We start from the raw sequence: 48,848 nt of genomic DNA on the forward strand, positions 1-48,848 counted from the left end.
GAACACCTGCTGCTGGCCATATTGGACAATGAGGCTGCCGCCACCGTATTGCGTGCCTGCGGCGCAAACCTCGACAAACTCAAGCACGACCTGCAGGAGTTCATCGACTCCACCACGCCACTGATCCCCGTCCATGACGAAGATCGCGAAACCCAGCCAACATTGGGTTTCCAGCGTGTACTGCAACGTGCTGTCTTTCATGTGCAGAGCTCGGGCAAACGCGAAGTAACCGGCGCCAACGTGCTGGTTGCAATCTTCAGTGAGCAAGAGAGTCAGGCCGTATTCCTGCTGAAACAGCAGAGCGTTGCGCGCATTGATGTCGTCAATTACATCGCCCACGGCATTTCCAAAGTGCCAGGGCACGGCGATCACTCTGAAGGTGAACAAGATATGCAGGACGACGAGGGCGGTGAGTCTTCTTCTTCAGGCAATCCGCTGGATGCTTATGCCAGCAATCTCAACGAACTCGCACGCCAGGGTCGGATCGATCCGCTGGTCGGCCGTGAGATGGAAGTCGAGCGTGTCGCGCAGATTCTCGCGCGCCGGCGCAAGAACAATCCGTTGCTGGTCGGCGAGGCTGGTGTAGGTAAAACCGCGATTGCCGAAGGCCTGGCCAAGCGTATTGTCGACAACCAGGTGCCGGATCTGCTGGCCAATAGCGTCGTCTATTCGCTCGACCTCGGTGCGCTGCTCGCAGGCACCAAGTATCGCGGTGATTTCGAGAAGCGCTTCAAGGCGTTGCTCAATGAACTGAAAAAACGTCCGCAGGCGATCCTGTTCATCGACGAAATCCACACCATCATCGGTGCGGGTGCTGCGTCCGGTGGCGTGATGGATGCCTCGAACCTGCTCAAGCCGCTGCTGTCGTCTGGCGACATTCGCTGCATCGGCTCGACCACGTTCCAGGAATTCCGTGGCATCTTCGAGAAGGATCGTGCGCTGGCACGACGCTTCCAGAAGGTCGATGTCGTCGAGCCGTCGGTGGAAGACACCATCGGTATCCTGCGCGGCCTGAAAGGGCGTTTCGAACAGCACCACAACATCGAATACAGCGATGAGTCGTTGCGCGCCGCTGCCGAGCTGGCATCGCGCTACATCAATGACCGGCATATGCCGGACAAGGCCATCGACGTAATCGACGAAGCGGGTGCCTACCAGCGCCTGCAACCGGTCGAGATGCGCGTCAAACGCATCGAAGTGCCGCAGGTTGAAGACATCGTGGCGAAGATCGCGCGGATTCCGCCGAAACACGTCACCAGCTCCGACAAGGAACTGCTGCGCAACCTGGAGCGTGACCTGAAGCTGACGGTATTTGGCCAGGATGCGGCGATCGATTCGCTGTCGACCGCGATCAAACTGTCCCGTGCCGGCCTCAAGTCGCCTGACAAGCCAGTCGGCTCGTTCCTGTTCGCCGGTCCTACCGGTGTCGGTAAAACCGAGGCCGCGCGGCAGCTGGCCAAGGCGTTGGGTATCGAACTGGTGCGCTTCGACATGTCCGAGTACATGGAGCGCCACACCGTATCGCGTCTGATCGGTGCGCCTCCGGGCTATGTCGGCTTTGATCAGGGCGGTCTGTTGACCGAAGCGATCACCAAGCAACCGCACTGCGTATTGCTGCTCGATGAAATCGAGAAGGCGCATCCGGAAGTCTTCAACCTGCTGTTGCAGGTGATGGACCACGGCACGCTCACCGACAACAACGGGCGCAAGGCGGATTTCCGCAATGTGATCGTGATAATGACCACCAACGCCGGTGCCGAAACCGCGGCGCGTGCTTCGATCGGTTTCACCCATCAGGACCACTCGTCTGATGCGATGGAAGTGATCAAGAAGAGCTTCACGCCGGAGTTCCGTAACCGTCTGGACACCATTATCCAGTTTGGTCGCCTCAGCCATGAGGTCATCAAAAGCGTGGTGGACAAGTTCCTTACCGAACTGCAGGCGCAGCTTGAAGACAAGCGTGTGTTGCTGGAGGTTACCGATGCGGCGCGCAGTTGGCTGGCGGCCGGTGGTTACGATTCGGCGATGGGCGCACGTCCGATGGCGCGTCTGATCCAGGACAAGATCAAGCGTCCGCTGGCGGAGGAGATTCTGTTTGGCGAGCTGGCCGAGCATGGCGGTGTGGTGCACATCGACATCAAGGATGGTGAGTTGACGTTTGACTTCGAGACTACGGCGGAGATGGCCTGACGACTTGGTTGTTGGTTTGGAAGGCGCCTTCGGGCGCCTTTTTGTTGGCTGATGTTTTTGGGTGTATATCCGTTGCTGCGGTTATGGCTGCTTAGGGTTCCGCCCTTACGGCGGGTCACTTTTTCCAGACGCCGAAAAAGTAACCAAAAAGGCTTTACCCTGACGTTCGGCCCTCGCTTAGGCTCGGGTTCCTTCGCTGCGGGATTCATCCGGGGGGCAGCGCCTACGGTTTGCTTCGCTGCACCTCCTCTCGCTGTGTTTGGCTGCGCCAAACGGTCGCTGCGCTCCCACCCCCGGATAAACCCCTCCACTCAGCCTGCCGACGGGCCTTGAGATCAAAAGCGATACTCGAGCTAACGCTCATCGTGTTGAGTGGGGCGGCTTTGCCGCATGGGGAGCACGCAATCTGGACTGTAGGAGCCAGCTTGCTGGCGATGGCGGCCTACGAGCCGTCCGATCTCTGACTCAATTCACTCAGTCCAAATGTGGGAGCTGGCTTGCCAGCGATGGCGGCCTGACAGCCGACCAATCTCTATCTGAATAAACCCAATCCCCTGTAGGAACTGCCGAAGGCTGTGATCTTTTGATCTGCTCTGGCTTTGGCTCTTGATGTGGCTTTTGATCTTCAGCCCCTTCGGCAGGCCGAGCGAAGGTGTCCATCAGGGGGTTAGGCGCGCAGCGCCATGCGGCGAAGCCGCATACATCGAGAGGAGGTGCAGCGAAGCAAACCGTAGGCGATGCCCCCGGATGGACACCGTAGCGAGGGAACACTGAGCCTAAGCGAAGTGCCGTACGCCGGGGCAAAGCCTTTTGGGTTACCTTTTCGGCGTCTGGAAAAGGTGACTCGCTGTAAGAGCGAAACCATAGGAGGCCGTTACCGCAGCAACGGATATACACCCAAAACCCAAACTCAAACCCAAACCCAAATCGCAGACAAACAAAAACGCCCGGCATAAACCGGGCGTTCTGTATTGACTTGATTAACGAGCGCGGTAAGTGATGCGCCCTTTGCTCAAGTCATAGGGCGTCAGCTCGACGCGCACTTTGTCACCGGTAAGAATGCGAATGTAGTTCTTGCGCATCTTGCCGGAGATATGCGCGGTTACGACGTGCCCATTTTCCAACTCCACACGAAACATGGTGTTGGGCAGGGTGTCGACGACAGTGCCTTCCATTTCGAAGCTGTCTTCTTTCGACATGCAGTAAAGCCCTCGGTGTCCAATGAATGGCCCGGTGCAACTGCGCCAGGCAAAAGCGGCGTGCATTGTGCCCGAAAAAGGGGGTTCAAGCCAAGGGGTTTACGGCTTGCGATCAGTTCAGGATCACCCAGCGCTGATTAATCAGCAATTCGATGGGGCGATATTGGGTCTTGTAGTTCATCTTTTTGCAGTTCTTGATCCAGTAACCGAGATACACCGCCTCTAGCCCCAGGCGCTGGCTTTCGGTGATTTGCCACAGGATTGCGAAACGACCCAGGCTGCGGCGCTCTTCGTCAGGTTCGTAGAAGGTATAGACCGCTGACAAGCCATTGGGCAGCAGATCGGTCACCGCGACGGCGAGTAACCGTCCGTCGAGACGAAATTCATAAAAGCGCGAGAAGGGCAGATCGCGCACCAGAAAGGTCGAGAACTGGTCACGACTTGGCGGGTACATGTCGCCGTCGGCATGGCGCTGCTCGATGTAGCGCTGGTACAGGTCGAAATATTCTTCGCTGAAGTGCGGTTTTACCGGGCGTACCTGCAGATCGGCGTTGCGTTTGAAAATGCGTTTCTGCTGGCGGTTTGGGCTGAACTGCGACACCGGGATGCGCGCAGGCACGCACGCATTGCAATTCTGGCAATGGGGCCGATACAGATGATCGCCGCTGCGACGAAAACCCATTTCCGACAGGTCTGCGTAGACGTGCACATCCATGGGCTGACTCGGGTCGAGAAACAGCGTCGTCGCCTGCTCCTCGGGCAGATAACTGCAGGAATGAGGCTGAGTGGCATAAAACTTCAAACGCGCCAACTCGGTCATGATCAACCCTCGGGATAAGCTGGTGAATTAAGTGTAAGCCACGCGCGCAAAAGTCGCTCAGCAAACCCAGGTGGCACGACTGGGTTGATCCAGGTGGCGAGCCAGATAGTCGGCGAATTCCTGGCGGGGGATCGCCCGGGCGCCGAGGCTGTGCAGATGATCGGTCGGCATCTGGCAGTCAATCAGGACGAATCCGGCATCTTTCAGATGCTGAACCAGCGTGGCAAAGCCATATTTCGAGGCGTTGTCGGCGCGGCTGAACATCGATTCGCCGAAAAACAGCTGACCCATCGCCAGGCCATACAGGCCGCCGACCAGTTGGCCCTGATCCCAGACCTCGACCGAGTGGGCGAAACCGCGGCGGTGCAGTTCGAGGTAGGCGTCCTGCATGGCTTCGGTGATCCATGTGCCGTCGGCGTAGTCCCGTGGTGCGGCGCAGGCACGAATCACGGCGTCGAAATCCTGATCGAAGGTCACCTGGTAGCGTTGCTTGCGCAGCAGTTTGCCGAGGCTGCGCGAGACATGCAGTTCGTCGGGAAACAGCACGGTGCGTGGATCCGGCGACCACCAGAGGATCGGCTGACCTTCGGAAAACCATGGAAAACAGCCGTGCCGGTAGGCCTGCACCAGACGATCGGCGGACAGGTCGCCACCGGCAGCCAGTAATCCATTGGGATCGCGCATGGCCTTATCCAGGGGCGGGAAAGTCAGGGAATTGCGTTGTAACCAAGTCAGCATGGCGTCCAGGCTTGCAGAAGGGGAGGGCGGTGCGGGCGCGAGGCCCGCGCTAAAGTGTGCCGTTAAATGACAGGAATGTCGTCCAGATACTTCTCCGCGTCCAGTGCCGCCATGCAACCGGCGCCGGCCGAGGTCACGGCTTGGCGGTAGACGTGGTCGGCCACATCGCCGGCAGCGAAGACGCCGGGAATCTCGGTGGAGGTGGCGTCGCCGTCGCTACCGCTTTTCACCTGCAGATAGCCATCGCGCATCGGCAATTGGCCCTGAAACAGGTCGGTGTTGGGTTTGTGGCCGATGGCGATGAACACGCCGGCCAGTGCCAGTTCGCGGGTCTGCCCGGTGTGGCTGTCGCGCAGACGGGCGCCGGTCACGCCGCTGGCGTCGCCCAGTATTTCGTCGAGATTCTGGTTCCAGTGCAGGCGAACGTTGCCATTGTCGGCTTTTTCGAACAGCTTGTCCTGGAGAATTTTCTCCGAGCGCAATTTGTCGCGTCGGTGAATCAGATGCACCTCTCTGGCGATGTTCGACAGGTACAGCGCCTCCTCGACCGCGGTGTTGCCGCCACCCACCACGGCGACCACCTGATTGCGATAGAAGAAACCGTCACAGGTCGCGCAAGCCGAAACCCCTTTGCCGGCGAACGCTTCTTCCGAGGGCAGGCCCAGATACTGCGCCGAAGCGCCGGTGGCGATAATCAGCGCATCGCAGGTGTAAGTGCCGCTGTCGCCGATAAGCTCGAACGGGCGCTGCTGCAACTTGGCGGTGTGGATGTGGTCGTAAACGATCTCTGTGGCAAAGCGCTCGGCGTGTTTTTGCATGCGCTCCATCAGCGCCGGACCGGTCAGTCCTTCGACGTCGCCAGGCCAGTTGTCGACTTCGACGGTGGTGGTGAGCTGGCCACCCGCCTGCAGCCCGGTTATCACCACCGGTTTGAGGTTGGCGCGGGCGGCGTACACGGCGGCGCTGTAACCGGCAGGGCCGGAGCCGAGAATGATCAGGCGTGAATGCTTCGCTGCGTTCATCAATTACACCTCATAAGCCTTTGTCACAAAAGACAATGCATGCTCAAATTGAACCGCAGGATTTGTGCGCTTGGCTATGCTCAGCTATGGGTTTGAAGCATGGCATCAGCCGCACAAACCCGTACAATGCCGGGCTGTTACAGAATATTTGTAGAGCGCTGTGTTTATGGCTGTGTTTATAAAAGCTGCGGCACAGTGTTAAAAGTAGTCTCAGATGCGCCGGTTCACTTTTTTACCTGCCTGGATTGGGCAGTTTTTTATCGTCATTCAATAGATGGACGCGCCCCGGGCGCAGGAAAAGAAGCGTTTTGAAGAAATCCACCGCAGCACCAAAAACAGTCGTTCCGCTCTGGCGCCAGCAATTGCACTACCGGCTCAAGGAAGGTGCATTGATCGCCATCGGTGCCTTGTGCCTGTTCCTGATGATGGCCTTGCTGACCTACGGCAAGGATGATCCCGGCTGGAGCCACAACAGCAAGATCGACGACGTGCAGAACTTCGGCGGCCCGGCCGGTTCCTACAGCGCCGACATCCTGTTCATGGTGCTGGGTTACTTCGCGTACATCTTCCCGTTGCTGCTGGCGGTCAAGGCCTATCAGATCTTCCGTCAACGTCACGAGCCGTGGCAGTGGAGCGGCTGGCTGTTCTCATGGCGCCTGATCGGTCTGGTGTTCCTGGTGCTGTCGGGCGCCGCGCTGGCGCATATTCATTTTCATGCCGCTACCGGTCTGCCGGCGGGTGCGGGCGGGGCGCTGGGCGAAAGTCTCGGTGACCTGGCGCGAAACGCGCTGAATATCCAGGGCAGCACGCTGTTGTTCATTGCGCTGTTCCTGTTCGGTCTGACCGTGTTTACCGATCTGTCGTGGTTCAAGGTGATGGACGTCACCGGCAAGATCACCCTGGACCTGTTCGAATTGTTCCAGGGCGCGGTCAACCGCTGGTGGTCGGCGCGTACCGAGCGCAAGCAACTGGTTGCGCAACTGCGTGAAGTCGATGACCGCGTCCACGATGTGGTGGCGCCGACCGTCACCGACAAGCGTGAACAGGCCAAGGTCAAAGAGCGCCTGATCGAGCGTGAGCAGGCCCTGAGCAAGCACATGTCCGATCGCGAGAAGCAGGTGCCGCCGGTCATTGCCCCGGCTCCGGTCAAGGCGCCAGAACCAAGCAAGCGCGTGCAGAAAGAGAAGCAGGCGCCGTTGTTCGTCGACAGCGCCGTGGAAGGCACCTTGCCGCCGATCTCGATTCTCGATCCTGCGGAAAAGAAACAACTCAATTATTCGCCGGAATCCCTGGCTGCGGTCGGCCACTTGCTGGAGATCAAGCTCAAGGAGTTCGGCGTCGAAGTCACCGTGGACTCGATTCATCCTGGCCCGGTGATTACCCGTTACGAAATCCAGCCTGCCGCCGGCGTCAAAGTCAGCCGTATCGCCAACCTGGCGAAAGACCTTGCACGTTCGCTGGCCGTGACCAGTGTGCGGGTGGTCGAGGTGATTCCGGGCAAGACCACGGTCGGTATCGAGATTCCCAACGAAGACCGGCAGATCGTGCGTTTCTCCGAAGTGCTGTCGACCCCCGAGTACGACAACTTCAAGTCGCCGGTCACCTTGGCCCTGGGCCACGACATTGGTGGCAAACCGGTCATCACCGACCTGGCGAAGATGCCGCACCTGCTGGTGGCTGGTACCACCGGTTCCGGTAAGTCGGTGGGCGTGAACGCGATGATCCTGTCGATCCTGTTCAAGTCCGGCCCGGACGACGCCAAGCTGATCATGATCGACCCGAAAATGCTCGAGCTGTCGATCTACGAAGGCATTCCGCACCTGCTGTGCCCGGTCGTGACTGACATGAAAGACGCGGCCAACGCCCTGCGCTGGAGCGTTGCCGAGATGGAACGTCGCTACAAGCTGATGGCGAAGATGGGCGTGCGTAACCTGTCCGGCTTCAACGCCAAGGTCAAGGAAGCGCAGGATGCCGGCGAGCCGTTGAGCGATCCGCTGTACAAGCGCGAAAGCATTCACGACGAAGCGCCGCTGCTGCAGAAGCTGCCGACCATCGTCGTGGTGGTCGACGAATTCGCCGACATGATGATGATCGTCGGCAAGAAGGTTGAAGAACTGATCGCCCGTATCGCACAGAAAGCGCGTGCCGCCGGTATTCACTTGATCCTCGCGACCCAGCGGCCATCGGTGGACGTGATCACCGGTCTGATCAAGGCCAACATTCCGACACGCATGGCGTTCCAGGTGTCGAGCAAGATCGACTCGCGGACCATCATCGATCAGGGCGGCGCCGAGCAACTGCTCGGTCACGGTGACATGCTCTACATGCCACCGGGCACCAGCCTGCCGATCCGGGTGCACGGCGCGTTCGTTTCCGACGATGAAGTACACCGCGTGGTGGAAGCCTGGAAACTGCGTGGCGCACCGGAATACAACGATGACATCCTCAACGGTGTCGAAGAGGCGGGCAGCGGCTTTGAAGGCAGCAGCGGTGGCGGCGACGGTGATGATCCGGAGACCGACGCGCTGTATGACGAAGCCGTGCAGTTCGTCCTGGAAAGCCGCCGGGCGTCGATTTCCGCGGTACAGCGCAAGCTGAAGATCGGTTACAACCGCGCTGCGCGCATGATCGAAGCCATGGAAATGGCTGGCGTGGTGACGGCGATGAACACCAACGGTTCGCGTGAAGTACTGGCCCCGGGCCCGATGCGCGACTGATTCGGCCGCTCCGATTTGTAACAAAGGATGGCGCAATGACGCGCCGTCCCTTCCCACAAGTATTCAAGAGGACTCCCATGCGTCTTATCCGCATGCTGTTGCCAGTACTGGCGCTGACCACACTCACGGCCCACGCCGATGACAAGGACGTGGCGCGTCTGACCCAACTGCTCGAAACATCTAAAACCCTGACCGCGAACTTCTCGCAGCTGACCCTCGATGGCAGCGGCACGCAGTTGCAGGAAACCCGTGGCGACATGGTTCTGCAGCGTCCGGGCCTGTTCTACTGGCATACCGAAGCGCCGAATGAGCAGACCATGGTCTCCGACGGCAAGAAAGTCACCCTGTGGGACCCGGACCTGGAACAAGCCACCATCAAGAAGCTCGACGAGCGTCTGACCCAGACCCCGGCGCTGCTGCTGTCCGGTGACGTGTCGAAGATCAGCCAGAGCTTCGAGATCAGCGCGAAAGAGGCGGGCGGCGTGATCGACTTCACTCTCAAGCCGAAGACCAAGGACACCCTGTTCGACAGCCTGCGCCTGTCGTTCCGCAACGGCCTGGTCAATGACATGCAGCTGATCGACAGCGTTGGTCAGCGCACCAACATCCTGTTCACCGGGGTCAAGGCCAACGAAGCGGTGTCGGCGTCGAAGTTCAAGTTCGACATCCCCAAGGGTGCTGACGTCATTCAGGAATAAAACCCTGGATCCCGGGTCGGGCTCTTGTGGCTTGGAGCTTTTGTGGCGAGGGGATTTATCCCCGATGGGCTGCAAAGCAGCCCTAAAAAAGGTGACTGCTGCGGGCCCATCGGGGATAAATCCCCTCACCACAGGGTCACCAACAGGTGTTCCAACAGGCTTAAGACAATCAGAGGTTTCAACGCTACGTGATGGATCTGTTTCGCAGTGCACCGATTGCCCAGCCACTGGCCGCGCGTTTGCGCGCGACCAATCTGGATGAGTATGTCGGTCAGGAGCACGTGCTCGCTCGCGGCAAGCCTCTGCGTGAGGCGCTGGAGCAAGGTGCCCTGCATTCGATGATCTTCTGGGGCCCGCCGGGTGTGGGCAAGACCACCCTGGCGCGGTTGCTCGCGGAAGTCTCGGACGCGCACTTCGAAACGGTCTCGGCGGTGCTTGCCGGGGTCAAGGAGATCCGTCAGGCCGTTGAAATCGCCAAGCAGCAGGCCGGGCAGTACGGCAAGCGCACGATCCTGTTCGTCGATGAAGTGCACCGCTTCAACAAATCGCAGCAGGATGCCTTCCTGCCGTACGTCGAGGACGGTACGCTGATTTTCATCGGCGCCACCACCGAAAACCCTTCGTTCGAATTGAACAACGCGCTGCTGTCACGGGCCCGCGTCTATGTGCTGAAAAGCCTCGACGAAACGGCGCTGCGCAAACTGGTGCACCGCGCGCTCACCGAAGAGCGCGGGCTGGGCAAGCGCAACCTGACCCTCAGCGATGAAGGCTTCCAGATGCTGCTGTCGGCCGCCGATGGCGATGGCCGGCGCCTGCTCAATCTGCTGGAAAACGCCTCGGACCTGGCCGAAGACAACAGCGAGATGGGCACCGAGTTGCTGCAAAGCCTGCTCGGCGATACCCGGCGGCGCTTCGACAAGGGCGGCGAAGCGTTCTACGACCAGATCTCCGCGCTGCACAAATCGGTACGCGGCTCCAACCCCGACGGCGCGCTGTACTGGTTCGCGCGGATGATCGACGGCGGCTGCGATCCGTTGTACCTGGCGCGGCGCGTGGTGCGCATGGCCAGCGAAGACATTGGCAACGCCGACCCGCGCGCCCTGAGCCTGTGCCTGGCGGCGTGGGAAGTGCAGGAGCGCCTCGGCAGCCCGGAAGGCGAGTTGGCGGTGGCTCAGGCCATCACCTATCTGGCCTGCGCACCAAAAAGCAACGCGGTGTACATGGGTTTCAAGACTGCACTGCGCGCCGCTGCCGAGTACGGTTCGCTGGAAGTGCCGCTGCACTTGCGCAATGCACCGACCAAGCTGATGAAGCAATTGGGTTATGGCGACGAATACCGCTATGCCCACGACGAACCGGATGCCTATGCCGCCGGCGAAGATTATTTCCCGGAAGAGCTTGAGCCGATCCCGTTCTATCAACCGGTGCCCCGTGGCCTGGAATTGAAGATCGGCGAGAAGCTCAACCACCTCGCGCAACTCGACCGTTTAAGCCCAAGACAGCGGAGAAAATAGTGCTTCCATTGATCGTTGCGGTCTCCGTCGGCGGGATTGCCGGCACGCTGTTGCGCTTCGCCACCGGCAATTGGGTCAGTGCCAATTGGCCGCGGCACTTCTATACCGCGACGCTGGCCGTTAATATCGTGGGCTGTCTGCTGATTGGCGTGTTGTACGGCCTGTTTTTGATACGCCCGGAGGTGCCGATCGAGGTGCGCGCCGGGTTGATGGTCGGCTTCCTCGGGGGGCTGACGACTTTTTCATCCTTTTCACTGGATACGGTGCGCCTGCTGGAAAGCGGGCAAGTGCCGCTGGCCCTGGGCTATGCGGCGATCAGCGTATTCGGCGGGCTGCTCGCGACGTGGGCCGGCCTGTCCTTGACCAAACTTTGATAACGAGAAACCGACATGCTCGATTCCAAACTGTTACGTAGCAACCTTCAGGACGTAGCGGACCGCCTGGCTTCCCGTGGCTTTGCCCTGGATACCGCGCGCATCGAAGCGCTGGAAGAACAGCGCAAGACCGTCCAGACCCGCACCGAAGCACTGCAGGCTGAGCGTAACGCGCGTTCCAAATCCATCGGTCAGGCCAAGCAGCGCGGCGAAGACATCGCGCCGCTGATGGCGGACGTCGAGCGCATGGCGGGCGAGCTGAGTGCCGGTAAAGTCGAGCTGGACGCGATCCAGACCGAGCTGGACTCGATCCTGCTGGGTATCCCCAACCTGCCGCACGAATCGGTACCGGTCGGCAAGGACGAAGACGACAACGTTGAAGTGCGCCGCTGGGGCACGCCGACGCAGTTCGATTTCGAAGTGAAAGACCACGTTGCGCTGGGCGAGAAGTTCGGCTGGCTGGATTTCGAAACCGCGGCCAAGCTGTCCGGCGCACGTTTCGCCCTGCTGCGCGGCCCGATTGCCCGTCTGCACCGCGCACTGGCGCAGTTCATGATCAACCTGCACGTCAACGAGCATGGCTACGAAGAGGCTTACACGCCTTATCTGGTTCAGGCCCCGGCGCTGCAAGGCACCGGTCAGCTGCCGAAGTTCGAAGAAGACCTGTTCAAGATCGCTCGCGAAGGCGAAGCCGATCTGTACCTGATCCCGACCGCCGAAGTGTCGCTGACCAACATTGTGGCCGGTGAAATCGTCGACTCGAAACTGCTGCCGATCAAGTTCGTCGCGCACACCCCGTGCTTCCGCAGCGAAGCCGGTGCGTCGGGTCGCGACACCCGCGGCATGATCCGTCAGCACCAGTTCGACAAGGTTGAAATGGTCCAGATCGTCGAGCCGTCGACTTCGATGGAAGCGCTGGAAGGCCTGACTGCCAACGCCGAAAAAGTCCTGCAACTGCTGGGTCTGCCTTACCGCACCCTGGCGCTGTGCACTGGCGACATGGGCTTCAGCGCCGTCAAGACCTATGACCTGGAAGTGTGGATTCCGAGCCAGGACAAATACCGCGAAATTTCCTCGTGCTCCAACTGCGGCGATTTCCAGGCCCGTCGTATGCAAGCGCGTTTCCGCAACCCGGAAACCGGCAAGCCTGAGCTGGTGCACACCCTCAACGGTTCCGGTCTGGCTGTCGGTCGTACCCTGGTTGCCGTGCTGGAAAACTACCAGCAGGCCGACGGTTCGATCCGCGTGCCGGACGTGCTGAAGCCGTACATGGGTGGCCTTGAGGTCATCGGCTAAATGAAATATCTGCCGCTGTTTCACAACCTGCGCGGCAGTCGTGTGTTGGTTGTCGGTGGGGGGGAAATTGCCTTGCGCAAATCCCGCCTGCTGGCCGATGCCGGTGCGCTGCTGCGGGTGGTCGCACCTGAAATCGAAGCGCAACTGCGCGAACTGGTCAGCGCCAGCGGTGGCGAATGTCTGCTGCGTGGTTACGTGGAAACGGACCTGGACGGTTGCGGGCTGATCATCGCCGCTACCGACGATGAAACGCTCAACGCTCAGGTCTCCAGCGATGCCCATCGGCGTTGCGTGCCGGTCAATGTGGTCGATGCGCCGCATCTGTGCAGCGTGATCTTCCCGGCGATCGTCGACCGTTCGCCGCTGATCATTGCGGTGTCCAGCGGTGGCGATGCGCCGGTGCTGGCGCGGCTGATTCGCGCCAAGATCGAAACCTGGATTCCTTCGACCTACGGCCAGTTGGCCGGTCTTGCCGCGCGTTTCCGCAATCAGGTGAAAAACCTGTTTCCGGACGTGCAGCAGCGCCGTGGTTTCTGGGAAGACGTGTTTCAGGGCCCGATTGCCGATCGACAACTGGCCGGGCAGGGCACTGAAGCCGAGCGTCTGTTGCAGGCCAAGATCGATGGCGAGGCGACCGTTACCACTGGTGAGGTGTATCTGGTGGGCGCGGGACCCGGTGATCCGGACCTGCTGACCTTCCGCGCCTTGCGCCTGATGCAGCAAGCCGATGTGGTGCTGTACGACCGTTTGGTCGCGCCGGCGATTCTTGAGTTGTGCCGTCGCGATGCCGAACGCATTTACGTCGGCAAGCGTCGCGCCGATCATGCGGTGCCGCAGGATCAGATCAACCAGCAATTGGTGGATCTGGCCAAGGCCGGCAAACGCGTGGTGCGCTTGAAGGGCGGTGATCCATTCATCTTCGGTCGCGGCGGTGAAGAGATCGAAGAGCTGGCGGCTCACGGCATTCCGTTCCAGGTGGTGCCGGGGATCACGGCGGCCAGCGGTTGCGCGGCGTATGCCGGGATTCCGCTGACCCATCGCGATTATGCGCAGTCGGTGCGCTTCGTCACCGGTCACCTGAAGGACGGGTCCACCGATCTGCCGTGGGCCGACCTCGTCGCCCCGGCGCAGACGCTGGTGTTCTATATGGGACTGGTGGGCTTGCCGGTGATCTGCGAGCAGTTGATCAAGCACGGTCGCAGCGCGGACACCCCGGCGGCGTTGATTCAGCAGGGCACCACGGTCAATCAGCGGGTCTTCACGGGTACGCTGGCCGATTTGCCGCGTCTGGTGGCGGAGCATGAAGTGCATGCGCCGACATTGGTGATCGTCGGTGAAGTGGTGCAACTGCGCGAGAAACTGGCGTGGTTTGAAGGGGCTCAGGCGCAGGTCTGAAAATCGAGTTGACCCCTATCGCTGGCAAGCCAGCTCCCACAGGTTTTTGTGTTGAAACTGCAATCTTCAGCATCACCAAAATCCCTGTGGGAGCTGGCTTGCCAGCGATGGGGCCCCAAAAAAACAATAAAAATCTCAGCCCCTGCGCCAGACTCCTTTGCCAGCCAAACGTGCCCGATCATGCGCCCCGCTGAAATCCTGCTTCGGCCCTTTCGGCACAATCCCCGTCGGATTGATGGTCTTGTGGCTACCGTAGTAGTGATTCTTTATGTGCTGAAAATCTACCGTCTCGGCAATCCCCGGCCACTGATACAGCTCACGCAGCCAGTTCGACAGGTTCGGATAATCGGCGATCCGCCGCAGATTGCACTTGAAGTGCCCGTGGTACACCGCATCGAAACGAATCATCGTGGTGAACAGGCGCACATCGGCTTCGGTCAGGTACTCGCCAGTCAAGTAGCGGTTGGCGTCCAGCACCCGCTCCAGATGATCCAGCTCTGCAAACACCTCATCGAACGCCTCTTCATAAGCCTGTTGCGAGGTGGCGAAGCCGGCGCGATACACGCCGTTGTTCACCGCCGGATAAATCCGCTCGTTCAATGCATCGATCTCACCGCGTAATGGCGCCGGGTAGAAGTCCAGCTCGTTACCGGTCAGGCCATCGAAGGCGCTGTTGAACATGCGGATGATTTCCGCCGATTCATTGCTGACGATGCGCTTGAGCTTCTTGTCCCACAGCACCGGCACGGTGACGCGGCCGGTGTAGTCCCGCGCGTCGGCGGTGTAGCGCTGATGCATGAAGTCGAAGTGGTCGAGCTTATCGCCAGTCGAGCCAAGCGCCTTGTCGAAGGTCCAGCCGTTTTCCAGCATCAGCCAGCTGACCACGGACACATCGATCAGGCTTTCCAGGCCTTTGAGCTTGCGCAGGATCAGCGTGCGGTGCGCCCAAGGGCAGGCGAGCGACACATACAGGTGATAGCGCCCGGCTTCGGCGGCAAAACCGCCTTCACCGCTCGGCCCAGGCTGGCCGTCAGTGGTGACCCAGTTACGGCGTTGCGCCTGTTCGCGCTGGAACGCGCCGTCCTTGCTGCTTTCGTACCACTTGTCCTGCCAGTGGCCATCGACGAGTAAACCCATGATCAAGACTCCTGATTCCAATAAGCGTTGGAGCCGAGTCTATTCCGATGAGTTCGAACAAAAAGCGCAAAGATCGGGCGTCTATGATCGGTTAAATCGATTTGTTGCGCGCCGCCCAGTATTGCTCGGCGGTTGCGAACGCTTGCTCGCGGCTTTGTCCGAGGCCACGCAAGGCCAGGGCCATGGTCGAGATCAGGGCCATTTGCGGATAGCTGTCGACCACCTCGCCACGCCACACCGCCTTGAGATGTTCAACGTCCAGCGTGGCTGGTTTGACGTGGCGCTGGTCCGACAGTTGCGGCCATTCCTCGTCCCAGCTCGCGCCGCCCGTGGTGCCATAGAGGTGGCTGTCGGCATCCGGGTTGATCTCGATCTCGCCGCCGTCACCCTTGACCACGATTGCGGTGTCGCCGAGCAGACCGCTGGCCTCGCGATGCACCGCTTGATAGCCCGGGTGGAAAATGCTCTGCAGGCCACAACGAGCGCGCAGCGGATTGAGGATGCGTGCCAGCGAATGGATCGGCGAGCGCAGGCCCATGGTGTTGCGCAGGTCGATCATCTTCTGCAACTGCGGCGCCCAGTCCATCAGCGGCATGAACGCCAGACCGCCGTGGTCCAGCGCGCTGCCGACCTGCTGCCAGGTGCGGCACAGCGGGATGTTCAGCTCGCCAAGCAATTGTTCGGTGTACAGACGTCCGGCGGTATGCGCGCCGCCGCCGTGCATGAAGATTCGCACGCCGTTTTGCGCCAGGCACTTGGCCGACAGCAGATACCACGGCAGATGACGTTTCTTGCCGGCGTAGGTCGGCCAGTCCAGATCGACGTTCAGCGTTGGTGCCTGCAAGCGCTCGCGCAAGGCTTCGGTGAAACCGGCCATTTCCTCGGCGCTTTCTTCCTTGTGCCGCAGCAGCATCAGAAAGGCCCCGAGCTGGGTGTCTTCGACCTTGTCGTCGAGCACCATGCCCATGGCTTCCCGGGCTTCTTCACGGGTCAGGTCGCGGGCGCCGCGTTTGCCCTTGCCGAGGATCCGCACGAATTGGGCGAACGGGTGCTCGGCGGGCGTTTCGAGGGTCAGCGCTGGAAAGTCGGTCATAAGCAATTCGTCGGTTTGGGCAGGCCCGCCAGTTTCGCGGCGAGTTTGGCAGGGGTGCCTTTGAACAGTCGGTTCAGGTGCAGGCTGTTGCCCTTGTCCGGGCCGAGTTTGAGTGCGGTGTACTTGATCAGCGGACGCGTGGCCGGCGACAGCTGGAATTCTGCATAAAAGCTGCGCAGCAGTTCGAGGACTTCCCAGTGTTCCGCAGTCAGGTCGATATCTTCAGCAGCGGCGAGGGCGCTGGCAACGTCTTGGGACCAGTCGTCGAGGTCGACCAGAAAGCCGTCCTTGTCCAGTTCGATGGCGCGGGCGCCGACAGTCATCGAGTTCATAGCCAACTGTTGACCTTGTCGTGGTGGATCGACAGTTCGACGAACGCCGGGTAATCGATGGCTTCAGCCCAGTCGGGAGCAACGATGGCGCGGGCCAGCAGGTCTTCGGCGAGGGCGAACAGCTTGACTCGGCGTGCGTTCAACGTAGCGAATGGCGCAGTGCCCGGTTGCAGGGCGTAGACCGCATCGCCGGATAACAGCAACGCGTCAGCAGCGCCGATCACGCGCAGGCAACTGCTCAGGCGCTCGTCGCCGAACGGGGAATGAGACAACACATGCAAAGTCGACATCAGAGGGTGATCACCTGGTCGTAACGGTCAATGAGGGCGGTGATTTCGCTGGCGCCGAGTGGCTGCGCTTCGTCCAGCGACAGCGTGCTCAGGCCACGGGCGCTGGCGCTGTCGGTGCAGTAGAACAGTTCTTCAACGCCGAACATCGGCAGCGCCTGCAGGTTGGCGCTGAGGTCTTTCTGTTGCAGGGCCTTGGCGTTCTGCCCGGCGGCCAGTTGCAACACGCCGTCATCGAGAAACAGCAGGCCGATCGGCAGATCGAACGCGCCGCCGGCGAGGACGATGTCCAGCGCTTCGCGGGCGCCGGGGCCGGACCACGGCGACTGGCGGCTGATGATCAACAGGGATTTGGCCATCTCACGCGCCTCCGAAACAGATCAGTCGATCGGCGTCCTGCACCGCATCGTGCAACTGGCCGAGGCCGGACAATTCCCACGGCGCGCTGACCACGACCGCCTCACGCTGGTAGCGCCTGGCTTCTTCGTCATTCAGTGCGCCACGGCGCAAGGCGGCGGCGATGCACACGACGCCGTCCAGTTGCTGCTCGCTGATGAATGCGCGCCACTGTTTGGGCAGGTCCAGTTCGTCCTGCGGCGTGACCACCGCATCGGAGGCGTTGTACACGCCGTCCTGATAGAAAAACAGCCGGACAATCTCATGCCCACCAGCCAGCGCGGCCTGAGCGAACAGCAGGGCGCGGCGCGAGGAGGGCGCATGGGCGGCGGAAAACAGCGCGATGGCGAACTTCATGACGGACTCGATCAGCAAAACTGCGGCCATGATAAAGCTTTATCGAGGCAGCCGCGAAACCCAAGTTGCACACACCGATTTCTGCTGCTATCGGTCATAGGGGGCGAATCCATGCAGGAGCTGCGGCACGCTGCGATCTGTTGATCTTTACAAGCTGGATCAAGAGATCGCAGCCTCGTTTCACTCGACAGCTCCTACAGGGGATTTGAGTGAGACCTCGATCAACGGGGCATATAGCCGAGTTGCCAGCGACGCGGAATGCTCAAGGTCAGTACACCCAGAACCGCCGCCAGCAAGCCGCTGGCGAACAATGCCCGAAGCCCGAAATGCTGTTCCAGCATTGCGCCGAGAATCGCGCCGATGAACATCCCGCTCCACGGCACCAACTGCACCCGCCAGCCGTTCCGCCGTTCGCCGAGCATCCAGCGCCCCAGTCCACGGCCGAACCGCGACAGCGCTCCGGTCACGTAGGTCAGGCCCACCGGCAGACCGTTCACTTCCTCGACCGCCGCATTGAGCATGCCCATCGCGATGATCGCCGCCAGCAGCGCCGGCAGTTGCGTGTCATATGGCCAGGCGGCCGCCAGGCAGAGCAGGGTGGCGATGCACAGCAACAAGGGCAATGTGCGCCGCCCACCGAGGCGCCCGATCACGATCCCCAAGGCATTACCGATCACGAAGGTGATGACGAGGATGATCAGGCGCAAGGTCAGTCCGAGGTCGCCGTCACTGATCGCCACCGCCAGTCGCGTGGTGTTGCCGCTCATGAACGAAACGAAATCGCCGCTGGCCATGAAGCCGATCGCGTCGGTCATGCCGGCCAGTACTGACAGGCTGGCCACCAGCGCCAGACCGATGCGCCCGCGCCATTTCTGCCGGTGCAGATGCCCGGAAGTGGCGCGGTGAGTCGAAGTGGAGGGCAGCATCGGCGACGATATCCTTCAGCGGCGGTTACGGTTCCAACCCATACAGATCGCAGTAATCCGCCCAGCTCATATGCGCCATTTCCGCCACCTCGCGGTGCACCTCCATGCGCTGGGCCTGATAGTCCTCGGGCGTTGCCGCCGTAAGAAGCAAGGTCAGTTCCCAGGCAAACAGGCCTTGATTCTCCGCTTCGGCCTCGAAGGCTTCGTGCAAGCGTTCTTCACGATACTGTGCCGGGGTTTCGCCCTTGGCCTGGGCCAGCAGCGGATTGAGATGATCGAGGGTTTCGCGCAATTCGGGGCGTGCGTCGAGAAACAGTTTCAGGGCTTGTTCATGTCGCTGGTCGGTGGGCGCCATGTAGGTTCCTTGTGAGGCTGATGACCCTAGGGTGCCGGAGCGGCCGGTGCGTGTCGCGCTATAAATGCAGTAAAGCAGAACGATTTTGCCTGTTGCGGTGATACAGTCCGCTTTTTTCTGAATGAGCGAATGCAATGCGAATTCTGATGGTAGCGCTGGCCGCGAGCGTGCTGGCCGGCTGCGCGGGTTCGGTGATGGACGATTCTCGCACCAAAGCCCCGTACAAGGTTCTGACCTCGGACAAGCCGGAGAAAGTCGTGGCTCAGTGCGTGCAATTCGCCTGGCAGGACGAAGCGGTGTTTGGTGTGGATGCCGGGGCGTACCTGCAACCGGGCAAGAAGGGCGGCTCGACCGTGTACACGCGTTCGGCGGAGTCGTTTGTCGATGTGACCAGCGATGCGTCGGGCACGGTGCTCAATTACTACGCGCAGAAAGATGATTTTGTTGCCAAGCGCCGATTGGCGGGGTTGGCGACCTGTCTCTGATCATGCGCTGAGGCGGCTGCCGCCATCGCCAGCAGGCTGGCTCCCACACTGGATTTGTGTTCGCCACCGATCCTGTAGGAGTGAGCCTGCTCGCGATAGGGCCAGTGAATTCAACCGATCAAGCGCTTTTGGAAATAATGCCGACTATGCCCCGGCGGGTAGTCGACAATCTCGCCAAACTGCGTGAATCCCAACTTCTTGTAAAACTCCGGCGCCTGAAAATCGAAGGTGTCCAGCCAGATTCCCATGCAGTTCTTTTCTCTGGCCAGATTTTCCGCCATGGCCATCAATTCCGAACCGATGCGTTGCCCGCGACCCTGTTCCGGGACGCACAGCAATTCAATGTACATCCAGGTAAAAATCACCCGGCCATACAACCCACCGAGAATTGCGTCGTGCTCATCGCGCACCAGCAGGGCGAAGGGCTCCGACTTGGAGCCGCCGGTCTGGGCGTCGTTATAGGCAATCAAAGGCTCGAGAATGGCCTTGCGTTGCTCTTCCGTGGGGTTCTGCGACAACTCGATTCGCAACGTCATGGGCGACTTCCTTGTGAGGTGAACCGCCAGCCTATCCTGCCCGGGGAGCGTCTTCCAAGTACATCCTCAACCCTTTGGAACCGTCGCTGATGCGCCGGGGTCTAGCTTTTACAGCGTCATTTCGAACGCGGTTGATGAGGAACCTCCATGAACATTTTCGAAGCCCTTCGCGAAAGCCACGACCGCCAGCGCAATTACGCCAAAGCCCTGGTCGAAACCAGCGGTGACACCCCGGAGCGGGTTGAAGCCTACAAACAGTTGAAAGCCGAGCTGCAGGCCCACGAAACCGCTGAAGAACGCCACTTCTACATCCCGTTGATGGAGTTCGACAATGGTGTCGACCTCAGTCGCCATGCCATCTCCGAGCACCATGAAATGGACGAGATGATGGAAGAACTGGACGAGACCGAGATGTCCAGCCCGGCCTGGCTGGCCACCGCGAAAAAACTGTCGGACAAGGTCCACCACCATCTGAAGGAAGAAGAGCAGAAGTTCTTCCAGATGGCCGGCAAGCTGCTCAACGAAAAGCAGAAAGAGCAACTCGCAGGACAATACGAAAAGGAATACCAGGCACAACTGGAGTGAGGGGATGATTGCAGGTTTTTGCTGTGCCGGCGTGTAGGCCTTTAGCCATGCGTCAGGTGGGCGTTGTCGCAATTGACTGTATATTCATCCAGTATTTTCGGCGTTTTCCGCTTGGGACGCCGATTGACTGCGACAAAACCGCCGATGGACAAAAAAACCACCTCCGTTAGCTTGAAGGCCTCTCCTCGGACAGGAGAGTTCTTAAATCAACGGAGTGAAAAACATGAACCAACCACAAGCTCAAACCCAACTGCGACACGGTCGCGTCACCTCTCCAGCCAGCCGCGGTGCGGTAGCCATCGAGCAAGGATTGCTCGGTGCCTGGCAGGTCAACGAAATGGAAGGCGGCAAGAACTTCCCGGCGCTGACGGCAGGGCCTTTTCCTGCGCCGTATGGCAGCGACAGTGACAGCGTCACGCCGCCTGCCGACGGTTACATCCTCAGCGGTGGCAAGACCGATGCCCGTGACTGCGTGAACTTCACCGACGAGGAAATGAGCAAAAAGCTCAACCGTCCGTTCAGCTGGCCACTGCTCAGTGTCACCCCGGGCCAGACGCTGGAAGTGAAATGGGAATACACCGCGCCGCACACCACCCGCGGCTACCGCTGGATGATCACCAAGGATGGCTGGGATCCGAAGCAACGTATTTCCCGTGCGCAGCTCGAAGCGCAGCCTTTCGCCGAAGACTTCTACACTCAGGTGCCGTATTACAGCTATCCGGGTGAACTGAAGGCCAAGGTCAATCATTCGGTGAAATTGCCGGCCAACAAAAAGGGCCGTCACGTCATCGTGCTGATGTGGATCGTCGCCAACACCGGTAACGCGTTCTATCAGGCGTTCGACGTCGACTTCAAATAACGGCGTTACGCTCAACCCACAGGTTCTGAAGGATTAGAACATGTCAAATATCGACTTCACACTCGTGCAAAACCAGGCGGCTGACGCGGCTTCGCTGATGCCGAGCATCGCCGGCAAAAAAATACTCATGGGCTTCTGGCACAACTGGCCGGCGGGTCAGAGTGACGGCTACCGTCAGGGCCGTTTCGCCGAAATCGCTCTGGAAGCGGTGCCCAAAGAGTACAACGTGGTCGCGGTGGCGTTCATGAAGGGCAGCGGAATTCCGACCTTCAAGCCCTACAACGTCTCCGATGCCGAGTTCCGGCGTCAGGTCGGCGTGCTCAACAGCCAGGGGCGGGCGGTGCTGCTGTCCCTGGGTGGCGCCGACGCGCACATCGAGTTGCGGGCCGGACAGGAGCAACCACTGGCCAATGAAATCATCCGTCTGGTGGAAACCTACGGCTTCGACGGGCTGGACATCGATCTTGAACAGAGCGCGATTGATTTCGCTGCCAACAAGACCGTGCTGCCGGCTGCACTGAAACTGGTCAAGGATCACTACGCAGGCCAGGGCAAGCACTTCATCATCAGCATGGCCCCGGAGTTTCCGTACCTGACCACCAACGGCAAATACGTCGGTTACCTGCAGGCACTGGAAGGCTATTACGACTTCATCGCGCCGCAGTTCTACAACCAGGGCGGCGACGGGGTCTGGGTGCCGGAAGCCAATAATGGCAATGGTGCATGGATCGCGCAGAACAACGATGCGCTGAAAGAGGACTTCCTCTATTACCTGACCGAAAGTCTGGTGACCGGCACCCGGGGTTTCAGCAAAATCCCGGCGGACAAATTCGTCATCGGCCTGCCGGCCAACGTCGATGCGGCCGCCACCGGTTATGTGATCGACAGCACCGCGGTGGGCAATGCGCTCAAGCGTCTGGCGATCAAAGGGCTGCCGATCAAGGGCCTGATGACCTGGTCGGTGAACTGGGACAACGGCGTCAGCAAGGATCGCGTGCCGTACAACTGGGAGTTCAGCCGGCGTTATGGGCCGCTGATTCATTGCGCCCGAACAGCGGAGCAGGAAACGGACGACGCGTTGTCGCGCCTCGCCCGTTAACCGCAAATAAAGAAGCCCGGTAGCGCTGCCGGGCTTTTTTTGTGGGCGCGATTAATCGACTATGGGCGTTTTCCGATGACACAAGGATCAGGCGTCATGACCAAGACAGCCGAGCGGGTCAACATTGTCGACACTGAGGTGTTGTCCCACGACTGGTACCTGTTGAAGAAGATCACCTTCGACTACCTGCGCAATAACGGCGACTGGCAGCGGCAGACCCGCGAGGTCTACGACCGTGGCAATGGGGCGGCGATCCTGTTGTTCAACCGCGAAAAACGCACGGTGGTGTTGACCCGCCAATTCCGTTTGCCGGTGTTCGTCAACGGTCACGATGGATTGCTGATCGAAGTAGCGGCCGGGTTGCTGGAAGGTGCTGCACCGGAACAGCGGATTCGCGACGAGGCCGAAGAAGAAACCGGCTACCGCGTGCACGACGTGAAGAAGGTATTCGAGGCTTACATGAGCCCCGGTTCGGTGACCGAGAAACTGCACTTCTTCATCGCCGAGTACGACGCGAAGTCGAAGGTCAGTGAGGGCGGTGGCCTGGAAGAAGAAACCGAAGAACTGGAAGTGCTCGAGTGGGGCTTCGATGAAGCACTGGCGGCGTTCCAGCGTGGCGAGATCTGCGATGCCAAGACCATCATGCTGTTGCAGTACGCGGCGATGAATAACCTTTTCAACACCTGATTCAGCGTCAATCCATTGTGGCGAGGGAGCTTGCTCCCGCTGGGCTGCGCAGCGGCCCCAGGTTTTTGCCAGTGCTACGCACTGGAGCGGGAGCAAGCTCCCTCGCCACACGATGGCATTTGCAGGGTTAAAACAGGTCGCCTGTTCTACCGACATCAGACCATTCACCACCCTCCAGTACCAGCAACCGCTCTTTGGCCTCAAGCCCACCCGCAAACCCGGTCAATTTCCCCGACGCACCAATCACCCGATGACACGGCGCGACAATCGAAATCGGGTTGCGCCCATTCGCTGCACCCACGGCGCGCACGGCGGTGGGATTGCCGATCTGCTCGGCGATCTGGCTGTAAGTACGGGTTTCGCCAAACGGAATGGTCAGCAGCGCCGCCCAGACCTTTTTCTGAAAATCGGTGCCGACGAAATCCAGCTCCAGGTCGAAGCGATCACGCTTGCCGGCAAAATATTCTTCAAGCTGCTGCGCGGTTCGCTGCAGCAAAGGATTGTCCGGCGCTTCGCTCATCGGACCGAGGCGCACCCGGCCCGGTTTGTCGTTTTCCCAGAGGATGGCCGCCAGTCGCAAGCCGTTAGCGACCAGCTTCAATTCGCCGACCGGTGAGGGCAGGGTGATGAACGTGTAGGACATGGGCAAAACTCCGGGGCGGCGGGACAGCGGCACTCAGCATACTGCCTGAGCGGGGAGGCGCAAATCGTAATAGCGACCATACTGCTAGGTGCTTTTGCAGCGTTCCCCTCTGTTCTGCACAGAATCCAATAACAAAAAAGAGATCGACTCATGAAGTACGAACCTTTGGCCAAAACGCTGATCGCGACTTCACTGGCACTGAGCTGCCTGATGGCCCACGCCGCTTCGGTGGCGCCGGTTGCCGCCGAGAACGGCATGGTGGTCACCGCCCAACACCTGGCCTCCCATGTCGGCGTTGATGTGTTGAAAAACGGCGGTAACGCGGTGGATGCGGCGGTTGCTGTGGGCTATGCGCTGGCGGTGGTGTATCCCGCGGCCGGCAACCTCGGCGGTGGCGGTTTCATGACTATTCAACTGGCGGACGGGCGCAAGACCTTCCTCGACTTCCGCGAAAAAGCCCCGCTGGCGGCGACCGCCAACATGTATCTGGACAAGGACGGCAACGTCGTTCCGGATCTGAGCACCCGTGGTCACCTCGCCGTGGCGGTGCCGGGCACCGTGTCGGGTATGGAGCTGGCGCTGAGCAAGTACGGCACCAAACCGCGCAAGGACATGATCGCCCCGGCGATCAAACTGGCTGAAGACGGCTTCGAGCTGGAGCAGGGCGACGTCGATCTGCTGGACTACGCCACCGATGTGTTCAAGAAGGACATGCGTGATTCCGGCTCGATCTTCCTGCACAACGGCGAACCGATGCAGGTCGGGCAGAAACTGGTGCAGAAGGATCTGGCGAAAACCCTGCGCACCATTTCCGAAAAAGGCGCCGACGGCTTCTATAAAGGCTGGGTGGCCGACGCCATCGTCACGTCCAGTCAGGCCAACAAGGGCATCATTACCCAGGCCGACCTCGACAAGTACAAGACCCGCGAGCTGGCGCCGGTTGAGTGCGATTACCGTGGTTACCACGTGGTCTCGGCACCACCGCCAAGCTCCGGCGGGGTGGTGATCTGCGAGATCATGAACATCCTCGAAGGCTATCCGATGAAGGATCTGGGCTTCCATTCGGCCCAAGGCATGCACTACCAGATCGAAGCGATGCGCCACGCCTATGTCGATCGCAACAGCTATCTGGGTGACCCGGATTTTGTGGAGAATCCGATCGAGCATCTGCTGGACAAAAACTACGCCACCACGCTGCGCAACGCGATCCAGCCGCAGAAGGCCGGCATCTCCGCCGAACTGAAGCCCGGCGTCGCCCCGCATGAAGGCAACAACACCACGCACTATTCGATCGTCGACAAGTGGGGCAATGCAGTGTCGGTGACTTACACCCTCAACGACTGGTTCGGCGCCGGGGTGATGGCGAGCAAGACCGGGGTGATCCTCAATGACGAAATGGACGACTTCACCTCCAAGGTCGGCGTGCCGAACATGTACGGTCTGGTGCAGGGCGAGGCCAATGCCATCGCCCCGGGCAAAACCCCGCTGTCGTCGATGAGCCCGACCATCGTCACCAAGGATGGCAAAGTGGTGATGGTAGTCGGCACGCCGGGTGGCAGCCGCATCATCACCGCGACCTTGCTGACCATGCTCAATGTCATCGATTACGGCATGGGCCTGCAGGAAGCCGTCGACGCGCCGCGCTTCCACCAGCAATGGATGCCGGAGGAAACCAACCTCGAAGACTTCGCCGCCAGCCCCGACACGAAGAAGATTCTCGAGAGCTGGGGCCACAAGTTCGCCGGGCCGCAGGACGCCAACCACATCGCCGCGATCCTGGTCGGCGCGCCGTCGCTGGGCGGTAAACCGGTGGGCAAGAACCGTTTCTACGGGGCCAACGATCCACGGCGCAATACCGGGTTGTCGCTGGGCTACTGAGAGGCGTAAAAAGGGGGCGGGCTCAGGCCCGGCCCCTGTCTCAAGTATCGATCAAGGAAGACCCATCATGTCTAGCGCATTGCTGATCATCGACGTCCAACAGACTCTCTGCTCGGGCGAGTACCAGTGCTTCGACATTCGCCGCGTCATCGATACCATCAACCAGCTCAGCACTCGCGCGCGCGCGGCCGGTGTGCCGGTGGTGCTGATTCAGCATGAAGAAAAGGACAGCCCGCTGGCCCATGGTGCCGAAGGCTGGCAACTGGTTGAAGGCCTGCTGACTGAAACGCAGGACCTGCGCGTACGCAAAACCACCCGGGATTCGTTCTACCAGACCGATTTGGGCAAACTGCTGCCCGGCGAAGACTTTGAACGCCTGATCATTTGTGGCCTGCAGACCGATTACTGCGTCAACGCCACCGTGCGCAGGGCGCACGAACTGGGCTACGACGTGGTGCTCGTCGCGGACGCTCACTCCACCGTCGACAACGGCAACATGAGCGCCGAAGACATCATCGCCGAACACAACAAGGATCTGGCGCACCTGACCGGCGCTACCGGTCGCATCGACGTTAGACCTGCAGTCGGGATCATTTTCTGAGGCCCGAAAATTCCTCTGTCGGTCTTACTGGCCTCATCGCTGGCAAGCCAGCTCCCACAGGGTTTGGCATGGATCACAAAGTCTTTGAACAACACACATCTTTGTGTCAGCTGGCTTGCCAGCGATGGCGGTGGATCTGTCAATAAAGATGCCAGCCGTGCCGACCCCATCGCCAGCAGGCTGACTCCCACAATGGCCGGTGATGTGAACAGATTCCCATGCCCAGCCCAAATCCCCTGTGGCGAGCGAGCTTGCTCGCGCTGGGGTGCGTAGCAGCCCTGACTATTCAAGTCGCAAACAGAACCCCACGAATCTCCCCAACCCGCGGTGCCACGACGCCCTCCAGCACCATCCGCGTAATCGTCTCCGCCGCCGTCTGATAATCCTCATCCTGCGGCACCGGGCGCCCGGTGATGCAACCCATCTGCCAGCCGATGTTGGTGTAGGTGCGGGTTGCCGACCAGATGAACAGCATCAGGTGCTCCGGATCCACCGGCGCCAGCAAGCCGCGCTCGATCCAGCTGCGCAGGCATTCGACGTTGCGTCGGGCTTCGGCGTGCAGCAGGTCGCGGCATTCGTCTGGTAGCTGACGTCCACCGAGCAGCAGTTCGCCGCTGAAGACCTTGGCGATGGCCGGGTGTTCGCGGGCGATGCGGATGCGCGCGGCGACGTAGGCGCGCAGGCCGATCATGGGGTCGTCGCTTTCGCGCAGCGCCGCCGAGGCTTCCAGCAGCGGTTCGACGAATCCCAGCAGGACCTTGGAATAGAGATTTTCCTTGGTCTGGAAGTAGTAATACAGGTTGGCCTTGGGCACGCCGGCACGGGCGGCGATGTCGCGGGTCTGGGTGGCGTCGAAGCCGTTGGCGGCAAACTCTTCGCTGGCGGCGGCGAGGATCAGTTGTTCGTTGCGTACGCGGATGGCACTCATGGGAACACGATGTAAATGGTTGGCATGGGCAGATACTGACAAATTCGGTTTCGCAATATACAAAACTATATAACGGTGAGGCCAGCTAACTCGCTCAAGAGCGCTATGCTGGTTCGATCATCAAAAAAAACGGGGGAGGGAACATGGCCATCAAGGCACTGCGCGCTACGGCGGCGCATTTGGAGGCGGTGGCAAAACTGTTCGACGCTTATCGCGGTTTCTATCAACAGCCATCGAACCTTGAGCAATCGCGAGCCTTCGTCGCCGAGCGCATGGCCGCCGACGAATCGGCAATTTTTCTCGCCCAGAATGAAAACGCCGAAGCGTTGGGTTTTGTGCAGCTGTACCCGACGTTTTCCTCGATCGATGCCCATCGCACCTGGTTGCTCAGCGACCTGTTCACCATGCCCGCCGCTCGGGGGCGCGGCGTCGGGCGGTTACTGATGAACACCGCGCGCGACTTTGCGTTGCAGACTGGCGCCAAAGGTCTGGTGCTGGAAACTGCCACCGACAACTTTACGGCGCAGGGTTTGTACGAGTCGCTGGGTTATGTGCGTGATACCGGCTATTACACTTATATGCTCGATCTGCGTCAGGGCTGATCGGGTTCAACGCTGCCGCGTCAGCAACCGCTCGACCTGTGCCAATTCCCAGGTACTCAGCAGGTTGACCGGATTGGTGCCGTAACGCTGCCACGTCGCCAATGTACCCTCGCGGCCATCCGGGCAGCGGCAATGTTCACAGTGGTGCAAGCGTCCGCCCTCAAAGTCCAGCAGCAACTGCCAGCCTTCGATATCGACCGCAACCAGGCCGGCATCGCCCGGTTTCTCCGCAGTCCGCAGGGACAGCACGCCCAGCGCAGCCTCGCGCAAGCGCTGGCAAACGTCGCGGGCGGTCAGCAATGCAGTCATGGTCATACTCGGTGGAGGCACAAGCGCGTCAGCATAAATCGTGCGTCGACGGGTGTCAGCGATCGCTGGCCCGATTCCGAACTATTCCGTAACATCCGCTCCCCACTTTTTACGAACATCAGCGGCCACATTCGTCGGCCGATCAGTCAGGTAAGCCATGAAACCGAAACGTCTGCGCGCCGATGTCCTGGCCGGACTCACCACCTCGTTTGCCCTGTTGCCCGAATGCATTGCGTTTGCGCTGGTGGCGCATCTCAACCCGCTGATGGGCCTGTACGGGGCCTTCATCATTTGTACGCTGACCGCGTTGTTCGGCGGCCGGCCGGGAATGGTTTCCGGGGCGGCGGGTTCGATGGCGGTGGTGATCGTCGCGCTGGTGGTGCAACACGGCGTGCAGTATCTGCTGGCGACGGTGTTGCTCGGCGGCCTGATCATGATGGCGTTCGGCTTGTTGCGCCTGGGCAAACTGGTGCGCATGGTGCCGCACCCGGTGATGCTCGGCTTCGTCAACGGTCTGGCGATCATCATTGCGCTGGCGCAACTGGAGCATTTCAAGAGTGGCGAACACTGGCTCAGCGGCACGCCGCTGTACTTGATGACCGGGCTGGTGCTGCTGACCATGGCCATCGTCTACATTCTGCCGCGCCTGACCCGCGCGGTGCCGCCGGCACTGGTGGCGATCCTCGGCGTGGGCCTGCTGGTCTACCTGTTCGGCCTGCCAACCCGCACCCTCGGCGACATGGCGCACATCGCTGGCGGTCTTCCGTCCTTCGCGCTGCCGGACATCCCGTGGAACCTGGAGACCCTGCGCATCATCGCCCCGTATGCGATTCTGATGGCACTGGTCGGTCTGCTGGAAACCCTGCTGACCCTGAACCTCACCGACGAAATCACCGAAACCCGTGGTTACCCGGATCGCGAATGCGTCGCGCTGGGTGCGGCGAACGTGTTCTCCGGCGCATTCGGCGGCATGGGCGGTTGCGCGATGATCGGCCAGACCGTGATCAACCTCAGCTCCGGCGGTCGCGGGCGTTTGTCCGGGGTGGTGGCGGGTGTGTTGATTCTGCTGTTCATCCTGTTTCTGTCACCGTTGATCGAGCGTATTCCGCTGGCGGCGCTGGTGGGCGTGATGTTCGTGGTCTCGCAGCAGACCTTCGCCTGGGCCTCGTTGCGGGTGTTGAACAAAGTGCCGCTCAACGACGTGCTGGTGATCATCGCCGTAACCACCATCACCGTGTTCACCGACCTGGCCACCGCCGTGCTCTGCGGGATTATCATCGCTGCACTGAATTTCGCCTGGCAGCAGGCCCGCGAGTTGTACGCCGATGAGCACCTGGAAGCCGACGGCAGCAAGCTCTACCGCCTGCACGGCACACTGTTCTTTGCCTCGACCACGCCGTTCCTCAACCAGTTCGACCCGGCCAATGATCCGTCTCGGGTGACGCTGGATTGCCGGCATTTGAGCTTCGTTGACTATTCGGCGATTGCTGCGCTGAAAACCTTGCGCGAGCGATACGCCAACGCTGGGAAGGAATTGCAGGTGTTTCATCTGTCCGAGCGCTGCAAGAAACTGCTCAAGCGCGCTGGCGTTGAACACCACTGATCCCCTGTAGGAGCTGCCGCAGGCTGCGATCTTTTGATGTTGATCTTAAAAAAAACAGGATCAAAAGATCGCAGCCTGCGGCAGCTCCTACAGAGGCGGTGGGGTTATCTGGCGAATTTCTTTGCGCCGGCTACGCAGAGGATGACGCCCAGCGTCACCACCAGCATGCCGACACTCACCTGTTCATGTAGCAACGTCGCCGCCAGCGCCAGACCAAAAAACGGCTGCAGCAATTGCAGTTGACCGACTGCCGCAATTCCGCCCTGAGCCAGGCCGCGATACCAGAACACAAAGCCGATCAACATGCTGAACAACGCCACGTACGCCAGGCACAGCCAGGCCGACAGGCTGACGTGGCTGAACGAGGCGGGCGCCAGCCACAGGCTGAGCAAGGCCATCACCGGCAGCGATAACACCAGCGCCCAGCAGATCACCTGCCAGCCGCCGAGCACGCGCGACAGTTTCGCGCCTTCGGCATAGCCCAGACCACAGGCCAGAATCGCCGCGAGCATCAGCAGATCACCGGTGGGCGAAGCGGTCAGTCCCTGTGACAGGGCGAAGCCAACGACCAATCCGCTGCCGAGAATCGAGAACACCCAGAACACCGGTCGCGGACGCTCGCCGCCACGCAGCACGGCAAAAATCGCCGTCGCCAGGGGCAGCAATCCGACAAACACAATCGAATGCGCTGACGTCACGTGTTGCAGCGCCAACGCCGTCAGCAGTGGAAAGCCCAGCACCACGCCCAGCGCCACAATCAATAACGACCACCACTGATTGCGTGCCGGGCGCCGTTCGCGAAACATCCACAACAGAATGACCGCCAACACGCCGGCAATGGCCGCGCGCGCCACGGTGAGAAACACCGGATCGAATTCCAGCACCGCCAGACGCGTGGCCGGTAGCGATCCGCTGAAGATCACCACGCCGATAAAGCCATTGATCCAGCCGCTGGTTTTTTCCAGCGCCGGGTTAACCGGGTTCGAAGTCCGTTCCATACAAGGTCACACTCAAAAAAAAGGTGGGTTGCTTTCGAGCCATCCTGGGGCCGAGAATCAGCACAATCAAATAATTGTCATGGATACATCCAGTATGCCGCGCTCGCGCTACAAGACCCTCGTTGACGCCTACGCCGCGGACATTCGCGCGGGGCGTCTGGCACCGGGAACCCGACTGCCGACTCACCGGGAACTGGCGGCCAGTGCTGGGCTGGCACTGGTCACCGCGTCGCGGGTATATGCCGAGCTTGAGGCGATGGGGCTGGTCAGCGGCGAGACCGGGCGCGGGACGTTTGTGCGCGAAACCTCGTTGGCGCCGGGGCAGGGCATCGATCAGAAAGACGTCGCGGTCGGCATGATCGATCTGAATTTCAATTACCCGTCGCTGCCCGGTCAGGCCGACCTGTTGCGGACGGCGTTACGCCAGTTGGCGCTGTCCGGTGATCTGGAAGCCTTGCTGCGTTATCAACCCCACGCCGGGCGCCAGCATGAGCGCGCTTCGGTTGCGCAGCATTTGCAGGCTCGCGGGGTGCACGTCGATGCCGGGCAGGTGTTGATCGTCAACGGTGCCCAGCAAGGGTTAGCGGTGACGCTGATGGCCTTGCTCAAGCCCGGCGATGTGATTGCGGCGGATGCGCTGACGTATTCCGGCTTCAAGGTGTTGGCCGAAGCGCTGCATCTGGAAGTGGTGGCGATCCCGCCCGGTGAGCACGGGCCGGATCTGGCGGCGCTGGAAAAACTGTGCCGCAGCCGTTCGGTGCGTGCGATTTACAGCATGCCGACGCTGCACAATCCATTGGGTTGGGTGACGCCGATCGAACAGCGCGAGCAATTGGTCGCGCTCGCCCGCCGCCATGATCTGACGATCATCGAAGACGCGGCCTACGCCTTTCTGGTGGAAAACCCACCGCGTACCCTGATTGATTTGGCGCCGGAGCGCACGGTGTATGTCTCGGGCCTGTCGAAGAACATTGCCACTGGCCTGCGCGTCGGTTTCATTGCCGCGCCGCTGCACGCGGTGCCGGCGCTGGAGCGGATCATCCGCGCCACCACCTGGAACACCCCCGGCGTGATGACCGCGATGGCTTGCGGCTGGCTCGACGATGGCACCGTGACCCTGCTGGAACAACAAAAACGCGACGACGCCAAGGCCCGGCAAATGCTCGCCGCCGAGTTGCTGCAAGGGCTGACTTGCATCGGTCATCCATCCTCCTATTTCCTGTGGCTGCCGCTGCCGGAGGACGTGCGTGCCGATCAGATTGTCGTGGAATTGATGCGCGAGCAGATTTCGGTGACCACCGCCGAGCCGTTCGCGGTGTCAGCGCATGTGCCGCACGCGATTCGGCTGGCGTTGGGGTCGGTGCCGATGGATGTCCTGCGTCAGGCATTGATCACCGTCAGAAAGGTCATCGGCGCTTATCTGTAAAAAACACCTGCTGTGAATACCCCTGTGGCGAGGGAGCTTGCTCCCGCTGGGTGCGAAGCGCCCCCTACGATGAGCCTGCTGCATAGGCCAGCGGGAGCAAGCTCCCTCGCCACAAAGTGTTAGCCTTGCCTCAATTGCATCACACCGTTCTGGAACGCCCGATGAAAAACACCGTTTCACTGCTTCTTGCCCTGACCGCAACCGCCGTGCTGTTCAGCTCGACCACCCACGCCGCAGGCGATCCCGCCGCCGGCGAAAAGATCTTTCCGCGGCTGTGCGGCGGCTGCCATCAGGTCGGGCCGGACGCGCGACCGGGGTTCGGCCCGCAACTCAACGGCATCATCGGCCGACCCGCCGGGACCTCGGCCAATTACGTGTATTCCGACGCAATGAAGAACTCCGGCAAGACTTGGGATCGCGATACGCTGACGGCGTATCTGAAGGATCCAAAGGGCGTAGTGCCAGGCACGCGGATGATTTTCTGGGGGCTGAGTGACGAAGAGAAGATCGATAATTTGTTGGCGTATCTGCAGCAATTCGCCAACTAAAGAATTTTCTCGGCCTGCCCGGCGAACCACTGCGTGACCACCGCGCACGCCGGGTTTGATGCCGCTGCCGGCTGCAGGCACAACGCGTAAATTCCGCCCGTCTTCAGCGGTGGTCCGAACGGCACCACCAGCACCCCACGCTCGATGGACTCAGCCGCGAGCGTCATGTCGGTCACCGCCACGCCCAGGCCTCGTGCCGCCGCATCCAGTGCCAACTCGTCGAGGTTGAACGGGATGTGCCGGTAACTTTCCAGCGGCTTGCCGCCGTTGGCCATCAGCCATTCAATCCAGGCCTGCCGATCGGCAGAGCGATGCAGCAAGGCGAACCCCAGCAAGTCTTCGACCGAGCGCGGCGCGTTCGCCAGATTGGGCGAACAGACGGGCACCAGCGTTTCCTCGAACAGCGTCAGGTAATCCGCGTCATTGTTTGGCTGCGGCAAGTAAAGAATGTAGGCGTCGCTGTCACTGGCCGGTTCCACAACCTCGGTGGCGACGGTTTCGATCGCCAGCGAAACCTCGGGGTGGCGGAGATAGAAGTCACTGAGTTTGGGTAGCAGCCAGCGCACCGCCAGTGACACATGCATACGAATGCGGAACGGGCGTTGCTGTGGAGCGAGGCGTTCTTCGAGGGTTTTCAGTTGCTCGAGAATGTTGATGGCGCTGGCCAGCACCTGTTCGCCTTCCGAGGTCAGGCGCAGGCTGCGGCTGGTGCGGATAAACAGCGCGACATTGAAATGGCTTTCCAGTTGCTGGATCTGCCGGCTCACCGCGCTTTGGGTCAGGCACAGCTGCTGCGCGGCCTGGGTGAAGCTGGCGCAACGGGCGACTTCTACCAGCGTCTGCATGGCCTGCAGGGAGGGCACGTGGCGGATTTTATCCATGCGTTTTCAGAATGGCTCGATGATTTTATAACGTTGGTTGGGCAAGCCGAGACCTTATAGATTCTAGCTCTGGCGGCGAACCTTGTGCTTTCTCCATGCGATTCACGCATGAGCAAAGGTGAAAGGCAAGCCGTGCAACGACAGTCGAATGAGGTCAGCAATGGAAAACGTATGTGGCTGGATCGCCCAGGCCGGCAGCTCGCCGCAGCGCGGTCGCCTGAGCGGTGCGCAGAAAGCCGATTGGCTGGTGATAGGCGGCGGCATTACCGGCCTCAGCGCCGCGCACAACCTGGCACAAATGCACCCGCAGGCACGGATCGTGGTGGTTGACCGCCAGCGTGCGGCGCAGGGCGCTTCGGCGCGCAACTCTGGGTTTGTCGTGGCCCACGAACATCCGGCCGACAGTGAATTGATCGGGGCGCCAGGCTTTGCCGGGTTCGAAATCGACACGGCGATTTCCCGTGCCGCCAGCGATGCGGTGCGCCAGGCCATCGCGCAACATGCCATCGACTGCGACTTTCGCGACAACGGTTATTTCTTCGCTGTCAGCGACGCCGCCAAGCTCAGCCATGTCGACGCCAAACTGGCGACCTTGCGTGCCCTCGGTGCCCGCGCAGAATTTCTCCAGAGCGATGCGCTGGCGCAAAAACTCGGCACCCGGCACTACGCGGCGGGGATCTGGTGCGGCAACGGCAATGCGCTGTTGCAACCGGGCAAATACGTGAAGGGCCTGCTCAATGCGCTGCCGGGCAATATCAGCGTTTACGAGCACGCCGACATCAGAGGTCTGGAGCGCATCAGCCACGGCCGGCTGCGGGCCAACGCCGTGGGTGGCAGCGTCGAAGCCAAGCGGGTGCTGGTGTGTCTGAACGCATTCATTCCCCGGGTCGGCATTCATGACAGTGGCACTTTCCCGATGGAACTCAGCGCCAGTCTCACCCGGCCGCTCAGCGATCAGGAATTTCAGGCGATCGGCGCCGTCGAGCCGTGGGGCGTGCTCTCGACCCGGCCGCTGGGCGCCACGGTGCGGCTGACCCCGGACCGGCGGGTGATGATCCGCAACACCGCCGAATACCGTACGCGCGACTTGTCAGAAAGCGAACGGGTGCAGCGCCGCGAACATCATGTGCGCGGTCTGCAACGACGCTTTCCGTTTCTCGGCGCGCAAGACATCCAGTACACCTGGACCGGTCATTTGAGTGCGACTCGCAGCGGTCAGGCGTTTTTTCAGAAGGTGGAAGAGGGCGTGTTTGCCGTCGCCGGTTGCAACGGTTCCGGGGTGGCGCGCGGCACGCTGTGGGGGCGCTTGCTGGCGGAACTGGCGTCGGGCGTCGATTCACCGCTGCTGCAATCGGTGATGCAGCGCGCCGAACCCGGTTGGTTGCCACCGCGACCTTTTTTCGACATCGGTGCCATGCTGCGCATGCGCGTGGAGGCAGTCCGGGCCAGAACAGAAATCTGAAGTTTCGCCTACCGCACAACAACAAAAGCCACTCAACACAGGTGACAGACCATGCGCATCCACCCACTTTCCCTGGCAGTCCTGCTCGCGGCCAGCACGGCCGCTTGTGCCGACGAAACCGTGAACATCTCCAACTGGAACAGCTACATCGCCCCGGACACTCTGGCCAATTTCACCCAGGCCACCGGGATCAAGACCACCTACGACATTCACGACAGCAACGAAGTGCTGGAGTCGAAGTTGATGACCGGCAACACCGGTTATGACGTGGTCAGCCCGTCGAACCATTTTCTGTCGCGACTGATCAAGGCTGGAGCGATTCAGAAACTTGACCGGTCGCAGCTGCCGAACTGGAAAAACCTCGACCCGGTGCTGCTGCAAAAACTTGAAGTGAACGATCCCGGCAACCAGTACGGCTACCCCTACATGTGGGGTACCGCCGGCATCGGTTACAACGTCGAGAAGATCAAGGCGATTTTCGGCAACACCGATATCACCCAGTCATGGGACTTTTTCTTCAACGAAGAAAATATCAAGAAGCTCAGTCAGTGCGGTGTGGCGTTTATCGACAACCCGACCCAGGTGCTGCCGATCACGCTCAACTACCTGCACTTGCCAGCACACAGTCATGAACAGGCGGATTACAAACAAGCCGAACAGCAATTGCTGAAGATTCGCCCGTACATTCAGTACTTCCACGCCTCGAAGTACATCAGCGACCTCGCTAACGGCAATGTCTGCGCGGTGATCGGCTTCAACGGCGACATCGTTCAGGCCGCCGCCAGCGCCAGAGAAGCGAAAAACGGCATCAACATCGCCTATTCGATCCCTAAAGAAGGCACGACCCTGTGGTTCGACATGGTGGTCATGCCCAAAAGCGCGCCGCACGAAAAGAACGGCTACGCCTACATGAACTATCTGCTTGACCCCAAAGTGGTGGCCAACATCAGCAACAGCATTCACTACGCCAATCCCAATGCGGCGGCGGATCAGTACCTCAACGCGGACGTGAAACAGGATCCGGCGATCTACCCGCCCAGGGAAGTGATGCAACGGCTGTTCACCGTGGAAGAGCTCCCGGCGGCGATTGCACGGTTGTCGACGCGGTTGTGGACCAGGTTGAAGACCAATACCTGAGTTCGCTCGCTTGATCCGGGTCAGGCACGCAAGCCTGGCTCGCCAGCACGTGCGGGATTCAAGAAATGCGGATGGCGGGCGATACGACTGTCACCCATGTTCTGGATCCTGCCTGATATGAAGAAGATTCTCGGTATTGTTTGTGCGCTGGCATTGCTCTCTGGTTGCGTGACCAAAAACCTCAGCACTGAAGACCGCCAGCAGATCAAGACCGTGAAGGTGTTGCCGGTGTTTGTCGCGGTCGACAATTTCCAGTACAGCAGCATGACTCAGGCATGGAGTGCAGGTCTGGGCGCGGGTACCGGGGCAGCAACCGGCATGGTGGCCGGTGCATCCTCTGCCGGTACAGCCGCACTGACGGGCGCAGGCTCCGTGGCTGGCACTAAAACGGGCGATGTGCTGACCGGCGATATTTCCCGAGCGATCCAGAACAACATGAAAGCCAACGGTATCGACCTGAGTCAGTTGATCCGCCAGAGTTTCGTCAAACGCATCCAGCAGGAACGAGTCTTCACTGTCGTGGGTGAGGGCGAGCAGGCTGACGCCGAGGTGGAAATCCTCGTGATGCAGTGGGGGCTTTCCCTGAAGAACTACAGCACCGTGCTGTACCCGGTTATTGGCGCCAATGCTTCCATCAAGCGCAATGGTTCTGCGGTGTGGCGTAATTTCGAAACCATTTCAGTGTTCAACGACGCCAACACCATCGCCTATACACCGGAGCAATATGCGACCGATCCCGAGGCATTGCGCACGGCGTTCACCCATGTTTCCGATCTGGTGATGAAAAAACTTGTCGATGATTTGAAACCTTGATTTTTCGGCGAGGACAATTCGACTCATTGCACCTCGCTGTGATCACTGATCAGGCGATTTGATTACGGCCCGCCGCTTTCGCCTGATACAGCTGCTGATCGGCACGTTTGATCAGCATCGTGTGGCTGTTGTCCGCCGGATCGGCCAGAGCGACGCCAATGCTCACGGTGACTTGTCCGATGTTGGGGAAGTGCGCTAGGGCCACGGCGGCACGGATTTTCTCAGCGACCACCTCCGGAGTATCAGGCTGGGCAACTTCCGGCAGCAGCACGGCAAATTCCTCGCCGCCGTAACGGGCGACGAAATCGGTGGCACGCACGCTGACCTGAATGAGTTGCGCCAACTGTAGCAGCACGTCGTCGCCGATTGCGTGGCCGTAGGTGTCGTTGACGCGTTTGAAGTGATCGGCGTCGATCAGCAGCAGGGCAAACGGTCGCCCGGTGCGGCGGAACAGCAGGCTGTATTCGCTGAGTTTTTCATCGAAGCGGCGGCGGTTGAAGACGCCGGTCAGGGCATCGTGGGTCGCCAGGTTCAACAGTTCGGCATTGGCCTGCATCAAGGCGGCGGTGCGCTGGGCGACGGTGGCTTCCAGCGAGGCGTTGGCTTCCTGCAGTTCGCGCTCCTTGGCCAGCAGCGACCGGGTCATGGCGTCGATCGACTGCCCAAGCTGGGCGATTTCCCGTACCGGGTGCTGCAGCGGAAAGTGTACGCCGGGCTGCTGGTTCTGCACCTGTTTGGCCGAGTGCGCGAGTTGCTCGATCGGCCGGCTCAGGTACTGCGCCAGGTAATACGCCACCAGCCCGAACGCCACGGCGGCGGCTACCCCCAGCAGCAACAATTTATAGAGCAGCAGGCGCGCCGGCTCCAGAGCAGTGTCCAGTGGCTGGCGCACGGCGATCGACCAGGACAGCGCGGTACTCGAAGGCGTCGGTACGGTGACCATGCTGGTCAGGTAACCGTTGCCGACCGACCAGCCCGGCAACTTCGGATCATTCACCGCCAGTTGCTGGCCCATCAGGGCTTCCGGGTACAGCACCTTGCCGTCGTGATCGATGATCAGCGCTTCGATATCCGGCGATGCATTTTTATGCGAGAACGCTGCCGACTCGACAATGCGCGTGACCCAGCTCCAGTGCGCGTGCGCCCCCAGCACGCCAATCACCTGACCGTCGGCGTTGCGGATCGGGGCGGCGAAGTCGATGAAACGCAGCGGTTCGCCGTTGGGTGTTCGCGGTAGCAGTTTGGCCAGCAACACCGCTTCGTGCGGATCACCGGTGTACTCACCGCGCAGGCCAGCCTGGAACCATGGCCGCTGCTGCACCGATTGCCCGACCAGCAGATCATTGACCGCTTGATGCACATTGCCATCCGCATCGGTCACGCCCATCCAGGCATACTCGGCACGGGCCTGGGTGCGCAGTTGCATCGATTTGAGAATCGCCGGGTTGTCGAGATCGCCACGCTCCAGATGCGGCGCACGGCTGAGCAGGTAGACCTCCAGCTGGCGCTCGCGCAACTGGTCACCGAGCAACGTCGCCGCCGAGCGCGCGGTATTGAGCAGGGCATTGCCGCTGGCCTGTTTCATCTGTTCGGTGGCGATATGCCCGACATAGAAGCCGACGCTCACCAGGGTCAGCAGGGATAAACCGGCGAACCAGAGGGTCAGGTGGCTTCGCAGACTGGCTTTGAGCATGGGCAGGCAAATTCTGTTTGGAAGTTGTGGCCGCATGGTATGCGCATTAAGCGTCGGGCTGCCAGTCGGTCGCTTCGGATAAGCACCGTCGGAAGTTTCGCCAGTGCTCTACAGGGAAAGATCCTTTCTGACGCTGATCGTTGAAAAGAACCACGCCTGCAAACGGCGGAATGAAAAAGCCCGGCTGATCAGGCCGGGCTTGCTTTGACTGCTTCAGAACCATTGTTTTATGCGTTGCGGCTTTCGATCAGACGATCCGAGCCACCTTCGGCAACACGGCGTTCTTGCAGACGATCCGAGCCACCTTCAGCCACGCGGCGTTCCAGCAGACGATCCGAGCCACCTTCAGCCACGCGACGTTCCAGCAGACGATCCGAGCCACCTTCGGCAACGCGGCGTTCTTGCAGACGATCCGAACCACCTTCCGCCAAACGGCTTTCAATCAACTTGTCCGAGCCGCCTTCAGCGACCAGGGTATGCGCGGGCGTTGCTGCAAAAGCGTTAACTGCGAGAACCGAGAAAGCGATGCCGAGGATGGTTTGGCGTTTCATGATCGTGTGCTCCGGGGTGTATTGGGTTGGTATGGAGCCGATGTTACGCCGCGGATTTTGTATGAGAACTTCATTGACGTGATGGTGACTATCGACGCCAGCGATGTGTGCCGCAACGGCTGATCTAGAGCTTCTGTGCCCGAATGCACAGCTCTCCGGTGGCGCGGATCAGGGCCAGATCATGCAGTGCGTCGTGGGTCAGACCCTGCCGGGCCTTGGCCAGCCAGACCGGGCAATTCGGGTCGCGGCGATGCGGCGCGAAGTCGGCGTACTGGCGCAGCAGGCGGGTCTGCAACTCGTCCAGGCGTGGGCGAATCTGCTTCGCCAGATCCGGTCGTGGGGTGTCCGGCGCCGCACCGGTCGTTTGCCATTGCGCGAGCAATCCGTACTGCACCAGTTTGTTCGCCTCCATCTGTGCGGCGATCAACTGGGCCACGTCTTCGGGGTCGAGCTGGTGTTCGGTCGCCAGGGTGCGGGCATTGGCGATGACCTGGGCTTCGCGTGGGCTGTCCTGAATCGGCTTGCCGCTGTCCCATTTGGTCAGCGCCACCAGGTCGCCGATATTCAGGCGTTCGTTCAAGGTTGTCAGCAACGAACGCAACGATTGGGCGGGGGCAGGGGCCTCGGCCGCGCCGGCAATGTGGCTGAAAACCACCAGCAGGGAACAGGTCAGGGCATTTCGCAATGGGGTCATGGGCAGGCGCGTTCCACGGAAAATAGTGCCGACATTTAAGCCTTGAGCGGAGGCGATGTCGACCGACTTTAACCCGCCCATCTAGCGTAATATCCCTCGCATCTCCCACCCCGAGACCGATCCTCAATGCAAACCCCCGCCATCAGCAAACCCCTCTGGCAAACCTACCTGCTGTTCCTCGCGCCGATGGTGCTGTCCAACTTCCTGCAATCGATGTCGGGCACGGTCAACAGTATCTACATCGGGCAGATGCTCGGGACGCAGGCGTTGGCGGCGGTGTCGGGGATGTTCCCGATCATTTTTTTCTTCATCGCGCTGGTGATCGGCCTGGGCGCGGGCGCCGGGGTGTTGATCGGCCAGGCGTGGGGCGCGCGTGAGGCGCACATGGTCAAGGCGATCGCCGGGGCAACGCTGTTGCTGGGGGTGTTGATCGGTTTGCTGGCGGCGGTGCTGGGCAGTGTGTTTGCGCGGCAGGCCTTGCAGGGGCTGGGGACGCCGGCGGATGTGCTGGACGACGCGGTGGCGTATGCGCACGTGATGATGTGGATCCTGCCGTCGATGCTGGTGTTTGTGCTGTTCACGCAATTGCTGCGCGGGGTCAGCGACACCGTGTCGCCACTGTTGGCGCTGATCGTGTCGACCTCGGTCGGGCTGGCGCTGACCCCGGCGCTGATCCGTGGCTGGTTCGGTTTGCCCCAGCTGGGCATTCAAAGTGCCGCCTTCGCCGGGCTTGCCGGTAACCTGTCGGCGATGGCGTGGCTGGCCTGGCGGCTGATTCGCAAGCGCCATCCGCTGGCGCCGGATCGTGAGTTTTTCGCGGCGCTGCGGCTGGACGGCGCGATTCTCGGCAAGGTGTTGCGCATCGGCCTGCCGACCGGAGTGCAGATGATCGTGTTGTCGCTGTCGGAGCTGGTGATCCTGGCGCTGGTCAACCAGCACGGTTCGCAGGCGACGGCGGCCTATGGCGCGGTGACGCAGATCGTCAACTACGTGCAGTTTCCGGCGCTGTCGATTGCCATCACCGCCTCGATCCTTGGCGCCCAGGCCATTGGTGCCGGGCAACTGCAACGCCTGGGAGCGATCCTGCGCACCGGGCTGTTGATCAACGTGTGTCTGACCGGCGGTTTGATCGTGCTCGGTTACCTGTTGTCGCACTGGTTGCTGGGGTTGTTCCTGACCGAAGATTCGACCCGGGCGATGGCTGAGCATTTGCTGCACATCATGCTGTGGAGCCTGTTGGTGTTCGGCTTCCAGGCGATCATCGGCGGCATCATGCGCGCCAGCGGCACGGTGCTGGTGCCGGTGGCGATCGCGATTGTCTGCGTGGTCGGCGTGCAGTTGCCGGCGGCTTACTGGCTGGACGGGCAGTACGGTTTGCAGGGGGTGTGGATGGCGTTTCCGGTGGCGTATCTGGGCATGCTGGTATTGCAGACGCTGTATTACAAACTGGTCTGGCAGCATCAGAAGATCGAGCGGCTGGTCTGAGCCTGAGCCACACCGGCAGACAAATGACATGGCGCAACCGCGGGTTGTTTGCTTAAGTCAATCGAGGCCTAGAAGGTTTGCCCTGTCCGGAGAATCCCATGCGTGCCCGATTCACCGCTGTGGCACTCTTTACCAGCCTGCTCGTCATGACCTGCACGCATGCCGCTGAATACAACCGCGTCAACACTACCGCCAGCAAGATCAGCTTCATTTACAAGCAATTTGGCAATCAGGTTTATGGCACCTTCGGCAAGTTCGACGCGACGCTGCAGTTCGACAGCAACAACCTCGCCAGCGCCCACACCACGTTGCACATCGACCTTAACAGCATCGACGCCGGCAGCGTGGACGCCAACACCGAGCTGGTGAAGCCGGCGTGGTTCGATACCCAGCGCTTTCCAGTGGCGGTATTTGAATCCAGCCGTTTCAGCCGGGTGACGGACGATCACTATCTGATCGCCGGACGTCTGACCCTCAAGGGCATCACCCGCGAAGTGGAGGTGCCGGTCGAGCTGAAACCGGACAGCGCGATCGGCATTTTCGACGGCGAACTGGTCCTCAAGCGTGACCAGTTCGGGCTCGGTGCGGGGGAGTGGGCGGACACCGTGGTGTCCAACGACATCGCGATCAAGTTCAAGGTGGTGGCGCCACAGCAGTGACGCCACCGCTGGCGATCAATACGCGCGCCAGTGCCCCGGCACCCAGCGCCATTCGTTGCCGCCCCAGCGGTAATGCCCGGCGACCCAGTGATAGCCCGGCGCAGGCATCACCGGTACGACTTCCACCGGTGGCGGTGGCCGGTGCGGCCGGGCGGGGGCGACGACGCAACCGGACAGGGTGATGGCCACCAGCGAGGCGGCGAGCAAGGCTTTAACGCTTCTGGACATGGGGTGTTCCCTATAGAAGAAGTGTGCAGGTCGACGGGCAATCAGCGCACCCAGCGCCCTTCAACCCAGAACCAGTTCGGCCCGCGTGCCTGCCAGTGGCCGGGCCGCCAATGCGCGCCGTGGCGCACCGGTTGCCAGTGCCCCGGCATCCACACATAACCGCGTCCTTCCCAGCGCCAGTGTCCCTGATCCCAGACATAACCGGGACGCGGCCCGGGCATCACTTCCATGCGCATCGGCGGCGGGGCTTGCTGAACGATCACCACCTGCTGGGCAAACACCGGCGCACTGGCCAATGCGGCCAGGGTCATCGGCACCAGCAGCAGGGTTTTTCGCCATTTGAACAGTGAACGCAACACGCTCATGACAACTCCTCAAGGCCTGCGTAAAAAGAGAACGCAGTTGCAGAATTGGACGCCAGATCGGCAAAAGATCCGCTGTGCAGCAGATGAAATTTTCTCCACTTTCCTGTAGGAGCTGCCGCAGGCTGCGATCTTTTGATCTTGCTTTTAAAAAATCAAAAGATCGCCGCCTGCGGCAGCTCCTGCATAAAGCGGGTGGCGGGACGGGGTATGATGTCGCGGTTTTCCGCCGGAGTTCAGCTGTCATGCCACGCATCACCCACTACAAAACCCCATGCCCCGAAAGCGTCAACAGCCAGATTCTGCAACTGGTGGTCGATTATCTGACCGACATCAGCGCGGTCGGTCTCGGCCCGAGCAATCTGCTGTACAACGTCTATCAGTACGCGGTCGGTTATGAGGTGCATCTGTATCTGGAAGCGCTGAACGGCGAGAAGGGCACCGAGGTGGAATTGCTGGTGGCGACGGCCGAGGACGACCCGGAGCAGGTCACCGGTTTCCTCTTGTACCTGCCGGTGCAAGGCGATTGGGAGGCCTGCAGCGTCGCCTACATGGCCGTGCGCGAAGGCCATCGACGCCAAGGTGTGGCGCGGGCGATGATCGGCGAGATGATCAGTCGTTATCCGCATGCCGAACTGACCTGCAGCGTCGGCAAGGTGCCGTACTTCGAGGCGCTGGGCTTCGAAGTGATCGGCGCGCGCGAAACCCAGGTGCTGATGAGCACCCGGCATTACCGCAGCAACGGCCTGCGCGGCTTTATCGACACCACGCCGATCTATCGCTCGCTGGAAGTGCAGCAGATCCACACCTACCTGCTGCAGAAAAATGGCAAGCGCGCGATGCTCGATGCCGAGAAACAGCGCGACCGGCATCTGGATCAAACGACCCGTCACGTCGAAGAATTTGTCCGTCAGCGCCTGACGCTGCACTGATCCCGGTGCAAAAAACAGACAAAAAAAGAGCCTCAAGGCTCTTTGATGGGGAGAAGTAGAGCCCACGAGGCTCAAGCTGCGCATGAAACAAGGAACGGGCTTGATTTGGGGTTCAGAACACCCGTTCCCTACGCCGCCGCTCAGGAGTGAAGCGACTGCGTACCTTCATCATGGGAACGCGCAGGGGCCGACTCAAGTACCGCTAGTCGCACGGGCGGCGGCCCGTTCCACCATGGCGATGATGGTGGCGAACAATTCGTCCTTTGCTTGCTCGGCGCTGATTTCAGCGCTGGCGGCGGCATTCGACAACGCCTCGGCGGCACCGAGCATGGCGCGCAAACCGGCTTGGGTGATTTCACCGCCAGCCGCCAGCGGTTGCAGCACGCTGCGGCACTTTTCGAGGAAGATCACTTCGTAATCGCGCTTGATCTTCTCCAGCTCCGGCGTGCTGCCCAGCGCCGCAATCACCCCCGGAATCTCGTTGCCCTGCAATAACACGCAATCGACATACGCCGTGGCGATCACCGTCGCGGTATCGATCAGTTTCGGTGGGCAATTATCGATGGCCGCGTCCATCACTGCGGTCTGGCGCGTATCGAAATCCCGATACAGCGCCGCGAGCAGGCCCGAGCGGGTGGTGAAGTGGTCGTAGACCACCGGTTTGGTCACCCCGGCCTTCTCCGCCAGATAACCCAAAGTCAGCGCATCGGTGCCCTCGGCGCGAATGATCTGCCAGGCAACATCGAGCAACTGGCGATTGCGATCTTCGCGCGACAGACGACGGCGCGGTTGGGCAGGGGAATCGGCTTCGGTCATTTCAGTGGTTGACATCGTTAATATACCAAACGTAACTTACTGTTCGTAACTTACCAAGAGTACATAGCCCTTGGTCAGCGCAAACTTACAGGAGAATTCCCATGCATGCATTGATTGTTGTGGCGCATCACGAGCCGCGTTCGCTGACCCACAGCGTGGCGACGCAGATTGCCCAAGGCCTGACCCGCGCCGATTCAGCCAACACCCATGAGATCGCCGATTTGTACGCGGAGGGTTTTCAGCCGGTGTTCGGCGCGGCGGATTTCGCCGTGCATCACCGTGAAGCGCAGCCACCTGCCGACGTGCTGGCGGAGCAGGCACGGATTGATCGAGCCGACGCGCTGGTGCTGGTATTCCCGGTGTACTGGTGGTCGATGCCGGCGCTGCTCAAGGGCTGGATCGATCGAGTGTTCAGCAATGGCTGGGCGTTTGATTTCGCTGGCGACCTCAAGCATGTGAAGAAGCTGCAGCGCCTGCGCGTGCATCTGGTCGGCCTCGCCGGCGCGGATGAGCGCACCTACGAGCGTCACGGTTACGGGCCGGCGATGACGGCGCAGATCGAGCACGGGATTTTCGATTACAGCGGGGCGACGGTGGTCAGCTCGACGCTGATGGTGGAATCGGAAGTGCGTGATCCACAGGAACATCTGCAGACGGCACAGCACATCGGCGCCCAGATGTTCACCTGAGTCGCACCCCTGTAGGAGCTGCCGAAGGCTGCGATCTGTTGATTTTTGAATGCAAGATCAAAAGATCGCAGCGTGCCGCAGCTCCTACAGGTCAGCGGGCGCCGGGCCAGCCGGCCCTGGCGAGGGCGGCGAGCAGCGTTTCTGATTCCAGCCCCGGCACTGCATGCCCGTTGCCCTCGGTGCTCTCGCTGGCGAGCAGTGCATTGATGATCGCTTCTTCCACCGCTTCGGTGGCGGCGAGGAACAGCTCACTGATGTGGTCGTTGTTGACCATGCGCAAGCTGTCGCAGGTCGGCGCGCCTTTGCCTTCGTACGCGGCGGGTGGGATGTGTTGGTTGCCGGTGGCGAAGGCGATGAAGATGTCGCCGCTGTGGTCTTCGTTACCGCCGCCGCTGCGCGCCAGGCCGAGGCTGGCGCGTTGCGCCAGACGCGTGCATTGATGCGGCAGCAATGGCGCGTCGGTGGCAAGGCAGACCACGATCGAACCCATGCCCGGATGCGGCAGCGCAGCACGCAGGAACGGTGAATCCACCTGTTCCATGTAGCGGCCCACCGGATAACCGTCGACCCGCAACTCGCTACGAATACCGTGGTTGGCCTGGACGATTGCGCCCACCGTCCAGCCGCCCTGAGCGCTGCTCAAACGCCGTGATGCGCTGCCGATTCCGCCCTTGAATTCATGGCAGATCATGCCGCTGCCGCCACCTACCGCGCCTTCTTCAACGGCGCCGTCATGCGCGGCACTCAGCGCTTCGGCAACATGCTCGGGCTTGACGTGAAAACCGTTGATGTCGTTGAGCAAGCCATCGAAGGTTTCCAGTACCACCGGCATGTTCCAGTAGAGGCGCCCGTCGTCCGGTTGCTGTTGGCGATCCAGCGCAATCAACGCATCGCGCACGACGCCGAGGCTGTGGGTGTTGGTGAAGGCGATGGGACTGGTCAGCAGCCCGGCTTCACGAATCCACTCAAGGCCGGTGGCGTCGCCATTGCCGTTGAGCACATGCACCCCGGCGAAACACGGTTGTTGGTTGGTCGAGCCACGGCGCGGTTCGATCACGGTCACGCCGGTGCAGATATCGCGCCCGCTGTCGCTGCGTCCACGCACGTTGCTGTGGCCGACGCGCACGCCGGGGACATCGGTGATGGCGTTGAGCGGGCCGGGTTGCAGCTGGCCGATGCGGATGTTGAGGTCACGGGCACGGGGTTTCATGGTTTGTCTCTCTATAAAAATCTGAAGGATTCACGGACCTTGTAGGAGTGAGCCTGCTCGCGAAAGCGGTGAGCCAGTCAACAAAGATGTTGAATTCAAAGACGCCATCGCGAGCAGGCTCACTCCTACAAGGGAAATGTGTTGGGGTTACTGGCCGTTCTTGACCTTGCTCCACACCCGCGTGCGCACCCGTTCGATGGCTTTGGGCAGCGGTTCAAGGGTGTACAAGGTCGCCATCGCCGCAGCGGTCGGGTAAACCGCGGGGTTATTGCGCGTGGCCTCGGCCACCAGCGGGGTCGCGGCGCGGTTGCCGTTGGGATAGGTCAGGTGATCACTGATCGGCGCGATCACTTGCGGGCGCAACAGGTAGTCGATGAACGCCAGGCCCTGAGCGCGGTTCGGCGCGTCCTTGAGCAGCACCAGCGTGTCGAACCACACTGGCGCGCCTTCCTTGGGCAGGCTGTAGGCGATCTTCACGCCGTTGTGCGCCTGCTCGGCATTGGTTTTGGCTTCGAGCATCGCGCCGGACCAGCCCACCGCCACGCAGATGTTGCCGTTGGACAGGTCACTGATGAATTTCGACGAGTTGAAGTAGGCAATGTGCGGGCGCAATTTGAGCAGCAGCGCTTCGGCTTTCTGATAGTCCTCGGGGTTGGTGCTGTTGGGTGGTAATCCCAGGTAGTGCAGGGCCACCGGGAGCATTTCCGACGGCGAATCGAGCATCGCCACCCCGCACTGGCCGAGCTTGGCGAGGTTTTCTTCCTTGAACAGCAGATCCCACGAATCCAGCGGCGCCTTGTCGCCGAGCGCGGCGCGCACCTTGTCGACGTTGTAGCCGATGCCGTTGGTGCCCCACAGATACGGCACGGCGTATTGATTGCCAGGGTCGTTGTGGGCCAGTTTGCTCAGCAGGTCGTTGTCCAGATTGTTCCAGCCCGGCAATTGATCGCGGGGCAGCGGGGCGAGGGCGCCGGCCTTGATCAGCGTCGGCAGGCTGTAGTTGCTCGCCACCACCACGTCGTAACCGCTGCGGCTGGTCAGCAATTTACCTTCGAGCACCTCGGCGCTGTCGAAGGTGTCGTAAACCGGCTGAATGCCGCTGTCGCGCTTGAAGTCGGCCAGGGTGGTGGGGCCGATGTAGTCGTACCAGTTGTAGACGTGCACGCTCGGTGCATCCGCGGCACTGGCGGCGAATGTGACGGCAAAACAGGCGAGCAGGCCAAGGTTGATGCCCCGGTTGATATAGCCACGACGACAACGCATGATGCGGCACTCCTGGCCTGCGGCAGGCCGGTGATTGACAGGAGTGCTCAGCCTATCGGGGCGGGCGCGCCTGACCCATTCCCATTATGGGTTACTCAAAAGGGGTAGAGCGTGGACGCGTTGTTGCAGGAGTTGCCGGTGCATCAGAGTCTGGCGCGGGTGTTCGCCGCCGTCGGCCAGGACGCTTTCTGGCGCGCGCTGGTCGACACGCTGCGGCTGCTGGTGCCGCTGGACAACGCGCTGGTGGCGCTGATGAAGGCGGGGCAGGCACCGCAATTGCTGATCGACTTCGACAGCAAGGGCCGCGCCGATGAGCAGGAAGAACTGGCCAGCTACAGCGCCGGGATGTATTTGCTCGATCCGTTCTATCAAACCGCCTCGACCGGCATCGCCGATGGCCTGCACAGTCTGGCCTCGGTGGCGCCGGACCAGTTCCTGCACAGCGAGTATTACCAGAGCTATTTTCGTTCGGTGGTGGGCGAAGACGAGTTGCAGTTCATGATCAACGTCGAGGGCGGCGTACTGGGTTTGTCACTCGGGCGCGCGTCGGCTTTCGATTTGGCCGAGCAGGGGCGCCTGTTGTGTGTGCGCGACTGGGTGTTGGCGGCGATGCGTCGCCATGTGCAGCTGTTACCGCCGCAAGGCGCTGGCACCGAGCCGGTGGCGGGGGATCTGGCAACATTGCTCGACCGCTTCGATGCGCGCCTGACCACCCGCGAAGTCGACACCGCGCGGCTGATTCTGCAGGGCTTTTCCAGCAAGGCCATCGCCCAGCAGATGGGCATCTCGCCGGAGACGGTGAAGGTGCATCGGCGCAATCTTTATCACAAGCTCAATGTGAACGGGCATGGCGAGTTGTTCGCGCTGGTGCTTCGCCCACCCCCTGCCTGAATCACCACAAATCCCTGCGGGAACTGGCATGTCAGCGATGACAGCCTACAAGCCGACCAACCTCCCAACTGAACGCACTCAATCCAACTGTAGGAGCCAGCCTGCTGGCGATGGCGGCCTATGAGCCAACCAATCCCCACCTGAATGCCCTCGGTCAAAATGTGGGAGCTGGCTTGCCAGCGATGGAAGCCGACCAACTTCCCAACTGAATGCACTCAATCCAACTGTGGGAGCGAGCCTGCTCGCGAAAGCGGTCTGTCAGACGACATCAAAACTACAGGAGCAAACCCGGCTCTCCACACACCATAAACGCACCCCTGCAACCACGTTTAAAATACACGAACCGTTACGCCCTAACGGCTACAACGCCTTGCGCCGTTACCTACGCGTACGCCAGAATCCGCCGGCTTACACGGCTATGGGCCGGGCTATATCGTTTCCCTGTCACT

At 60.8% G+C, this 48,848-nt stretch carries 51 protein-coding genes and 1 pseudogene; 26 read left to right on the forward strand and 26 right to left on the reverse strand.

The features are described 5' to 3' along the window. Window positions 1-2,190, forward strand: a 2,190-nt coding sequence (gene clpA, locus ACIP8I_RS24695; RefSeq protein WP_400764513.1) for an ATP-dependent Clp protease ATP-binding subunit ClpA, incomplete at its 5' end; no start/stop codon positions are given. A 980-nt stretch (window positions 2,191-3,170) separates the two neighbouring features. Here clpA and infA read toward each other — a convergent pair. The 4 genes from infA to trxB all read right to left on the reverse strand — a co-directional run bounded on the left by infA (window position 3,171) and on the right by trxB (window position 5,969). After that, a complete protein-coding gene (gene infA, locus ACIP8I_RS24700) occupies window positions 3,171-3,389 on the reverse strand; it encodes a translation initiation factor IF-1 (protein ID WP_002553999.1) in 219 nt (72 codons plus the stop codon). A 112-nt stretch (window positions 3,390-3,501) separates the two neighbouring features. Next, complete coding sequence (locus tag ACIP8I_RS24705; protein ID WP_400764515.1) at window positions 3,502-4,209, reverse strand: arginyltransferase; 708 nt, start codon at window positions 4,207-4,209, stop codon at window positions 3,502-3,504. Window positions 4,210-4,266: 57 nt separating this feature from the next. Next, window positions 4,267-4,947, reverse strand: coding sequence for a leucyl/phenylalanyl-tRNA--protein transferase (aat, locus tag ACIP8I_RS24710; protein WP_045122183.1), 681 nt, complete (start codon window positions 4,945-4,947; stop codon window positions 4,267-4,269). A 62-nt stretch (window positions 4,948-5,009) separates the two neighbouring features. Beyond that, window positions 5,010-5,969 (reverse strand): thioredoxin-disulfide reductase, encoded by a 960-nt coding sequence (gene trxB, locus ACIP8I_RS24715; protein WP_400764517.1) that lies wholly within the window; start codon window positions 5,967-5,969, stop codon window positions 5,010-5,012. 308 nt (window positions 5,970-6,277) lie between these two features. Between trxB and ACIP8I_RS24720 the strand changes: the two genes are divergently transcribed. The 6 genes from ACIP8I_RS24720 (at window position 6,278) to cysG (ending at window position 13,963) form a co-directional block, all read left to right on the forward strand. Then, a complete protein-coding gene (locus ACIP8I_RS24720; RefSeq protein WP_400764519.1) occupies window positions 6,278-8,686 on the forward strand; it encodes a DNA translocase FtsK in 2,409 nt (802 codons plus the stop codon). Between the two features lie 77 nt (window positions 8,687-8,763). Further along, on the forward strand, window positions 8,764-9,384 hold the full coding sequence (gene lolA, locus ACIP8I_RS24725) for an outer membrane lipoprotein chaperone LolA (RefSeq protein WP_047601668.1): 621 nt from the start codon (window positions 8,764-8,766) through the stop codon (window positions 9,382-9,384). Between the two features lie 191 nt (window positions 9,385-9,575). Continuing rightward, window positions 9,576-10,898 (forward strand): replication-associated recombination protein A, encoded by a 1,323-nt coding sequence (locus ACIP8I_RS24730; RefSeq protein ID WP_003223849.1) that lies wholly within the window; start codon window positions 9,576-9,578, stop codon window positions 10,896-10,898. Continuing rightward, on the forward strand, window positions 10,898-11,272 hold the full coding sequence (gene crcB, locus ACIP8I_RS24735; RefSeq protein ID WP_007966609.1) for a fluoride efflux transporter CrcB: 375 nt from the start codon (window positions 10,898-10,900) through the stop codon (window positions 11,270-11,272). Before ACIP8I_RS24730 ends, crcB begins: the two co-directional genes overlap by 1 nt. A gap of 15 nt (window positions 11,273-11,287) precedes the next feature. Further along, entirely contained in the window at window positions 11,288-12,568 is a 1,281-nt protein-coding gene (serS, locus tag ACIP8I_RS24740; RefSeq protein WP_003223852.1) for a serine--tRNA ligase, read from the forward strand. Further along, entirely contained in the window at window positions 12,569-13,963 is a 1,395-nt protein-coding gene (gene cysG, locus ACIP8I_RS24745; RefSeq protein ID WP_400764522.1) for a siroheme synthase CysG, read from the forward strand. A 135-nt stretch (window positions 13,964-14,098) separates the two neighbouring features. Here cysG and ACIP8I_RS24750 read toward each other — a convergent pair whose 3' ends face one another. From ACIP8I_RS24750 to ACIP8I_RS24785, 8 genes are all read right to left on the reverse strand, one after another. Further along, window positions 14,099-15,100, reverse strand: a complete 1,002-nt coding sequence (locus ACIP8I_RS24750) for a glutathione S-transferase family protein (protein ID WP_400764523.1) — start codon at window positions 15,098-15,100, stop codon at window positions 14,099-14,101. A gap of 91 nt (window positions 15,101-15,191) precedes the next feature. After that, window positions 15,192-16,193, reverse strand: coding sequence for a glycosyl transferase family protein (locus tag ACIP8I_RS24755; RefSeq protein WP_400764524.1), 1,002 nt, complete (start codon window positions 16,191-16,193; stop codon window positions 15,192-15,194). Next, window positions 16,190-16,525 carry a TusE/DsrC/DsvC family sulfur relay protein gene (locus ACIP8I_RS24760; RefSeq protein ID WP_400764526.1) on the reverse strand — a complete coding sequence of 112 codons (336 nt, stop codon included), beginning with the start codon at window positions 16,523-16,525 and terminating at the stop codon, window positions 16,190-16,192. Before ACIP8I_RS24760 ends, ACIP8I_RS24755 begins: the two co-directional genes overlap by 4 nt. Continuing rightward, on the reverse strand, window positions 16,522-16,815 hold the full coding sequence (gene tusB / locus ACIP8I_RS24765) for a sulfurtransferase complex subunit TusB (RefSeq protein ID WP_007966599.1): 294 nt from the start codon (window positions 16,813-16,815) through the stop codon (window positions 16,522-16,524). The genes ACIP8I_RS24760 and tusB overlap by 4 nt, the downstream gene beginning before the upstream one ends. Continuing rightward, window positions 16,815-17,171, reverse strand: coding sequence for a sulfurtransferase complex subunit TusC (gene tusC, locus ACIP8I_RS24770; protein WP_047295096.1), 357 nt, complete (start codon window positions 17,169-17,171; stop codon window positions 16,815-16,817). Before tusC ends, tusB begins: the two co-directional genes overlap by 1 nt. Before the next feature lies 1 nt (window position 17,172). Beyond that, entirely contained in the window at window positions 17,173-17,565 is a 393-nt protein-coding gene (gene tusD / locus ACIP8I_RS24775) for a sulfurtransferase complex subunit TusD (RefSeq protein WP_400764529.1), read from the reverse strand. Between the two features lie 221 nt (window positions 17,566-17,786). Further along, window positions 17,787-18,491, reverse strand: coding sequence for a YoaK family protein (locus ACIP8I_RS24780; RefSeq protein WP_400764530.1), 705 nt, complete (start codon window positions 18,489-18,491; stop codon window positions 17,787-17,789). Between the two features lie 25 nt (window positions 18,492-18,516). Continuing rightward, window positions 18,517-18,846, reverse strand: coding sequence for a DUF6388 family protein (locus ACIP8I_RS24785; RefSeq protein WP_007966592.1), 330 nt, complete (start codon window positions 18,844-18,846; stop codon window positions 18,517-18,519). A 134-nt stretch (window positions 18,847-18,980) separates the two neighbouring features. Here ACIP8I_RS24785 and ACIP8I_RS24790 point away from each other — a divergent pair, with 134 nt between their 5' ends. Beyond that, window positions 18,981-19,331 carry a hypothetical protein gene (locus ACIP8I_RS24790; protein ID WP_007966590.1) on the forward strand — a complete coding sequence of 117 codons (351 nt, stop codon included), beginning with the start codon at window positions 18,981-18,983 and terminating at the stop codon, window positions 19,329-19,331. A gap of 110 nt (window positions 19,332-19,441) precedes the next feature. Here the strand turns inward: ACIP8I_RS24790 and ACIP8I_RS24795 are convergent, their stop codons facing one another. Beyond that, entirely contained in the window at window positions 19,442-19,867 is a 426-nt protein-coding gene (locus ACIP8I_RS24795) for a GNAT family N-acetyltransferase (RefSeq protein WP_400764532.1), read from the reverse strand. Between the two features lie 147 nt (window positions 19,868-20,014). On the opposite strand from ACIP8I_RS24795, the gene ACIP8I_RS24800 reads away from it, so the two are divergent. From ACIP8I_RS24800 to ACIP8I_RS24815, 4 genes and pseudogenes are all read left to right on the forward strand, one after another. Then, window positions 20,015-20,452 (forward strand): hemerythrin domain-containing protein, encoded by a 438-nt coding sequence (locus ACIP8I_RS24800; RefSeq protein WP_108590489.1) that lies wholly within the window; start codon window positions 20,015-20,017, stop codon window positions 20,450-20,452. Window positions 20,453-20,675: 223 nt separating this feature from the next. Further along, entirely contained in the window at window positions 20,676-21,311 is a 636-nt protein-coding gene (locus ACIP8I_RS24805) for a lytic polysaccharide monooxygenase auxiliary activity family 9 protein (RefSeq protein WP_400764534.1), read from the forward strand. Between the two features lie 40 nt (window positions 21,312-21,351). Continuing rightward, a pseudogene (locus ACIP8I_RS24810) lies at window positions 21,352-22,374 on the forward strand (chitinase); the annotation flags it as partial. A 132-nt stretch (window positions 22,375-22,506) separates the two neighbouring features. Then, window positions 22,507-23,097, forward strand: coding sequence for an NUDIX domain-containing protein (locus tag ACIP8I_RS24815; RefSeq protein ID WP_367084951.1), 591 nt, complete (start codon window positions 22,507-22,509; stop codon window positions 23,095-23,097). Window positions 23,098-23,224: 127 nt separating this feature from the next. Here ACIP8I_RS24815 and ACIP8I_RS24820 read toward each other — a convergent pair whose 3' ends face one another. After that, window positions 23,225-23,740 carry a methylated-DNA--[protein]-cysteine S-methyltransferase gene (locus ACIP8I_RS24820; RefSeq protein WP_400764535.1) on the reverse strand — a complete coding sequence of 172 codons (516 nt, stop codon included), beginning with the start codon at window positions 23,738-23,740 and terminating at the stop codon, window positions 23,225-23,227. A 150-nt stretch (window positions 23,741-23,890) separates the two neighbouring features. On the opposite strand from ACIP8I_RS24820, the gene ggt reads away from it, so the two are divergent. Both ggt and ACIP8I_RS24830 read left to right on the forward strand, forming a co-directional pair. Further along, window positions 23,891-25,618 carry a gamma-glutamyltransferase gene (gene ggt / locus ACIP8I_RS24825; RefSeq protein WP_400764536.1) on the forward strand — a complete coding sequence of 576 codons (1,728 nt, stop codon included), beginning with the start codon at window positions 23,891-23,893 and terminating at the stop codon, window positions 25,616-25,618. Between the two features lie 67 nt (window positions 25,619-25,685). After that, entirely contained in the window at window positions 25,686-26,219 is a 534-nt protein-coding gene (locus ACIP8I_RS24830; protein WP_400764538.1) for a cysteine hydrolase family protein, read from the forward strand. Between the two features lie 286 nt (window positions 26,220-26,505). Here the strand turns inward: ACIP8I_RS24830 and ACIP8I_RS24835 are convergent, their stop codons facing one another. Beyond that, on the reverse strand, window positions 26,506-27,147 hold the full coding sequence (locus ACIP8I_RS24835) for a TetR/AcrR family transcriptional regulator (protein ID WP_400764539.1): 642 nt from the start codon (window positions 27,145-27,147) through the stop codon (window positions 26,506-26,508). A gap of 143 nt (window positions 27,148-27,290) precedes the next feature. Between ACIP8I_RS24835 and ACIP8I_RS24840 the strand changes: the two genes are divergently transcribed. Then, window positions 27,291-27,749 carry a GNAT family N-acetyltransferase gene (locus tag ACIP8I_RS24840; protein ID WP_367084942.1) on the forward strand — a complete coding sequence of 153 codons (459 nt, stop codon included), beginning with the start codon at window positions 27,291-27,293 and terminating at the stop codon, window positions 27,747-27,749. Between the two features lie 6 nt (window positions 27,750-27,755). Here ACIP8I_RS24840 and ACIP8I_RS24845 read toward each other — a convergent pair whose 3' ends face one another. Continuing rightward, complete coding sequence (locus tag ACIP8I_RS24845) at window positions 27,756-28,058, reverse strand: hypothetical protein (protein WP_367084941.1); 303 nt, start codon at window positions 28,056-28,058, stop codon at window positions 27,756-27,758. Between the two features lie 157 nt (window positions 28,059-28,215). On the opposite strand from ACIP8I_RS24845, the gene ACIP8I_RS24850 reads away from it, so the two are divergent. After that, a complete protein-coding gene (locus tag ACIP8I_RS24850) occupies window positions 28,216-29,661 on the forward strand; it encodes a SulP family inorganic anion transporter (RefSeq protein WP_400764541.1) in 1,446 nt (481 codons plus the stop codon). Window positions 29,662-29,765: 104 nt separating this feature from the next. Here ACIP8I_RS24850 and ACIP8I_RS24855 read toward each other — a convergent pair whose 3' ends face one another. After that, the gene (locus ACIP8I_RS24855) at window positions 29,766-30,659 is read right to left on the reverse strand and encodes a DMT family transporter (protein ID WP_400764542.1); all 894 of its coding nucleotides are present in this window, start codon (window positions 30,657-30,659) and stop codon (window positions 29,766-29,768) included. A 94-nt stretch (window positions 30,660-30,753) separates the two neighbouring features. Between ACIP8I_RS24855 and ACIP8I_RS24860 the strand changes: the two genes are divergently transcribed. Both ACIP8I_RS24860 and ACIP8I_RS24865 read left to right on the forward strand, forming a co-directional pair. Beyond that, a complete protein-coding gene (locus tag ACIP8I_RS24860; protein ID WP_400764568.1) occupies window positions 30,754-32,085 on the forward strand; it encodes a PLP-dependent aminotransferase family protein in 1,332 nt (443 codons plus the stop codon). A gap of 161 nt (window positions 32,086-32,246) precedes the next feature. Beyond that, window positions 32,247-32,633 (forward strand): cytochrome c family protein, encoded by a 387-nt coding sequence (locus ACIP8I_RS24865; RefSeq protein ID WP_367084936.1) that lies wholly within the window; start codon window positions 32,247-32,249, stop codon window positions 32,631-32,633. On the opposite strand, the gene ACIP8I_RS24870 is transcribed toward ACIP8I_RS24865, so the two are convergent. After that, window positions 32,630-33,514, reverse strand: coding sequence for a LysR substrate-binding domain-containing protein (locus tag ACIP8I_RS24870; RefSeq protein WP_400764543.1), 885 nt, complete (start codon window positions 33,512-33,514; stop codon window positions 32,630-32,632). The two genes, ACIP8I_RS24865 and ACIP8I_RS24870, sit on opposite strands and share 4 nt — an antisense overlap. Before the next feature lie 160 nt (window positions 33,515-33,674). Here ACIP8I_RS24870 and ACIP8I_RS24875 point away from each other — a divergent pair, with 160 nt between their 5' ends. From ACIP8I_RS24875 to ACIP8I_RS24885, 3 genes are all read left to right on the forward strand, one after another. Further along, complete coding sequence (locus ACIP8I_RS24875; RefSeq protein WP_400764545.1) at window positions 33,675-34,976, forward strand: NAD(P)/FAD-dependent oxidoreductase; 1,302 nt, start codon at window positions 33,675-33,677, stop codon at window positions 34,974-34,976. A 51-nt stretch (window positions 34,977-35,027) separates the two neighbouring features. Then, window positions 35,028-36,113 (forward strand): polyamine ABC transporter substrate-binding protein, encoded by a 1,086-nt coding sequence (locus ACIP8I_RS24880; RefSeq protein WP_400764547.1) that lies wholly within the window; start codon window positions 35,028-35,030, stop codon window positions 36,111-36,113. Window positions 36,114-36,230: 117 nt separating this feature from the next. Next, window positions 36,231-36,926 carry a hypothetical protein gene (locus ACIP8I_RS24885; RefSeq protein WP_400764548.1) on the forward strand — a complete coding sequence of 232 codons (696 nt, stop codon included), beginning with the start codon at window positions 36,231-36,233 and terminating at the stop codon, window positions 36,924-36,926. Between the two features lie 49 nt (window positions 36,927-36,975). On the opposite strand, the gene ACIP8I_RS24890 is transcribed toward ACIP8I_RS24885, so the two are convergent. The 3 genes from ACIP8I_RS24890 to ACIP8I_RS24900 all read right to left on the reverse strand — a co-directional run bounded on the left by ACIP8I_RS24890 (window position 36,976) and on the right by ACIP8I_RS24900 (window position 39,864). Continuing rightward, on the reverse strand, window positions 36,976-38,619 hold the full coding sequence (locus ACIP8I_RS24890; protein ID WP_400764550.1) for a diguanylate cyclase: 1,644 nt from the start codon (window positions 38,617-38,619) through the stop codon (window positions 36,976-36,978). A gap of 227 nt (window positions 38,620-38,846) precedes the next feature. Continuing rightward, the gene (locus tag ACIP8I_RS24895) at window positions 38,847-39,170 is read right to left on the reverse strand and encodes a hypothetical protein (RefSeq protein WP_400764552.1); all 324 of its coding nucleotides are present in this window, start codon (window positions 39,168-39,170) and stop codon (window positions 38,847-38,849) included. Between the two features lie 124 nt (window positions 39,171-39,294). Further along, complete coding sequence (locus ACIP8I_RS24900) at window positions 39,295-39,864, reverse strand: chorismate mutase (protein ID WP_400764554.1); 570 nt, start codon at window positions 39,862-39,864, stop codon at window positions 39,295-39,297. A gap of 126 nt (window positions 39,865-39,990) precedes the next feature. Here ACIP8I_RS24900 and ACIP8I_RS24905 point away from each other — a divergent pair, with 126 nt between their 5' ends. Together ACIP8I_RS24905 and ACIP8I_RS24910 are read left to right on the forward strand one after the other, a co-directional pair. Next, the gene (locus ACIP8I_RS24905) at window positions 39,991-41,349 is read left to right on the forward strand and encodes an MATE family efflux transporter (protein WP_400764555.1); all 1,359 of its coding nucleotides are present in this window, start codon (window positions 39,991-39,993) and stop codon (window positions 41,347-41,349) included. A 98-nt stretch (window positions 41,350-41,447) separates the two neighbouring features. Next, window positions 41,448-42,008, forward strand: coding sequence for a YceI family protein (locus ACIP8I_RS24910; protein WP_400764556.1), 561 nt, complete (start codon window positions 41,448-41,450; stop codon window positions 42,006-42,008). Window positions 42,009-42,023: 15 nt separating this feature from the next. Here ACIP8I_RS24910 and ACIP8I_RS24915 read toward each other — a convergent pair whose 3' ends face one another. After that, the gene (locus ACIP8I_RS24915) at window positions 42,024-42,236 is read right to left on the reverse strand and encodes a hypothetical protein (protein ID WP_400764558.1); all 213 of its coding nucleotides are present in this window, start codon (window positions 42,234-42,236) and stop codon (window positions 42,024-42,026) included. A 41-nt stretch (window positions 42,237-42,277) separates the two neighbouring features. After that, on the reverse strand, window positions 42,278-42,601 hold the full coding sequence (locus ACIP8I_RS24920) for a YXWGXW repeat-containing protein (RefSeq protein ID WP_007965936.1): 324 nt from the start codon (window positions 42,599-42,601) through the stop codon (window positions 42,278-42,280). A gap of 242 nt (window positions 42,602-42,843) precedes the next feature. On the opposite strand from ACIP8I_RS24920, the gene ACIP8I_RS24925 reads away from it, so the two are divergent. Beyond that, window positions 42,844-43,530, forward strand: a complete 687-nt coding sequence (locus ACIP8I_RS24925) for a GNAT family N-acetyltransferase (protein ID WP_400764560.1) — start codon at window positions 42,844-42,846, stop codon at window positions 43,528-43,530. Window positions 43,531-43,722: 192 nt separating this feature from the next. On the opposite strand, the gene ACIP8I_RS24930 is transcribed toward ACIP8I_RS24925, so the two are convergent. After that, window positions 43,723-44,361: a TetR/AcrR family transcriptional regulator gene (locus ACIP8I_RS24930; RefSeq protein ID WP_400764562.1), complete on the reverse strand. Its 639-nt coding sequence runs from the start codon at window positions 44,359-44,361 to the stop codon at window positions 43,723-43,725. Window positions 44,362-44,447: 86 nt separating this feature from the next. Between ACIP8I_RS24930 and ACIP8I_RS24935 the strand changes: the two genes are divergently transcribed. After that, window positions 44,448-45,035 (forward strand): NAD(P)H-dependent oxidoreductase, encoded by a 588-nt coding sequence (locus ACIP8I_RS24935; protein WP_400764563.1) that lies wholly within the window; start codon window positions 44,448-44,450, stop codon window positions 45,033-45,035. A gap of 91 nt (window positions 45,036-45,126) precedes the next feature. Here ACIP8I_RS24935 and ACIP8I_RS24940 read toward each other — a convergent pair whose 3' ends face one another. Then, a complete protein-coding gene (locus ACIP8I_RS24940) occupies window positions 45,127-46,245 on the reverse strand; it encodes a P1 family peptidase (protein ID WP_400764565.1) in 1,119 nt (372 codons plus the stop codon). Window positions 46,246-46,392: 147 nt separating this feature from the next. After that, window positions 46,393-47,508, reverse strand: coding sequence for a polyamine ABC transporter substrate-binding protein (locus ACIP8I_RS24945; RefSeq protein ID WP_400764566.1), 1,116 nt, complete (start codon window positions 47,506-47,508; stop codon window positions 46,393-46,395). 111 nt (window positions 47,509-47,619) lie between these two features. Here ACIP8I_RS24945 and ACIP8I_RS24950 point away from each other — a divergent pair, with 111 nt between their 5' ends. Then, window positions 47,620-48,399 carry a LuxR C-terminal-related transcriptional regulator gene (locus ACIP8I_RS24950; RefSeq protein ID WP_400764567.1) on the forward strand — a complete coding sequence of 260 codons (780 nt, stop codon included), beginning with the start codon at window positions 47,620-47,622 and terminating at the stop codon, window positions 48,397-48,399. Window positions 48,400-48,848 lie beyond the last annotated feature (449 nt).

Source organism: Pseudomonas sp. NPDC088414 (genome assembly GCF_044753325.1).
Classification (GTDB): domain Bacteria; phylum Pseudomonadota; class Gammaproteobacteria; order Pseudomonadales; family Pseudomonadaceae; genus Aquipseudomonas.

What these genes read in the sequence shown, in the direction of transcription:
- ACIP8I_RS24935 (WP_400764563.1), top strand. Translation starts at nt 44,448, where the DNA reads ATGCATGCATTGATTGTTGTGGCGCATCACGAGCCGCGTTCGCTGACC.
- ACIP8I_RS24910 (WP_400764556.1), top strand. Translation starts at nt 41,448, where the DNA reads ATGCGTGCCCGATTCACCGCTGTGGCACTCTTTACCAGCCTGCTCGTC.
- ACIP8I_RS24945 (WP_400764566.1), bottom strand. Translation starts at nt 47,508, where the DNA reads ATGCGTTGTCGTCGTGGCTATATCAACCGGGGCATCAACCTTGGCCTG.
- ACIP8I_RS24850 (WP_400764541.1), top strand. Translation starts at nt 28,216, where the DNA reads ATGAAACCGAAACGTCTGCGCGCCGATGTCCTGGCCGGACTCACCACC.
- ACIP8I_RS24880 (WP_400764547.1), top strand. Translation starts at nt 35,028, where the DNA reads ATGCGCATCCACCCACTTTCCCTGGCAGTCCTGCTCGCGGCCAGCACG.
- ACIP8I_RS24930 (WP_400764562.1), bottom strand. Translation starts at nt 44,361, where the DNA reads ATGTCAACCACTGAAATGACCGAAGCCGATTCCCCTGCCCAACCGCGC.
- ACIP8I_RS24730 (WP_003223849.1), top strand. Translation starts at nt 9,576, where the DNA reads ATGGATCTGTTTCGCAGTGCACCGATTGCCCAGCCACTGGCCGCGCGT.
- ACIP8I_RS24760 (WP_400764526.1), bottom strand. Translation starts at nt 16,525, where the DNA reads ATGAACTCGATGACTGTCGGCGCCCGCGCCATCGAACTGGACAAGGAC.
- ACIP8I_RS24785 (WP_007966592.1), bottom strand. Translation starts at nt 18,846, where the DNA reads ATGGCGCCCACCGACCAGCGACATGAACAAGCCCTGAAACTGTTTCTC.
- tusD (WP_400764529.1), bottom strand. Translation starts at nt 17,565, where the DNA reads ATGAAGTTCGCCATCGCGCTGTTTTCCGCCGCCCATGCGCCCTCCTCG.
- ACIP8I_RS24900 (WP_400764554.1), bottom strand. Translation starts at nt 39,864, where the DNA reads ATGACCCCATTGCGAAATGCCCTGACCTGTTCCCTGCTGGTGGTTTTC.
- tusC (WP_047295096.1), bottom strand. Translation starts at nt 17,171, where the DNA reads ATGGCCAAATCCCTGTTGATCATCAGCCGCCAGTCGCCGTGGTCCGGC.
- ACIP8I_RS24835 (WP_400764539.1), bottom strand. Translation starts at nt 27,147, where the DNA reads ATGAGTGCCATCCGCGTACGCAACGAACAACTGATCCTCGCCGCCGCC.
- ACIP8I_RS24895 (WP_400764552.1), bottom strand. Translation starts at nt 39,170, where the DNA reads ATGAAACGCCAAACCATCCTCGGCATCGCTTTCTCGGTTCTCGCAGTT.
- ACIP8I_RS24780 (WP_400764530.1), bottom strand. Translation starts at nt 18,491, where the DNA reads ATGCTGCCCTCCACTTCGACTCACCGCGCCACTTCCGGGCATCTGCAC.
- ACIP8I_RS24805 (WP_400764534.1), top strand. Translation starts at nt 20,676, where the DNA reads ATGAACCAACCACAAGCTCAAACCCAACTGCGACACGGTCGCGTCACC.
- ACIP8I_RS24755 (WP_400764524.1), bottom strand. Translation starts at nt 16,193, where the DNA reads ATGACCGACTTTCCAGCGCTGACCCTCGAAACGCCCGCCGAGCACCCG.
- ACIP8I_RS24795 (WP_400764532.1), bottom strand. Translation starts at nt 19,867, where the DNA reads ATGACGTTGCGAATCGAGTTGTCGCAGAACCCCACGGAAGAGCAACGC.
- ACIP8I_RS24915 (WP_400764558.1), bottom strand. Translation starts at nt 42,236, where the DNA reads ATGTCCAGAAGCGTTAAAGCCTTGCTCGCCGCCTCGCTGGTGGCCATC.
- ACIP8I_RS24885 (WP_400764548.1), top strand. Translation starts at nt 36,231, where the DNA reads ATGAAGAAGATTCTCGGTATTGTTTGTGCGCTGGCATTGCTCTCTGGT.
- ACIP8I_RS24870 (WP_400764543.1), bottom strand. Translation starts at nt 33,514, where the DNA reads ATGGATAAAATCCGCCACGTGCCCTCCCTGCAGGCCATGCAGACGCTG.
- ACIP8I_RS24820 (WP_400764535.1), bottom strand. Translation starts at nt 23,740, where the DNA reads ATGTCCTACACGTTCATCACCCTGCCCTCACCGGTCGGCGAATTGAAG.
- trxB (WP_400764517.1), bottom strand. Translation starts at nt 5,969, where the DNA reads ATGAACGCAGCGAAGCATTCACGCCTGATCATTCTCGGCTCCGGCCCT.
- ACIP8I_RS24790 (WP_007966590.1), top strand. Translation starts at nt 18,981, where the DNA reads ATGCGAATTCTGATGGTAGCGCTGGCCGCGAGCGTGCTGGCCGGCTGC.
- ACIP8I_RS24830 (WP_400764538.1), top strand. Translation starts at nt 25,686, where the DNA reads ATGTCTAGCGCATTGCTGATCATCGACGTCCAACAGACTCTCTGCTCG.
- ACIP8I_RS24920 (WP_007965936.1), bottom strand. Translation starts at nt 42,601, where the DNA reads ATGAGCGTGTTGCGTTCACTGTTCAAATGGCGAAAAACCCTGCTGCTG.
- ACIP8I_RS24815 (WP_367084951.1), top strand. Translation starts at nt 22,507, where the DNA reads ATGACCAAGACAGCCGAGCGGGTCAACATTGTCGACACTGAGGTGTTG.
- aat (WP_045122183.1), bottom strand. Translation starts at nt 4,947, where the DNA reads ATGCTGACTTGGTTACAACGCAATTCCCTGACTTTCCCGCCCCTGGAT.
- lolA (WP_047601668.1), top strand. Translation starts at nt 8,764, where the DNA reads ATGCGTCTTATCCGCATGCTGTTGCCAGTACTGGCGCTGACCACACTC.
- ACIP8I_RS24940 (WP_400764565.1), bottom strand. Translation starts at nt 46,245, where the DNA reads ATGAAACCCCGTGCCCGTGACCTCAACATCCGCATCGGCCAGCTGCAA.
- ACIP8I_RS24875 (WP_400764545.1), top strand. Translation starts at nt 33,675, where the DNA reads ATGGAAAACGTATGTGGCTGGATCGCCCAGGCCGGCAGCTCGCCGCAG.
- cysG (WP_400764522.1), top strand. Translation starts at nt 12,569, where the DNA reads ATGAAATATCTGCCGCTGTTTCACAACCTGCGCGGCAGTCGTGTGTTG.
- serS (WP_003223852.1), top strand. Translation starts at nt 11,288, where the DNA reads ATGCTCGATTCCAAACTGTTACGTAGCAACCTTCAGGACGTAGCGGAC.
- ACIP8I_RS24855 (WP_400764542.1), bottom strand. Translation starts at nt 30,659, where the DNA reads ATGGAACGGACTTCGAACCCGGTTAACCCGGCGCTGGAAAAAACCAGC.
- ACIP8I_RS24860 (WP_400764568.1), top strand. Translation starts at nt 30,754, where the DNA reads ATGCCGCGCTCGCGCTACAAGACCCTCGTTGACGCCTACGCCGCGGAC.
- ACIP8I_RS24890 (WP_400764550.1), bottom strand. Translation starts at nt 38,619, where the DNA reads ATGCTCAAAGCCAGTCTGCGAAGCCACCTGACCCTCTGGTTCGCCGGT.
- ACIP8I_RS24925 (WP_400764560.1), top strand. Translation starts at nt 42,844, where the DNA reads ATGCCACGCATCACCCACTACAAAACCCCATGCCCCGAAAGCGTCAAC.
- ACIP8I_RS24845 (WP_367084941.1), bottom strand. Translation starts at nt 28,058, where the DNA reads ATGACTGCATTGCTGACCGCCCGCGACGTTTGCCAGCGCTTGCGCGAG.
- ACIP8I_RS24800 (WP_108590489.1), top strand. Translation starts at nt 20,015, where the DNA reads ATGAACATTTTCGAAGCCCTTCGCGAAAGCCACGACCGCCAGCGCAAT.
- ACIP8I_RS24905 (WP_400764555.1), top strand. Translation starts at nt 39,991, where the DNA reads ATGCAAACCCCCGCCATCAGCAAACCCCTCTGGCAAACCTACCTGCTG.
- ACIP8I_RS24705 (WP_400764515.1), bottom strand. Translation starts at nt 4,209, where the DNA reads ATGACCGAGTTGGCGCGTTTGAAGTTTTATGCCACTCAGCCTCATTCC.
- ACIP8I_RS24865 (WP_367084936.1), top strand. Translation starts at nt 32,247, where the DNA reads ATGAAAAACACCGTTTCACTGCTTCTTGCCCTGACCGCAACCGCCGTG.
- ACIP8I_RS24750 (WP_400764523.1), bottom strand. Translation starts at nt 15,100, where the DNA reads ATGGGTTTACTCGTCGATGGCCACTGGCAGGACAAGTGGTACGAAAGC.
- ACIP8I_RS24840 (WP_367084942.1), top strand. Translation starts at nt 27,291, where the DNA reads ATGGCCATCAAGGCACTGCGCGCTACGGCGGCGCATTTGGAGGCGGTG.
- infA (WP_002553999.1), bottom strand. Translation starts at nt 3,389, where the DNA reads ATGTCGAAAGAAGACAGCTTCGAAATGGAAGGCACTGTCGTCGACACC.
- ggt (WP_400764536.1), top strand. Translation starts at nt 23,891, where the DNA reads ATGAAGTACGAACCTTTGGCCAAAACGCTGATCGCGACTTCACTGGCA.
- tusB (WP_007966599.1), bottom strand. Translation starts at nt 16,815, where the DNA reads ATGTCGACTTTGCATGTGTTGTCTCATTCCCCGTTCGGCGACGAGCGC.